Genomic DNA, 57025 nt, shown 5'->3' on the forward strand with positions numbered 1-57025 from the left:
CTCCCCGATCCCTCAGGCCGTCTCGAGCGCGGCCTCTCGCACCGTCTTCATGCGGCGGCGCACGGCCCAGATCGTCATCGCCGTCAGCGCGATCGTCACCGGCCAGCCGCCGAACAGCGTCACCAGGCCCAGCGCGTTGTCCGCGTCGATCCAGTACAGCCACGCGCGCAGCACGTTCTTGACGATGAACACCGCGCCCCACACGATCGTGATCTGGCACAGGATGTCCACCAGCGGCTTGTTGTCGCGCCACTCCTTCTTGCCGCCCTGGGCCACCACGGCGTAGATCCAGCCGATGATGGGGTGGCGGATGAGCGCCGAGCCGATGAGCAGGAAGCCGTAGATCCCGCCCTGGATGATGCCCGGCAGGTAGAAGTCGCGCGCGTCGTCGCTGCGCCATGCCAGGAACGCACCCAGTGCGATGCCGAACAGGCCGTTGAGCGCGTACCGGATCGGTTCCTTGCGGATCGCCCGCCAGAGCGCGATGCTCACGGCACTGGCCGCGGCGATGATGATCGCCAGCTGCAGGCCGTTGACCGGCCCGAACTCGCGGCCGTTCAAGACCGGGTTGAGGACCACGAACAACGTGATGGGGATGGCGGCCTCGACCACGCCCTTGACGCCGCCGAGCTGCTGGGACAGCTGCTCGGTGAACGGCGGCAGCTGATCGGGGTCTTCGGTGCGCGACGGCGTCTCGGTGTTCAAGGAGTGCCTTCCAGGTTCCTCGGCCCTCACGGGCGGAGTTCGTAGGTCGGGTTGTAGATGAGGAGCCGGCCATCGCTGCCCTGGGCCACTCGGCCGCGGGCGACGATCCTGGTCCCGGCCTCCAAGCCCACGATACGCCGTCGGCCCATCCAGACCAGCCCGACCTGGCCGGTGCCGTCGAACAGTTCCACCTCGACCGACGGCGAACGGCCCTCGGTGCGCAGCACGACCGTCCGCAGCCGCCCTGCGACAGTGGCCGACTGGCGCGGCCGGAGTTGGTCGACGGGGGTGTGGTCGACGTCGCTCAGGCCCTCCCGGCCGAGTTTGCTGGCCGTCAGTTCGTCCCGCACCTCCTCGGCGAACAGCTCCCGGGACGGCGCGGCGAGGCGGCGGACCCACTGCCGCCACCCGGATCTGGCGTCTTCGCGCCCGGTCACCGAGGGCCCTAACGCTTGCGCGGACGCGGCGAGGGCTTGCGCCGTACCTTCGGCTTCGGGGTGTCGCCGGCCGCGACGATGGCGCGGTTGCCGTCGCCGCCCTCGGCCTTGCGCTGCGCGATGCGCGCGGCGGCCTCCTCGGCCATCTTCGGCGGCAGTTTCAGCGGCAGCGGCTCCTTGACGGGCATCGCCTCGTTCCCGCGGTCCACGACGAGGTTGCGCAGGGCCTCGTCGAGTTCGGGGGCGGCCTCCTCATCGACGGCGCGCTTGCCCTGGAAGGTGGCCTGCACGAACCAGCGCGGGCCGTCGACGCCGGCGAAGCGCACCGAGTTGGTGCCCTTCTTGGTGGCGACCTCGGCGATGAGCTCGGTGCCCCAGCGCCCCTCGACCTGTTCGACCTTGCCGCCCTGGCCGGTGACCTGCTTGGTCAGGTCCTCGCGCATCTCCTCCCAGATGCCCTCGGTGCGGGGGGCCGCACGCACGAGCAGCTGGAGCGCCGAGGCGCCGGTGGTGAGCACGACCTGGCTGATGTTGCCCTTGGCGTCGGTCTGCGCCTGGAAGCCCACGCCCTTGGGGATGGGCAGGCGGATCGCGCCGAGGTCGAGTCGCCGCAGCTCGTCGTCGGGGGCGTCGGCGACGTCAAAGGGCCCCTCGGTGGCCTCGTGGGCCACCGCTTCGCCGCTCTCGGCCAGCGAGTCGAGGACCGCGCCTTCGGCCGGGCGCTGCTTCTTCGACGACCGTCGCCGTCTAAACACGTTCGTTCTCCTCTGCGAGTCGGCGGTGGCCGCCGGTGGAACCGTGGCCGTTCTCGCCCCGCCGCGTCGGGGTCAATTCCTGGACCTCGGTGAAGCGGGCGCGCACAACCGGTTGGACAACCAATTGTGCGATACGGTCCCCGCGTTCGATGACGGCGGTCCGCTCCGGGTCGAGGTTGACAAGGTTGATCTTGATCTCGCCGCGGTAACCGGAGTCGATCGTGCCGGGGGCGTTCGCGATGGTGACGCCGAGGCGGTGGGCCAGTCCCGAACGCGGATTGGTGTAGCCGACGTATCCGTCGGGGATGGCCACGGCCACGCCGGTCGGCACCAGGGCACGGCGCCCGGGCGCGAGCTCGACGCCCTCGGCGGCGTACAGGTCCGCTCCGGCGTCACCGGGGTTGGCGTAGCTCGGGACGGGCAGGTCGGGGTCGAGTCGCCTGATGGCGACGGGCACGTCGTCGTTCACGGTCGTCGAGCTCCTCTCGTCGAGCGATATGGTCTCAGACCGGTCACAGTCTTCGGACTCCTCTCAGTCAGGAGATATCGTCTCAGACATGGAGAGTCGTGAACGCTACGCCGAGCGGATGCGGATGTCCGTGGCGGGCTGGTTGGGGACGGTCGCATGCGCGGCCATCGCGGCCGGGCTGTCGAACTTCGGGGATCTGCGCTGGTGGCGGGTCGCGATCAGCGTCGGGATCCTCGTGGTGCCGCTGCTCGGGGCCTGGTGGTTCGGCCGCCTGCCGGTGCGGGTGGTCGAGCGCGGGGACGAGGTGTGGCTCCACGTCGACGACGCGAAGCTGCCGGCCTCGGCGATCGCCGAGATCCAGGTGCTCGGCCCGGTGGCCTACTCGGACGCGCTCGGGGTGGCCCTGCACCCGCTGGCGTTCGTGGTGCAGCGGCCTTGGATCAGGCGCGGGGTGCGGATCGTCCTCGACGATCCGGACGACCCCACGCCGTACTGGGTGGTCTCCTCCCGCAACCCCGAGAGGCTGCGGGAGGCGCTTGCTGTCGGCGCCGAGGCGGAGGTGGCCTGAGCGCCGCGGGCCTCGCGCCAGAGGTTCGGGCAAACCCCTTGGTTCCGGGCGCGATCCCGCGATCGGTGCTTCAGGCGCAGTCCTTGCAGATCGGCTGGCCGTTCTTCTCCTTGGCGTACTGGCTCCGGTGGTGAACCAGGAAGCAGCTGGAGCAGCGGAACTCGTCGTTCTGCATCGGCAGGACCTTGACCGAGAGCTCCTCGTCGCCGAGGTCGGCGCCGGGCAGTTCGAAGTTCTCGGCCACCTCGGCCTCGTCGACGTCCACCGACCCGGACTGATCACTGCGGCCCTTGGCCAATGCCTCGATGCTGTCGGGGCTGGCGGCGGCCGCTTCTTCCTTGTCCCGGCGCGGGGCGTCGTAGTCGGTTGCCATCGTCTTCCACTCCCATTGGTTTCTTCTGGCACAGGTGTGTCGAAGCGGTGCGACTCCGGAGGATGCGGCGGGCGCAACTTGGAGGCATGTTCGGCGACGCTCAGTTCGACTTGGTTTCCTGGCGGGTTCTGTCCGCCTGCAGGCGGCGTACCTTACCGCGTGCAGTCCATTCGTATACACCATGTCGCTCGCTTTTTCATCCCAATTGTGGCGAGAAACACTTCTGTGTCGAGGGGTGCGAGTGTACCGCCTCTCCCCCACGAAGGCACCGCGCGCACGATAGCCTTTGGACTACATCGAGAGTCGGGGAGGCCGCAGTGCGAATCGCTCGTATCCGCGCGTTGACGTTTTTGTGCGCATTGGCGCTGCTCGCGACAGTGGCGACCCTCTGGGCGATCAGGAACGACTCGCAGGTGGCCGGCGGGAACGACTGCGAGCCGGGAGCGGTCGAGATCAAGACGGCGCCCATCCCCGACCCCGAGGAGATCCAGATCGTCGTGCTCAACGGCACCGACCGCCCGGGCCTGGCCGAGCAGGCGGCCGTCCAGCTCGAGGACCGCGGTTTCGAGGTCATCGAAGTGGGCGACACCGACGAGACGTTCGACGGCTCGGCACTGGTGCGGTACGGCCCCGAGGAGTACGCCGCCGGCCTGCACACGCACGCGTACTTCTATCAAGGACGCGACGGCTTCGATCTCGAATGGGACCAGCCGGTCACCGTCGTCCTCGGCGACGCCTTCAGGGAGGTACGGTCCACTTCCGATGCGCGCCAGTCGTTCGCCCAGAGCGGCGGCATCTCGGCACCGGAGGGCACCTGCGCGGTAGAATAGACCGCCGTCACATCCCTCGAACAAATGACATTGCCACCAAAAATGCGGAAACACAGCTCGAAACGGCATCACGGACGGGCCGATAGCGTTTTTCGGCGCTACAATTCACGCCTGCCCGGTCGTGTTGCGACCTGGGCTGCCGACCCAATATCCAATGCTCACCCGCCATGGAGCCCGGCTTCGCCGTGCCCGCCATTGCCTCGGAAGGTTGCTCGTGACTGACGCACGTCCCAACGGCACTGACGTCAATTCTTTGACCGACTCATTGCTCGAACTGGCCCGTGAGAGCGATGGACAGCTGACGTCCGCGAAAGTCGCTCAGGTCTTGGAGTCGGCCCAGGTCTCCCCCGCCCAGGGAAAGCTCGTGCTCAGAGCGCTGGCCGAGGCCGACGTCACCGTTGTCGTCGACGGCTCCTCCTCCGGCCGCAAGCGCGTCCCCGCCGCCCGTACCGCCACCTCCTCGCGTACCGCCACCGCCAAGACCGCGAAGAAGTCGACCAAGAAGACCGCCAAGAAGACCGCGGCGGCTCCGGCCGCCGAGGCCGGCGATGGCGAGGACGCTGAAGCGCCGAAGAAGGCCGCCCGCAAGACCACCGCGAAGAAGACCGCCAAGAAGGCGGCGAAGAAGACGGCCAAGAAGGCCGCCGCGCCCAAGTCCGAGGACGAGCTGGCCGCCGAGGCCCTCGCCGCCGAGGAGGAGGCGGCTAAGCCCGCCAAGAAGGCCACTCGCAAGAAGGCGGCGAAGAAGGCCGCCTCGAAGTCCAAGAAGGACAAAGACGCCGACGAGCCCGGCGAGAACGACTTCGAGTGGGACGAGGAGGATTCCGAGGCGCTCAAGCAGGCCCGCAAGGACGCCGAGATGACTGCCTCGGCCGACTCGGTCCGCGCCTACCTCAAGCAGATCGGCAAAGTGCCGCTGCTGAACGCGGCCCAGGAGGTCGAGCTCGCCAAGCGCATCGAGGCCGGCCTGTACGCCGTCGAGCGCCTCAAGCAGATGCGCGAGTCCGGCGAGGAGATCCCCACCCAGATCCGGCGCGACCTGGAGTGGATCGTCCGCGACGGCGACCGCGCCAAGGACCACCTGCTGGAGGCCAACCTCCGACTCGTCGTCAGCCTCGCCAAGCGCTACACCGGCCGCGGCATGGCGTTCCTGGACCTCATCCAGGAAGGCAACCTCGGCCTCATCCGCGCCGTCGAGAAGTTCGACTACACCAAGGGCTACAAGTTCTCCACGTACGCCACCTGGTGGATCCGGCAGGCCATCACGCGCGCCATGGCCGACCAGGCCCGCACCATCCGCATACCGGTGCACATGGTCGAGGTCATCAACAAGCTCGGCCGTATACAGCGCGAACTCCTTCAGGACCTGGGCCGCGAGCCCACGCCCGAGGAGCTGGCAAAGGAAATGGACATCTCACCGGAGAAGGTCCTCGAGATCCAGCAGTACGCGCGCGAGCCGATCAGCCTCGATCAGACCATCGGCGACGAGGGCGACAGCCAGCTCGGCGACTTCATCGAGGACTCCGAGGCGATCGTGGCCGTCGACGCGGTCTCCTTCTCGCTGCTCCAGGGCCAGCTCCAGCAGGTGCTCCAGACCCTCTCGGAGCGCGAGGCCGGCGTGGTGCGGCTGCGGTTCGGCCTCACCGACGGCCAGCCGCGCACCCTCGACGAGATCGGCCAGGTCTACGGCGTCACGCGCGAGCGGATCCGCCAGATCGAGTCGAAGACGATGTCGAAGCTGCGCCACCCGTCGCGTTCGCAGGTGCTCCGGGATTACCTCGATTAAGCCGCGCTCCGTCGGGTATCCCTTCGGCACAAGGCCGTTGGGCCGGCACAACCGAATTCGACGCCTCGCGTCCGCCACGCCCATATCACCCGAACGGGCAAGACTCCGGCCGCCTCGCCAGCTTGCCGTTGTCGGAATCGTGGGCTACGGTGTGGAACAACTATCGCGGACCGGGTGCGAAGTGAGCCGAGTCTCACCGAGTCGCTCGAGGGAAGAGGTAGTACAGTGCAGGCGTTGAACGGGATGAGCCGGTCAACGGACGACCGACGAAATGACCAACGACTACCGAACGCAGCGGAGGACCTGGTATGACATCCACCCTGACGCCCCCGCCCATGACGGAGGAACGTCCGATCGCGGGCGAGCGCTGCGATCGGTGTAGCGCCGCGGCAAAACTGCGCGTCATGCTCGCGGAAGGCAGCGACCTTGTCTTCTGTGGCCACCACGCGAACCAGTACGCCGAGAAGCTGGTACCGATCGCCATCGATTACAACGCCGACCCGGAATTCGAGTGGCGCGGCCTCGACCTCATGGCATCGGAGAACTAGCGCCCACACAGACTTCAGACAGGCTTGAAGGCGAGCCCAGACGGTTTCGACCGTCTGGGCTCGACCCTTGTCCGGGGTCCTTTGTCCCGTCGCCGAGGTCCTTTGTCGCCGCAAGGAGCTCCGCCGCCGATGAAGGCAAAGGGACGGTCGCGGCTCACCAGGAGCGGATCGTGGCGATCCGCTCCTCCAACTGCTCGATGGTGGCCTGCGCGCTCGGCGGCCCGCCGCACGAGGACCGCAGCTTCGCGTGGATCTTCCCGTGGGGTTCGCCCGTAGCGAACGAGTGGGCGCCCACCAACTGGTTCAACTGCTTGCGCAGCTTCAACCGCCGCTGCGCGTTCGTCATCGGCGGCTCCGCCGACGGCTTCGCCGCCGCGGTCTCGCCCGGGGACTGCTTCTGCTTCGCCATCTGCTCGCGCTGCCGCTTCTGCAAGAGCAGGTGGACCTGCTCCGCGGTGAGCAGCCCCGGCAGCCCCAGATACTCCTGCTCCTCGGGGCTCCCTGCCTGGACCGGCAGCCCGAACGAGCCGCCCTCGAAGATCACCTGATCGAGCTCGGCGCTGCTCTCCAGCGTCTCGCGCTCACCCAGCTCGGTGCCCTCGTTGAGCTGCCGCTGCGCCTGCTCGAGCAGCAGCTCGGGGTCGGCGTCCTCGGACTTCGCCTTGATGACGTGGTCGCGGTCGGCCTCGAGGCTCTCGGCCAGCTGCAGCAGCGGGATGACGCTCGGCAGGAACACCGAGGCGGTCTCACCGGGCCTCCTGGAGCGCACGAAGCGGCCGATGGCCTGCGCGAAGTACAGCGGCGTGTGCGCGTTCGTGGCGTACACGCCCACGGCCAGCCGCGGGATGTCGACGCCTTCGGAGACCATGCGCACCGCGACGAGCCACTCGTCGTCGGAGGCGGCGAACTTCGCGATCCGGTCCGAGGACCCCGCGTCGTCCGAGAGCACGATCTGGGCGCTCTTGCCGGTCACACGCTTGAGAATGCCCGCGTAGGCGCGCGCCGTGTTCTGATCGGAGGCGATGATGAGCCCGCCGGCGTCGGGCATCCCGGCCGCGCGAAGCGAGCCGAGGCGCCGATCCGCGGCGCGGATGACCTGTTTGATCCACTCCCCCGCCGGGTCCAGGGCGGTGCGCCAAGCCTGACTGGTCAGGTCCTTGGTCAGCGGCTGCCCGAGCCGCACCGCCAGCTCGTCGCCGGCGCTGGAGCGCCATTTCGCCTGCCCCGAATAGGCCATGAACATCACCGGCCGCACGACGCCGTCCGACAGCGCGTCCCGGTAGCCGTAGAGGGCGTCCGCGCGCGAGCGCTTCGAGCCGTCGGGGGCCTCCTCGTACTCGACGAACGGGATGGGGTTGTCGTCGCTGCGGAAGGGCGTGCCGGTGAGCGCCAGGCGCCGCTCGGCCTCCTCGAAGGCGGTCTGGACGCCCTCGCCCCACGAACGCGAGTCGCCGGCGTGGTGGATCTCGTCGAGGATGACGAAGGTGCGCCGCGCCAGAGTGCGGCGCCGGTGGACCGAGGGGTCGGCGCCGACCTGCGCGTACGTGATGACCGCGCCGTGGAAGTCGGCTGCATTGTGGACGTCGGCGTTGCGGAACGAGGGGTCGAGCTGGATGCCGAAGTTCGCCGCGGCCCCGGCCCACTGCACCTTGAGGTGCTCGGTGGGGCACACCACGGAGACGGTGTCGACCGTGCCGTCGGCGAGCAGATCGTAGGCGATGCGGAGCGCGAACGTGGTCTTGCCGGCGCCGGGGGTGGCCACCGCGAGGAAGTCCGTCGATTGACCCCGGTGGTAGGCGACCATGGCTTTGCGCTGCCAGACCCGAAGCGAGGGAAGCGATTCGGGCGGGGCGGCCGGGATCATGCGGGCTCCTTCATGCTCGGGAACTGACGGACCCGCTCGATTCTAAGGGGCGAGGGCGGTCACGTTCAGCGCTCCAACAGGATGGTGTTGGGGCCGACGTTGACACTGCGGACTTCCATCATCGCGCCGAACTCGCCGGTCTCCACACGCGCGCCGAGGTCGCGCAGCGCTTGGGCGACGGCGTTCACCACCGGCTCGGCGACGGGCCCCGGGGCGGCGCCGTTCCAGGAGGGCCGGCGGCCCTTGCGCGTGTCGGCGTAGAGCGTGAACTGGCTGACCAAGAGGATCGGGGCGTCCAGATCGGAAGCCGACCGCTCGCCTCCCGGGCCCTGTTCACGCTCGTTTCCGGCTCCGCCTCCGAAGATCCGGAGCCTCCAGATCTTCTCGGCGATCCAGCGCGCCTCGTCGGGTCCATCCGAATGGGTGATGCCCACCAGGACGAGGAGGCCGTCCCGGATCGAACCCACGGTCGCGCCCTCTACAGTGACGTCGGCCTCGCTGACGGTCTGCACAACTGCTCTCATGTCACCGATCATGTCGCACTCGATCGGCGTAGGCTCGAAGGGTGGGACGGCGTGAGAAGGCGACGGTCATCACCGACGCGCAGATGTCACCGGATGAGGAATTGCGCATCCGGACGATCCGCTATGTCGTGATGATGTCGATTCGCGCGCTGTTGGTGGTCGTGTGCGGCCTGCTGGTGATCGTCGAGGCGCCGCTGCTGTGGTTGTGGCTGCCGCTCGGACTCGTCGGCATGGCCGCCCTGCCGTGGCTGGCGGTCATGCTGGCCAACGACCGGCTCGCGAAGGACAAGCGGAGCTTGTTCGTGCGGCACCGCCAGAGCGCCAAGCGGCTGCCGACGCCGGATCATCGCATGATCGATACCGAATAGCACCACGCGGGAGGGCCCTCGCGAGTCGTATTTTGGCAGGGCACGTGGCAGACTTGACAGGTCTTTCCCGTGAACGAGGAGTGAGTTTGACGTGAGCGAGCTTCCCACCACCGGCACTTCGACGATGCTCGACGAGCAGACCGAGATCAAGCCGGATTACAGCTATGAGGAAGGCGACGAGGAGCGATTCTCGCACTACGTGCCCAAGGACAAGCTCATGGCCGCCATGGTCGACGGCATTCCGGTGAAGGCCCTGTGCGGCAAGATGTGGGTGCCCACTCGCGACCCCGACCGCTTCCCGATCTGCCCCAGCTGCAAAGAGATCTACAGCAAGATGAAGAAGTAGCTTGCGCGACCCCGTCGCTTCGGTCGGCCATGTGACCGGGCTCTGCCTGCTATAACGCCCTGGTGGAGCCTTTTTCTCTGAGTCTGGTGGCCGAACTGCTCGGCACCGCGGTGTTCGCCGCCTCCGGCGCCTCCGCGGCGGTGGCCAAGCGCCTGGACATGTTCGGCGTCGGCGTCATCGGCGTCATCACCGCGCTCGGCGGCGGCACCGTGCGCGACGTCCTCATCGACGCTCCTCCGCTGCTCCTCGTCGACTGGCGCTACGGCACCGTCGCCGTCCTCGCCTCCGTCGCCGTGTTCTTCTTCCACCCGGCGCTGTCGCGCCTGCGCACCACCATGCTCGTGCTCGACGCGGCCGGTCTGGCCCTGTTCACGGTCGTCGGCACCCTCAAGGGCCTCGAGTACGGCTTCGCCGTCTACGCCGCTTGCATCGTCGGGGTACTCTCCGGTGTGGGTGGCGGCATCCTCCGCGATGTCCTCACTCAGCAGATACCGGCGGTGCTGCGCGAGGACTTCTACGCCTTGGCCGCCGCGATCGGCTCGATCATCGTCGCCGTGGGCGAGCGGTGGGAGTCCCAGATCGGGACGGTCACCCTCTCGGCCACCGCGGTCGCGGCGATCTTCGTTGTACGGCTGGTGGCCATCAGGTATCGGTGGGAAGCCCCCAAGCCCAATATCTGAGCCTGTCTCCCGGTATCGTGCCACCCTTCGCTCCGAGGGATCTCATTCGCCGATTTCCGCTGCAAGCTAATAGCCCGACACCCGGTGCCCGCCGGGTGAGGTGCGGGAACTTCACCCGCACGGGAGGGTCAGCAGCGAAAGGCGAACCTACGATGGCACCCGTCGACAGCATCCGTCAGCGGCCGGCTCAACGTGCGGCCGAATACTCCGGCGATCCGGTGCGCGCCTACCTCAACGGTATCGGCAAGCACCGGCTCCTCACCGCCTCCGAAGAGGTCGAATGCGCCAAGGCCATCGAGGCCGGCCTGATGGCCGAGCGGCGCATCAGCGAGACGACCGATCCCGATCTGCGCGGCGACCTCGCGAAGATCGCCGCCGAAGGGCGCGCGGCCAAGCAGCGCATGCTCGAGTCGAACCTGCGACTGGTCGTCAGCGTCGCCAAGCGCTACTCGAGCCACGGCATGAGCCTGCTGGATTTGATCCAGGAGGGGAACCTCGGGCTCATCCGAGCGGTCGAGAAGTTCGACTACCAGAAGGGCTACAAGTTCTCCACGTACGCGACCTGGTGGATCCGCCAGGCCATCAACCGCGCGGTCACCGACCAGTCCCGCACGATCAGGGTCCCGGCCCACACCGTCGACCAGATCAAGCGGATGAACCGGGTCCGCCAGGAACTGCTCGCCGAGCTCGGCCGCGAACCGAGCTACGAGGAGGTCGCCGAGGAACTCGAGGTCGCCCCCGGCAAGGTCCTGGAGCTCATGAGCTACGACCGCGAGCCGGTCAGCCTCGACCAGACCGTCGGCGAGGACGACTCGACCGCATTGGGCGACCTGGTCGCGCACATGCCGCGCGCGGCGGCCACCGAAGAGTCGGTCTCGTACGCGCTGCTGCGCCGCCACATCGCGAACGTGCTGGCCAGCCTGCCCGAGCGGGAACAAACCGTGCTCCGTCTGCGTTTCGGCATTGACGACGGCCGCCAGCGCACGCTCGAGGAGGTCTCCGCTGATTTCGGGCTCTCCCGCGAGCGGGTGCGCCAGATCGAGAAGAACGCGCTGCACCGCCTGCGTCAGCCGGACTACGCGGGACGTCTCGCTGAGTATGTGGCCTGATCGCCATATATGATTGGTGTGGACAGGGGGTCTGGCGGCAACTGACCCACCCCGTCCCGGTGGCTCGGCTCCATATACTGCCCGCGAGCCCTCAGGGCATCGCCCGCAGGCCCTGAAGCGGTCGGGTCGGCACCGGACGGATTGAGCGAAGGAACGAAGCTGTGACCACGGACCTCGTCGACACTACTGAGATGTATCTCCGAACCATCCTCGAACTCGAGGAGGAAGGCGTTCCGGCGCTTCGCGCCCGGATCGCCGAACGGCTCGACCAGAGCGGCCCGACGGTCTCCCAGACTGTCGGCAGGATGCAGCGGCACGGGCTGCTCAACGTCAAGAGCGACCGGCACCTCGAACTGACCGAGGAGGGCCGCAAGCAGGCCGTCGCGGTCATGCGCAAGCACCGGCTGGCGGAACGGCTCCTGGTCGACGTCATCGGCATGTCGTACGTCGACGCCCACGACGAGGCGTGCAAGTGGGAGCACGTCATGAGCGACGCGGTCGAGAAGCGCGTGTACGAGCTGCTCCAACACCCGACGCGCTCGCCGTACGGCAACACCATTCCCGGGCTCGAGGAGCTCGACTCGGCCGCGAAGATCGCGCTGATCGAGAGCGACGAGCGGCCGATGAGCGTCGTGGCGCCGGGCTCGAAGGTGCGCGTGACGCGCCTGTGCGAGTCGGTGCAGACGCATCCCGACCTGCTCGCCTCGCTGCACAACGCCGGGATCGACCCGGGCGCCGAGGTGGTCGTCGACCGCGGTGAGGGCGAGATCGTGATCGCCGCCGACGCCGACACGATCCGCCTGAGCGTGGACGACGCCGCGAAGGTGTTCGCCGCGCCGATCCAGTAGCGCCGAGCGCGCAATCCGAGTGTTTCGTGACGGATATTGACCTTTCGGTACCGTGCCGGTAGGGTGACGGATGATGTGAAACCGCTTGCTCGGTGCCGCTGTGACCCCGACGCCTCCGCGAAGACACCGAAGCGACCCGGCAGCGGCCGAAGACCGAACTCCGCACCGGAGCGCCCTCCTCGTTCCCCCGGCGAGGAGGGCGCTCTTTATGTCCGTCCATGCGCAAGAGGCACTCGACGCCTGCCGCGGAGCAGGAACCCTCGACAGCAGCGTTCGCATCGGCCTCACCGATGCTCGCGACGCGATGCACCGGCCCGCCGTCGAAGCGCTGCGCCGACGGCGTGAGTCGGACCTCGTTGCACCCGCCAGCGCCTTTGCGGAGATCACGGTCGGTGCGCTGCAGCTCGGTGACCGCACGGCGCGACGAGTCGACGCGATCGTCGACGACCTCGCTTCGGATATCCGCCCGACCGACCCTAGGCAGCGCGGCGGCAGCCGCGGCTCGCGTCCCAGGTCCGGCATCCGGCTTCCGGACGCGCTCATACTCGCCACCGGCCGAGTCCTCGAAGCCGAGGTGCTGGCCCGTGACAGGCGCTGGGCCGGTGAGCCCGGCCGTATCACCGTGCTCGAGGCGTGATCGGGCTATTCGTCGGATTCGGCGGCGTGGGCCTCGTTGATGCCGACGGCCAGCTCGGTGAAGCCTGCGAGCAGGTCCTCGACCGCCTGCGGCTCGGTGCCCTCGGGCGCGGTGTAGCGCATCTCGAAGACGTCCCCGCCGTCATACCAGCCCATCTCCAGAGCCGGGCCCGCGCCGGTGTCCTCGATGTGCACGATCCAGTACGCGGCCTCGCCCAGATCGTCCACGCTCTCGGCCGCATCGGGCAGCTCGTCCTCGTACACCTCGGCGCTGGCCTCGGTGCCGGTCACGAACAGCGTCAGGTCCGGGTAGGCGCCCTCGGCGGTCTGCACCGCGCAGGTGGCCAGGTCGGGCGCGTCCTCGCCGTCGCTTCCACCGCCGGAGGCGAAGCTGAAGTCCTCGCCGGTGATCTCGTTGAGCTTCGCCGAGTCGATGAGCGGGCACGCCCCGCCGGCCTCGTTCAGGTCGAGCTCGACCGGCCCGGTCTCCTCGGGCGCTGAGGGCGAGTCCTCGCCGGTGGCCGTCTCGACCGGGTCCTGGGGATCGTCCTCGCCGCACGCGGCGAGGGCCACCAGGGCCGCCGGGATCAGCACGATCGCTGCGAACCTTCTCATTGTTCCTCCCCAGTGGCGACCTCGCGGCCGCTCGAGACCCAGTCACTCCAAGAGCCGATGTACACCGGCGGCGTCGGTCGTCCAGTGGCCGTCACGGCCAGCGCCGCCCGGGCGGCCCCGACGCCCGAGCCGCAGTAGAAGGCCGCGTCGGCGTGGCCGGCGAACTGCGCGCCGTCGCCGCCGAGCGGCACGTTGACCGCCCCGGGGATGTGCCCGGCGACGGGGTCCATCGGTTCATGCTCGCCCCGATACCGCTCGGGGGCGCGCACGTCCACGAGTTCGCGCTCCCGGGCCCAGGCCGCGGCGCCGTCGGCGTCGAGGACCGGCAGGCCGCCGGGGCGGACCGTGAAGTCGCCCCGCTCGGGCTCGGGATCGGTGTAGGCGAGCGGATATCCGGCCTCGATCCAGGCGCGGATGCCGCCTTCGAGGACGCTGACGTCCTCGTGTCCGGCCCAGCGCAGCGTCCACCAGGTGCGCGCGGCGGACATGTAGTCGCCGTCGTCGTAGACCACGACGGTCGAATCGTCGTTGACGCCCGCCTTCCGCAGGACCTCCTGGAGCGCGTCGGGTTCGGGCAGCGGGTGGCGTCCGCCGCTCGCACCGACGGGGCCGCAGATGTCGCGGTCGAAGTCGATCCAGACGGCGCGCGGCAGGTGGCCTTGGCGGAAGTCCTCCTCGCGGGAGGGCCCGTTCAGGCTCCAGCGCACGTCGAGCACGACCGATTCGGCGAGTCCGGCAACCGCGTCGGCGCCGATTGTTGGCCTCATAGGTGCCACATTAACGGAGATGCGCATTGGGTCTTTCGGCCGCCGCTGCGAACTCGGGCATGACCTCGACGTCGATGCCCGCTTCGCGCAGGAGGGCCGCGCCGCCGGGGGCCTCGACGAAGCGGACGGGCTCGTCGAGCGCGTAGACGACGCGGGCGACCTCGGCGTCGCTCAGCAGGCGCGCGCACGGCGCGGGCCGGGAGGCGCGCTGCCCGCACGGTTCCATCGTGGAGTACACGGTGGCACCCTCGACCGCTCCGCCGGCGCGGCGCAGGGCGACCTCCTCGGCGTGGTCGTGCGGCTCCTCGGCGCGTGAGTAGCCTTCGCCGACGGCGCGGCCGTCGACTACGATCACGGCGCCCACGCTGAACGCGGTCGCCGAGGGCGGGCATTGCTCGGCCAGTTCGACCGCGCGAGCCATCCAGCGGGCGTCGGTTTCGGAGTTCGGCACCGCCTCAACATAGCGCGCCGGGCGCGCGATGACGGGCGTCACTGACCGTTGTGCGGTGCCGATACCATGAGGACGACCCCCGACACTGTGAGGTGAAGTTGACTGTCCAGTCCCCTCCCGCCCCGACTTCGACGCAGCAGGCGCCCGGAGTCACGGCTGGGCCTCAGCGGTTCTCACGTGCCGTGTCGGCACTGCGGTACACCCCCGGACAGCTCCGCGGCACCCTCGCGATCCTCGTCGTCCTCATGCTCGGCGCCGGCGTCACGGCGCTGACGTCCATTCTGGGCAAATCGGCGGTGATCGAGGAGACGACGACCCAGTCCGGCCGGCTCTCGGTCGCGGCCCTCGACCTGTACCAGGCGCTGTCGCAGGCGGACGCGACCGCCGCGAGCTCCTATCTGACCGCCGGGACGGCCTCGGAGGACGTCCGCACGACCTACCAGGAGGCCCTGCGGGACGCGAGCGTCGCGCTCACCACGGCCGCCGGCGAGGTCAAGACCCCCGCCGACGCCGAACTGGTCGCGAACCTCAACGCGCACCTGCCGGTCTACACCGGACTGGTCGAGTCGGCCCGCACCTTCAACCGGCTCGGCGAGCCGGTCGGCGCCACCTATCAGCGTCAGGCGTCCACGCTCATGCGAAGCCAGATGCTTCCCGACGCCGACACCTTGCAGTACAACGCGCTCAGCCAGCTCAATGAGGCCAGGGACGCGGCCGTGTCGTTCCCGTGGGCCGCCACGGTGCTCACCGCCACCGCGCTCGGCGTCATGGTGTGGGCGCAACTGTGGATGACACGCAAGACCAACCGGATGTTCAACCTCGGCCTGCTCGGCGCGACCGTCGCCATGATCGGCGTCGCCGGCTGGCTCGTGCTCGTGGCGCTGGCCTCGGCGAGCCACACCGAGCGCTCGCATGAGGAGGGCGCCGACCCGCTCGAACTGCTCGCCGAGGCGCACATCACCGCCCAGCAGGCCCGCGCCGAGGAGTCGCTGGTGCTCATCGCCCGCGGCGAGGACTCGAAGGCCGAGGAGCGCTACGCCGACCAGATGGCGCTCCTGGTGGGCGAGGAGGGCCTGCTGGCCCGGCTCAACGCGGCCTACGGCGACGACCCCCGGCTGTCCGAGGCGCTCGCGGCGGCCGAGGAGTCGGCCGGGACGTGGAACGCCGGCCATGACGAGGTCATCAAGCTCGCCAAAGAGGGCGACTACGCCGACGCGGTGGCGCTCGCCGTCGGCGACGGCGAGCAGAGCCTGGCCACCTCCTTCGACGCGCTCAACGAACAGCTGACGACGGCGACCGACATCAGCGCCGACCGCTTCGTCGACGCGACCGGCGACGCGCAGCGCTCCCTGTCCGGCGCCGCCGCCGGCCTCTCGGCACTGTGCCTGCTGGCACTGGTCAGCGCGGCGATCGGCATCCAGATGCGAGTGGCGGAGTATCACGCATGATCAGCAGCAAGACCACCTTCGCGACCGCGCTCGCCGGCTGCCTGCTCATGGCGGCCTGCAGCGGACCGGTCGCCGTCGAGCCGCCGTCGGTGGACGTCCCGACGCCGCTGCCCGAGGGCATCGACTTCGAGCCGGACATCGACACCGACCCGCCCGACGACAGCTGCGATCCCGTCGCGTCCTACGCCCCCGGCTCGATCACCGCCGAGGCCGCCCGCGAGACGCTGAGCAATCCCGACCAGGTCGTCATCGGCATCAGCCAGTCGACGAACCTCATGGGCTACCGCGACCCGGTCACCGGGAACCTCAGCGGCTTCGACATCGACATCGCCAAGGCCGTCGTCACCGCGCTCATGGGCGACGAGACGAAGGTCAAATGGGTGCCGATGACCTCGGGCGAGCGCGAGGACGCAGTCAACTCCGGGCGCGTCGACATGGTGGTGCGCACCATGACGATGACGTGCGAACGCTGGGAGAGGGTCGAGTTCTCCACCGAGTACTACCACGGCGGCCAGCGCCTGCTCGTCCCCAAGGGATCGGACATCACCGGGATCGCCGACCTCACCGCCGACGACCGCTTCTGCACCGGCCAGGGCTCGACCTCCCCGCGGAACATCGCGCGGCAGTCCGAGGCCCAACCGGTCACCGTGCCCGACTTCAACGACTGCCTGGTGCTGCTCCAGCAGGGCGTGGTCGACGCGATCACCACCGACGACTGCATCCTGGCGGGCATGGCCATCCAGGACCCCACCCTCGAAGTCGTCGGCGACAGCTTCTCCGAAGAGCCCTACGGCATCGCCTTCGCCAAGGGCAACACCGACCTGGCGCGCTACGTCAACGGCGTCCTCGACGGCATGCGGACCGGCGACGCCTGGCAGGACATCTACGACCAGTGGCTGGAGCCCCACCTCGGCGCGGCCACTCCCCCGGCCCCGAAGTACCAGGATTGAAGGTGACCGCCATGAGCGAGGAGCGGCCCGACCACACCCAGCGCTACACCCCGGCCGTCCGCCAGGCCCAGCAGGAGATCCACCAGCAGGCCCGCGCGGGAGACGAGACCGATGCGGACACGCTGCGGGTGCGCAAACGCCTCAGCTCGCCGCCGCCCGTGGCCGCCGCGCCCGGCTTCGCGCCGGAGCAGACCTCCGGCGCCCCCACCGGGACGATGCCGATCTCGCGGCCCGTCTCCCACGTCGTCTCGCCCGCCCAGGCCCCGCCGTCGCCGCCCCCGGCCCCGTACCGGGCGCCGGCCGCGCCGCTGCCGCAACCGATCACCGGGCCCGTCACTCGCTCCACGAGCACCAGCGCCCGCCAGCGGGGCGGCCTGTCCGACATGCCTCCCGTGCCGCCGCGCGACCCGGCCGAGGCGGTCATGTCCGACCCGAAGGTCCCCGAGGCGAAACGCTTCTGCGGCTCGTGCGGCAAGCCCGTCGGGCGTCCGCAGGCCGGCCGCGCCGGGCGCGTCGAGGGATTCTGCCCGTACTGCCGCGCCCGCTACTGGTTCACGCCCGCGCTCCAGCCCGGCGACGTCCTCTCCGACCGCTACGAGATCCTCGGCGCGATCGCGCACGGCGGCCTCGGCTGGATCTACCTCGCCAACGACAAGAACTTCGCCGACGACCTGACCCAGCGGTGGGTGGTGATCAAGGGACTCATCAACACCACCGACGAGGACGCCATCGAGGCGGCCATCAACGAGCGCCGCTTCCTGGTCGGCATCGATCACCCGAACGTGGTCAACATCCACGACTTCGTCACCGCCGCCGACCCGCGATCGAGCCAGCTCCAGTCCTACATCGTCATGGAGTACGTCGCCGGCAAGTCGCTGCGCGACATCCGCGACCAGACCGGCGAGGACGGCGAACGACTGCCGCTGCCGCTCGAGCAGGTCCTCACCTACACCTCCGAACTGCTCCCGGCGTTCTCGTACCTCCACGACCGCGGCCTGCTGTTCTGCGACTTCAAACCGGACAACGTCATCCACGTCGAGACGTGGCTCAAACTCATCGACCTCGGCGCGGTGCGCCGCATCGACGACGAGGAATCGGCGATCTACGGCACCCCCGGCTACTCGGTGCCCAACGACGAGATCCTCTCGGTCGGCCCCTCGATCAGCTCCGACCTGTACACCATCGGCCGGTCCATGGCCGTCCTCGCCTTGCAGTTCAAGGGCTTCACCAGCGAATACAAGGACACGTTCCCGCCCGCGTCCGAGACCCCGCTGTTCCAGGAGTTCGGTTCCTTCCAGCGGCTGCTGCTGCGCGCCTGCCACGCCGACCCGCGCTCGCGCTTCGCCGACGCCGACGAGATGCGCACGCAGGTGCGCGGCGTCCTCCACGAGGTCCGGTCGATCCGGCACGGCGAACCGCGCTTCGAGCCCTCGACGCTGTTCAGCGGCGAGCAGTCCGTGTTCGGCGAGCCGGACGTCGAATACGACGTCGCCGCGATCGGCGACCCGTTCGACGTCGCGCACGCCCTGCCGACGACCATGGTCGACCTGGCCGACCCGGCCGCGTCGTTCCTGGCGAGCCTGTCGGCGACCGACGCGCCCGGCATCCTCGCCGAACTCGCCGCCGCGCCCGTCCAGAGTCCCGAAGTGCAGCTGCGCCGCGTGCGCACCCTCGTCAGCGCCGGCGAGCTCCACATGGCGCACTCGACGCTCGACCAGTTCGCCTCCCAGGAGGGCAACACCTGGCAGGTCACGTGGATGCGGGGCCTCATCTCGCTGCTGGCCGCCGACTTCCACACGGCCGCCGCCCACTTCGACGCCGTCTACTCCCACCTGCCCGGCGAGCTCGCCCCGCGCCTGGCGCTGGCCGCCTGCGCCGAGATGGCCGGTCGCCGCGACCTGGCGCTGCCGCACTACACGCGCATCTGGGCGTGCGACCACCGCTTCGTCTCGGCCGCGTACGGGCGGGCCCGCCTGCTCGACCTCGAAGGCCACTCCACCGAGGCGATCTCGACGCTCCACCAGGTGCCGAAGACGTCCTCGCAGTACGGCATCGCGCAGACGGCGGCCATCCAGACGGCGCTGCACAGCCGGACCACACCGCCGAGCCTGATCGACCTGCACCACATGGCCGGGCGGCTCGAGGAGCTCAAGCTGGAGCCCCGGCGGCGCCACCTGGTGTCGACGAGGATCCTGCACGCCGCGATCGACGTGGTCTCCATGGCGGGGCCGGCCGCCGAGCCGCGCGTCTTCGACGCCCCGCCCGAGGAGCGCGAACTGCGTCTCGCGCTCGAATCGGCTTATCGTAGGCTCGCGCACACCTGCACCGGGCGCGAGGACCAGGTCTACTACTTCGACCAGGCCAACCTGCACCGCCCACGCACGATGCTGTAGCGAAGGAGCACCGAATGTCGTCCTCACCGACAGCCACGCAAGGCCCCGCGAAGCACTGCACCGCCTGCGGCCTCCCGGCCGACGTCGGCCGCTACTGCGAGGTCTGCGGCGGCGACCTGGAGGAGCACGAGCAGCCCGCGGCGACCGCCGCGTGGCTGTCCTCGGCCGCCACCGAGGACAACCCGAAGCATCCCGGCGGCTCCGACGACCACGCCTCCTTCGTGCTGCCGGGCATCGGCGCGGCCACGGACGTGGGCAAACGGCACCACTACAACCAGGACTCGCTGGCGATCGCGCGCGCCGAGGACGGGCGCAAGATCGCGGTGGTCTGCGACGGCGTCTCGGGCGCGTCCGACTCCGAGCGGGCTTCACTCGCCGGAGTGGAAGCGGCCGTGACGGAGATCCGTTCGGCGCTCGGCGAGGGCCTCAGCGCCGAGGACGCCTCCCGGCGCGGCGTCAACGCCGCCCACTCGGCGGTGGCCGCGGTCGGCAAGCAGTACCCGAACTCGCCGCCTTCATCGACGTACGTCTCGGCGGTCGTCGAGGGCGGCCAGGCGATCCTGTGCTGGGTCGGCGACTCGCGCGCGTACTGGGCCGGGGAGAAGGAGGCGAGATGCCTCACCGTGGACGACACCATCCAGGCCCGCCTCGAATACCAGGGCGTGGACCCCTCCGACGACCGGTACAAGAACCCCTACTCGAAGGCCCTCCTGGCCTGGCTGGGAGCCGACGCTCCGACCCTGAATCCGAACCTCCTCCGGGTGGATCTGGGCGGCGGGCATATCGTAGTGTGCAGTGACGGTCTGTCACGCTATTTCAATGACGATTCGGACCTGTTGCCGCTGCCGGAGGGCAGCGTTGGCGATAAGGCTGTAGCGTTGACACGACAGGCGCTCGCACACGGCGGGCACGACAACATCAGTGTCGCGGTGGTGGAACTCGAATCCCCCGGATCGGTCCAGGTCGACGGGTATGCGCAGGAACATGCCGACCGGGACCCCGGGAAGGATCGCGGATCCGCCCCGCTGCTCGGTGTCGCCAGTGAGGCCGAGTACACGGAACTGCTTGGAGGGGGACGACCTTGACCTACCAGCCGACCTACCCCGGCGGCGGTGCCCCACAGCCGGGCGGATACCAGTGTGCCTGCGGGGCCTTCCCGCAAGCGCAGTTCTGCGAGCAGTGCGGGACGCCCAATCCGGCGTGGCAGCAAGGACAGCCCCCGCAGTCGCCGGCCGCATTCGGACAGGGCTACCCGCCGAACGACCCGTACGCGCAGCCGCAGCAGGACCCGTACGGGCAGCCGCAGCAGCAGGACCCGTACGGCCAGCAGTCCGGGTACGGCCAGCAGCAGGACCCGTACGCGCAGCCGCAGCAGGACCCCTACGGCCAGCCGCAGCAGCCCGGCTACGGGCAGGACCCGTACGGCCAGCCCCAGCAGCAGGACCCCTACGGGCAGCCGCAACAGCAGGACCCCTACGGCCAGCCGCAGCAGCCCGGCTACGGGCAGGACCCGTACGCGCAGCCCCAGCAGCAGGACCCGTACGGCCAGCCCCAGCAGCAGGATCCCTACGGCCAGCAGCCCGGCTACGGCCAGCCGCAGGACCCCTACGGCCAGCCGCAGCAGCCCGGCTACGGGCAGGACCCGTACGGCCAGCCCCAGCAGCAGGACCCCTACGGGCAGCCGCAGCAGCAGGACCCGTACGGCCAGCAGCCCGGCTACGGCCAGCCGCAGGACCCCTACGCCCAGCAGTACGGCGCTCCGGCCTCGGCCCCGCCCGCGCCCACCTCGGCGCCTCCGGGCGTACCGTCCGCGCCGTTCGGCGCCCCGACCTCCGCTCCCCCGGCCGCATCGTCGACCGGTGGGTTCAGCGTTCCCGACTCGCAGCCGCACGACCTCGCGTCGAACTACGCGCCGCCCGGGCAGGCCGCCACGGCGACGCGCTGGACGGTGGCCGTGACGGCCGACCAGGGCTACTTCAACAAGGTGGCCGCCTCGGACGGGGCCTCGCAGCTCCAGTACCCGTCGTTCGCCAAGCCCCGGCGGTTCCCGCTGGAGAAGGGCGAGCTGACGATCGGCCGCTACAGCGCCAAGCGAGGCATCACGCCGGACATCGACCTGTCGGGCGACGTGGCCGACCCGGGAGTGAGCGCGCAGCACGCGAAGCTGTTCGCCAAGCCCGACGGCTCGTGGACGATCATGGACGTGGGCTCCTCGAACGGGACCTTCCTCAACGGCTCCGACGAGCCGCTGGCGCCGAACATCGAAATCTCGATCGGCGACGGCTCCTACCTCAACATCGGGGCCTGGACGCGCCTGACGATCCACTACGAGGGCTGACAGAGCGAGCAGACGGGGGCCGGGCGGACGCCCGGCCCCCGTTTCGTCTACCTGCCGGTGACGAAGGCGGTGACGCGCTCGTTGACCGCCGGGCTGACCAGGATCTTGCGGTGCCCGAGCCGGGTGGTGGCCATGAGCTCGGCGTTCGGCCACGACTCGGCGAGGCCGGCGCCGTGGCGGAAGGGGTTGGGCCGGTCGCCCTTGTCATGCACGATGAGCGTCGGCGACTCGACGACCCCGTCCATGAGGCTGATCTGCGAAAGCGCCATCCCGACGCGCTCCTCGACCAGCGGCACGAAGCGTTCGATGACGCGCGGCCCGGTGGGCACGACCGAGTTCAGGGTGTCGCTGAAGCCCTCCACGCCGCCGATGAACGGGGCCATGAGCGCCAGCCGGGTCCGAGCGAGGACGGCCTCGTCCTCGCGCAGCGCCATGACCGCCGTCAGGCAGCCGAGGGAGTGCGCGACGACCGCCTGGGGCGCGCCGAACTTGTCCATCACCGAGCGCATCGCATCGCGCATGTGGAGGCCGTTGCTGACGCGCTCGCCCCAGGGGCTCGGCCCGGAGTTGCCGTGACTGAGCGCATCGAAGCCGACCACGCGCATGCCGTTCGCGACGAGGTTCGCGGCGATGAAGTCGAGGTCGCCGGTGCAGCCGCCCCAGCCGTGGACGAGGTAGACCAAGGGGCCCTCGCCCCAGTCGTAGCCCCACAGCTCGCCGCCGAGGCTGTCGATCGTGAAGACCTCGGCTCCCGCGGGCGCCTTGCCCCTGAGGCGCCGCTCGGGCCCGCCGGGCACCTTGAACCACATCTCGCTGAGGTACTTCGCCGCCGGCCCGGGAGCGAAGCGCTCGGCGACGGTGAAAGCGGTGCGGTAATGCCACGGGGCACGAACGGTCGTGCTTTTCTTTGCGGAGCCTTTGGCCCCGGAGCGCTGCGCCATGGGTGTTGGCCTTCCTGGTCAGGATCTCGTCACGTTCGACCGCTTGCGGCGACCGTCAATTGCGCGTCACGTTGAACGCTCGCGGAAACGTGCATTGGCATGGCTGTCGATCAGCCGGTTGAACGCCGCCCAGGCTCGCTCGCCGGCGTCCGGATAGGACAGGATGCGACTCATCCAGTTGTAGGACAGCAGGATGCCGAAGACCTCCTGCGCGACTTGGAACACGTCGGTGTCTTCGGGGAGCTCGCCCTCGTCGACCGCCGTCGAGGCGATCCGGGCGAGGGAGTCGAGGAGCCCGCGCTGGTCGCGGACCATCTGGTCGCGCAGCGGCCCCGGCAGGTCGTCGAACTCGGACGCGGCCGCCATGAAAAGGCAACCGCCGGGGTGGGAGTACCAGCGCATCCAGTACTCCACGATCGCCTGGAGCCGCGCGATGCCGCGCGGCTTGGCCAGTGCCGGGCGCATGACCTCGTCGCGGAACTGGTCCCCGTTGCACTCCATGCACGCCAACTGGAGGGCTTCCTTGGACTTGAAGTGCGCGTAGACGCCCGACTTGGACATGTCGGCGGCGGCGGCCAGCGATCCGATGGTCAGCCCGGACAGCCCCGAATAGCGGGCCATGCGGACGGCCACGTCGAGGATCGCCTGTCGGGTGAGATCGCCTTTGCGCACTCCGTAAAACTAGCACGATCGTGCTGAAAAATCAGCGCACCTGGCCGAGCTCCATCCGGAGCTTGGCGATCTCGGCCGGATCGACATTGCGGTCGGCCTCACGGAACCGCAGAGCGACGCACAGCGCCTCCGTCGACAAGGGCTCGCGCAACCGCCCCAGCAGGGCGGCACGGGCCACCTCGACCCACTGGGGCGCCATGCCGAGGCCGTCGAGGTCGACGCCGGCCAGGATCGCCCAGGACACGGCGAGGTCGATGCCGGGCTCGCCGCGCGCGGCGTTGGTCCAGTCGACCAGGAAGGGCCCGTCGTCGGTGAGGATCACGTTCTCAGGATGCAGGTCCAGGTGCAGCACGCACGTCGGCCCATCGGCGGCACGAAGATCGATCCCGCGGGGCTCGCCCGCGAGCCAGTCCGGCACCTCGATCGCGTGCAGGCGCTCGTGGAGATCGATCAGGATCTCGCCGGCCTTCGCCGCGTCGATGCGCGCCCCGAACAGCTCAGAGCCCAGAGTGGGGCCGTGCAGGCGCTCCATGACGAGATCCCCGCCCGAGACCTCGAAGACCTCGGGGGCAGGGAACCCGCGCTCGCGCACCCAGCGCATGACGCGCGCCTCGTCGCGGACGTCGAACTCGCAGCGGCGCAGCACCTTCTCGTCATCGAGCGCGAAGATCCGCGACGCGCGCCCCGCACCGATCAGTTCCACAGGCAGACCTTCATCGATACCTCGCTATGAAATGAGAGAGCGGACTACACACCGGATCGCTTGAGGCCGAAGGATACCGGTTCACGGCCTCGGCCGCCACACGCGGCGAGGGGGCGGGGAGCGCGAGTGCGTCCCCCGCCCCCTCGGGCGGTCGTTCCCCGGCGTTAACTGCAGCCGCTCGTCGCGCCGCAGCCCTCGCAGGCGTAGCACGAGCCCGCCGGCCGCATCGGCGTGCCGCAGCTCATGCACAGCGGCGCGTCCGCGCTCCTGGCCTGGGCCGAGTGGAGGACGTCGGCCCGCGACGGCTTCGACTCGAGCTTCAGCTCCTGCTTCACGGACTCCTCGATCGGCGCGGAGGTCCGCATCTGGTCGAGTTCGGCCTCGGATTCCGCGGCGACCTTGGCCGGGTCCTCGCCGTTGACCTCGGCCGTGCGCTCGGCGGTGGTGAGGATGCCCAGGGCCGCGCGGTCCTCGTACGGCAGGTAGTCGAGCGCCAGGCGGCGGAAGACGTAGTCGACCACCGAGGACGCCATGCGGATGTCCGGGTCGTCGGTCATGCCGGCCGGCTCGAAGCGCATGTTGGTGAACTTCTCGACGTACTTCTCGAGCGGCACGCCGTACTGGAGCGCGATCGAGATCGAGACCGAGAGCGCGTCCATGACCCCGGCGAGGGTCGAGCCCTGCTTGGACATCTTGAGGAAGACCTCGCCGAGCCCGTCGTCGGGATACGAGGAGGAGGTGATGTAGCCCTCCGCGCCGCCGACGGTGAACGAGGTGGTCTGGCTCGGGCGGCGCTTGGGGAGCTTGCGGCGCACCGGGCCGTGCACGGTCATCTCCTCGACGACCTTCTCCACGACCTCTTCGACCTTGGCGTCGATCTCCTTCTTCTTCGCCGACAGCGGCTGGCCGACCTTGCAGTTGTCGCGGTAGACCGCGAGGGCCTTGAGGCCGAGCTTCCAGCCCTCGAAGTAGACCTGCTCGATGTCCTCGACCGTGGCGGTCTCAGGCAAGTTCACCGTCTTGCTCACCGAGCCGCTCAGGAACGGCTGGACCGCGGCCATCATCTGGACGTGCCCCATCGGGGCGATCGAGCGCTCGCCCATGGCGCAGTCGAACACCGAGTAGTACTCCTGGGCCAGGTGCGGCGCGTCCACGACGTGGCCGTGCTCGGCGATGTAGTCGACGATCGCGGCCGTCTCGTCCTCGCCGTAGCCGAGGCTGGAGAGCGCGCGCGGCACGGTCTGGTTGACGATCTCCATGGAGCCGCCGCCGACGAGCTTCTTGTGCTTGACCAGCGCCAGGTCCGGCTCGATTCCCGTGGTGTCGCAGTCCATCATGAAGCTGATGGTCCCTGTTGGCGCCAACACCGAGGCCTGGGCGTTGCGCCAGCCGTTGACCGCGCCGATCTCGTTGCCCTTGGCCCATTCGGCCTTGGCGGCGTCGAGGACCGTGGCGTCGATGTCCCCGAAGGTGCGCACGTCCTCGCACGCGGCGGCGTGCTTGCGCATGACCCGCTGGTGCGGTTCGGCGTTGCGCTCGTAGCCCGCGTAGGGGCCGACTGCGCCGGCGATCTCGGCGGAGCGGCGGTAGGACGCCCCGGTCATCAGCGAGGTGATGCCGGCGGCCAGCGCGCGTCCCTCGTCCGAGTCGTAGGCGTGGCCGGAGGCCATGAGCAGGGCGCCGAGGTTGGAGTATCCGATGCCGAGCTGGCGGTAGTCGCGGGTGGTCTGGCCGATCTTCTCGGTCGGGAAGTCGGCGAAGGAGATCGAGATCTCCATGGCGGTGATGACGAACTCGACGGTCTTGACGAAGTGCTCGACGTCGAACGAGCCGTCCTCCCCGAGGAACTTCATGAGGTTGAGGCTCGCGAGGTTGCACGACGAGTCGTCCAGCGACATGTATTCCGAGCAGGGGTTAGACGCGTAGATGCGGTCGGTGTTCGAGTTGGTGTGCCAGTCGTTGATGATGTCGTCGTACTGGATGCCCGGGTCGGCGCATTCCCAAGCGGCCTCGGCCATCTTGCGGAAGACCTCGCGGGCGTCGCGGCGGGCGATCTCCTTGCCGTCGAGGCGGCCGATGAGCGGGTAGTCGGTGCCCTCTTCGACGGCGCGCATGAACTCGTCGGAGACGCGCACGGAGTTGTTGGCGTTCTGGTACTGGACCGAGAACATGTCCTCGCCGCCGAGGTCGACGTCGAAGCCGGCGTCGCGCAGCGCTCGGATCTTCTCCTCTTCGCGGGCCTTGGTCTCGATGAAGTCCTCGATGTCGGGGTGGTCGACGTCGAGGACCACCATCTTGGCGGCGCGGCGGGTGGCGCCGCCGGACTTGATGGTGCCGGCGGAGGCGTCGGCGCCGCGCATGAAGCTGATCGGGCCGGAGGCGTTGCCGCCCGAGGAGAGCAGCTCGGAGGAGGCGCGGATCTTGGAGAGGTTGACCCCGGCGCCGGAGCCGCCCTTGAAGATCATCCCCTCTTCCTTGTACCAGTCGAGGATCGACTCCATCGTGTCATCGACACTGAGGATGAAGCACGCTGACACCTGTTGCGCCGCTTCGGTCCCGACGTTGAACCACACCGGGGAGTTGAAGCTGAAGTACTGGTGCAGCAGCAGCCAGGTGAGCTCGTCGGCGAAGATCTGGGCGTCCTGAGCGGTGGCGAAGTAGCCGTTCTTGTCGCCGGCGTTGTGGTAGGCGTTGACGACGCGGTCGATGAGCTGTTTGAGGCTCGATTCGCGCTGCGGCGTGCCCACGGCGCCGCGGAAGTACTTCGAGGTGACGATCTGGGTGGCGTTCTGGCTCCAGAATTCGGGGAACTCGACGCCGCGCTGCTCGAAGTTGACCGAGCCGTCGCGCCAGTTGGTCATGACGACGTCGCGGGACTCCCACTTGACTTCGTCGTACGGGTGCACACCCTCCGTTGTGAACACACGTTCGACTCGTAGTCCCTCTGAAGGCCGCTTGGCGCCCTTCTTCGCGCCCTTGGCCTCTGCGGCGCCGTCGGCTGTCTTGACTGTCTTCGGCATGTCTCCTCGCCCCTGTCTGCTCATGCCCATGATGTGGTTTTCGCTGGTTGTGATGGGTGTTCGCACTGCTAGCCGCTATGATTGGCGGCGTGCTGCTCACGCAGCTGGATGATGGCGGCCTCGAAGTCCTCGAGCGATTCGAAGCTGCGGTAGACGCTGGCGAAGCGCAGGTAGGCGACCTCGTCGAGCCGCCGAAGCGGTTCGAGGATGGCGAGGCCGACCTCGTTGCTCGGCACCTCGGCGACGCCCCGCGAGCGGATCGCGTCCTCGACCGCCTGTGCCAACTTCGCCACGTCGTCGGCGTCCACGGGCCGCCCCTGGCAGGCCTTCATGACCCCGGTGGCGACCTTGCTCCGGCTGAACGGTTCGGTGGCGCCACTGCGCTTGACCACGGCGAGGACCGATTCCTCGACGGTGGTGAACCGCTTCTCGCACTCCTGGCAGACCCGCCGACGCCGGATGATCTTGCCGTCCTCGGCCTCTCGGGAGTCGACCACTCGGCTGTCCGGATGACGACAGTAAGGGCATCGCATCGCTACGCTCTCCTTCTCGGCAATCATCGCGTCGGGGTCCGACGGTCTCGAGGTCACCCGTTCGGGTCCGGCGCTCGCGCCGGGTGGGGTTCAGTCTGCCTTCGGCGCGTGCGCCGGGCGCGGAAACCCCAACACCTAGTGAGAGACGATACATCAAACCACAAGATCTAGGGTCTATCCTACTCCGATTTGGCACATCGCGATCTTGGAGCGGTCCTCAGCTCACCACACGGCGCCCCGGAGAGCGCCGAGCGAGGCGGAAACGACGAGTCGCGGCACATTCAGGCGAGTGCGGCGACACGCCGAAGTCGCACGAATGTTTGACTTGACACTGAGCCTGAGTTACATTGTCGGAATCAGACATACCGTCCCATTTGTCTTACAGGAGCTTCCTGTGGCTAGCGAGACCACTACAGCCCGACCGAAAACGCGCAAGCTGACGCGTCGGCAACAGCAAGTCCTCGAGTACATCGAGGAATTCATCAACAACAAGGGGTATCCGCCCAGCGTCCGAGAAATCGGCGCCGAAGTCGGCCTCGCGTCGGCCTCGAGCGTCGCATACCAGATGAAGCAGCTCGAACGGAAGGGCTACCTGAACCGGCTGGCGGGACGCCCCCGCGCGGTCGGCGTCAAGCAGTCCACGCCCGGCGGCGTCCAGACCTGCTCACAGCATCCGCGCCCGCGCTACGTGCCGATGGTCGGCGAGATCGCGGCCGGTCAGCCGATCCTCGCCGAGGAACGCGATTACGACGTCATGCCGCTGCCGGCGGAGTTCGTCGGCGAGGGCATCCACTTCCTCCTGCGGGTGAAGGGCGACTCGATGATCGAGGCGGCCATCACCGATGGGGACTGGGTCGTGGTGCGTCAGCAGCCCGACGCGCTCAACGGCGAGATCGTGGCCGCCATGATCGACGGCGACGCCACGGTGAAGACGTGGAAGCGCAAGGGCGGCAAGCCCTGGCTGATGCCGGCCAACCCGCTGTACGACCCGATCGACGCCTCCGAAGCCGAGATCCTCGGTCGTGTGGTCGCCGTCCTCCGCAAGATCTGACCCAGCACACCCGGTTCGAACAACCCAGAGCGCGCGTCCGCACCAGTGAGTGGGTGCGGCGCTAGCGCCCCCGGCCGTACGTACCAGCTTCAGGCGGGCCCCAGAAGTCGTCATCCGACTCCGGGGTCCGTTCGTCGTTGCCGCCGTAGACCCGCCCTCCCGGCGAGGGGCTCGAGGACTGCGCCCCGTACACGGAGCCGGACGGCTCGCGCGGCGCACCGTAGGTGCCGCCGACGGGCTGCGCCGGAGGCCGCTGCGTAGGTGCCACCTGAGGTGGCGGCGGCGGTGGCGGCGGTGAGCCGGCGGCGTCGTTGTAGATGCTGCCCTGCCCGGCGCCCTCGAAGGCCCCGTACTGCGGCTCGGCGCGGGCGCCGCCGTAGACCGGACCGGCCTGTTCCGGTTTCGGCGCGGGGGGCGGCGGGGAGGCGGCCGCGCCGTAGACGTTCCCGGGGGGTTCCGCGGCCGGTTTCGCGCCGTAGACGCTGCCGGTGGCCTCGGGCCGCTTGGCCCCGTACACGCTGCCCCCCGGCTCGGCCTTGGAGGCGCCGTAGACCGCGCCCGAGCCTTTGGCGATGCTGGCGACCTCCGGATCGGGCTGGCCGGCGTCGAGTCCCAGGTCGATCGGGTCGGGCGCCGGCGGATCGTCCCGCACCTCGCCGAAGACCGATTCCTCCCTGGCGACGTTCATCTCGCTCTTGTCGTCGTCGCCGGCGGCGCGTTCGCGCCGGGACTTGCGGATGACGAGGATGCCGCCGAGCATCACCAGGAAGCCCACCACGGCGATCGCCGTGAGGATCCTGATGATCGTGGTGAAGCCGAGGTCGAGGATCCGATCGATGAGGCTCGGGCCCGCCTCTTCGGTCGCGGCTTCGTCGCCGGCGGCGGCCTCGGAGGTCTCCTCCGCGGCCGGGGCCGCCGGGGTGTACTGGGTGAGCCTGCCGACCGTGCCGTCCCCGTCGTCGACCGAGGAGAGGGTGACGAAGTTCCCGTCGGCGTCGTAGGTGATGTCCTCGGGCGTGCCGCCGTCTTCCAGCGGCGTGACCACCGGTTCCGTGCCCGTCAGCGCGCCGACGATGTCGCCGCCCTCGACGGTGTACTCGTAGGCCGCGTTCGCGGTGCGCAGCACGGCCTTGGAGCCGTCGGCGTTCAAGGCCGCGCCGGTGACCGAGCCGCCCTCGGCGAGCGTGACGGTGCCGGCGTTCTCCAGAGGAGTGTCGAACGCCAGGTTATCGCCGACGCCCCGGTAGATCGTCGTCTCGCCGTCGGCGGAGGTGAAGAACAGCGGGTAGTCCTCGTCCGGCTGGACGAGGAACGCCTCGACCTCTTCGGGGCTCTGGGGGAAGACGTAGCGGTAGATCGCGTAGTTGGCCTCGTCGCCCTGCATCAGCTGGGTGATCGCGATGGAGTCGCGCTCCAGGGCCTGGCCGGTGTCGGCCACCCACATGAAGCCGTCGGTGTCGAACGCCAGCGCCTGCGGATCGCGCGGCTGGTGCTCGATGAAGGACTCCTCGGCCTCGCGGACGTTGCAGTCGGAGCCGACTCGGATGATCGACAGGGTCTCGTTCTGGTTCTCCCCGGCGGGGACGATCCACCACCCGTCGCCGTCGTGGGCGGCGACGATCCCCGAGGGGCTCCTCAGACGGTCGTCATGCAGGTCGCAGATGGCGGACCCGCCGCCCGCGTCTTCATCCTGGGCATGGGCCGGTACCGCGACCATCGCCAGCGCGGCTCCTGCCGCCCCGGCGACGAGACGCGTTCTCCAAGCAGGACGTATCCCACGGCGCTCTCGCATCAGGCAAGTGTTCCAGAACACGCCTGCACGATAGCCGGAGGCCTTTGAGACATGTTCGGGACCACGGAAACTCAGTGCGATTCGAGGACGAAGGGCCGCAATTCTCCCGCCAGGGCGGGGTCGACGCGGACCGTCATGACGGTGCCGTCGCCGCGGTGCTCGGTGGCGAGCACCTCGCCTCGCGAGCGCATCCGCGAGACCAGGTCGCCGCGGACGTACGGCACGCAGACCGTGAGGGTGACGTTCGGCTGGGGCAGCGCCCGCTCGATGGCGTCGCGCAGCTTGTCGATGCCTTCGCCGGTGCTCGCCGAGACGAACACGGCGTCGGGCCAGTCCGAGCGCAGTTGCAGCAGCCGGTCGGGTTCGACCGCGTCGAGCTTGTTGACCACGAGCAGCTCCGGGACCTCCTCGGCGCCGACCTCGGCGAGCACCTCGCGGACCGCGTCGGCCTGGCCGACCGGGTCGGCGTGGGAGCCGTCGACGACGTGGAGGATCAGGTCGGACTCGGCGACCTCTTCGAGCGTGGAGCGGAACGCCTCGACCAGCTGGTGGGGCAGGTGGCGGACGAAGCCGACCGTGTCGGACACGGTGTACTCGCGGCCCTCGGAGGTGCGGGTGCGCCTGGTGGAGGTGTCGAGCGTGGCGAACAGGGCGTCCTGGACGAGGATGCCGGCGCCGGTGAGGGCGTTGAGCAGGCTCGACTTGCCGGCGTTGGTGTAGCCGGCGATGGCGACGCCCGGGACGCGGTTGCGGGTGCGCGAGTCGCGTTTGGTCTCGCGGGTGACGGTGAGTTTGGCGAGCTCGCGGCGCAGTTTGGCGACCTTGGCGCGGATGCGGCGGCGGTCGGTCTCGAGCTTGGTCTCACCGGGACCGCGCAGGCCGACGCCGCCGTTGGAACCGGCGCGGCCGCCGGCCTGGCGGCTCATGGCGTCGCCCCAGCCGCGCAGGCGCGGCAGCAGGTACTGCAGCTGCGCGAGCTCGACCTGGGCCTTGCCTTCGGCGCTCTTGGCGTGCTGGGCGAAGATGTCGAGGATCAGGGCCGTGCGGTCGATGACCTTGACGTTGATCGCCTTTTCGAGGGCGATCAGCTGGCCGGGCGAGAGTTCGCCGTCGCAGATGACCGTGTCGGCGCCGAGCGCCTCCACGACGTCCTTGACCTCCCGGACCTTGCCGGAGCCGATGAACGTGCCGGGGTCGGGCTTGGAGCGGCGCTGGATGAGGCCGTCGGCGACCACGGAACCGGCCGTCTCCGCCAGGGCGGCGAGCTCGGCGAGCGAGTTCTCGGCGTCCTCGGCGGAGCCTTCGGTCCAGACGCCGACCAGGACGACCTGCTCTAGGCGCAGGCGCCGGTATTCGGCGTCGGTGACGTCGGCGAGTTCGGTGGAGGCGAGGCCGGACACTCGCCGGAGCGCCTGGCGAGCCTCGAGGTCGAGTTCGCCGGTGGACGGGGCTTGGGTGGTCGAAAATTCTTCGTTCAAGTTCTGGTACTCCATCTGCATTACCTCAAGCTTGACACGGACCGGCGGCAAGCAGAAGCGAATATCGCGTGTCGCACGTGGGACGTCTCGGTGGAATACGTACCGGCGTGTGCGGGATTGCAGGTCGGGGCGGCCACCAGGGGCCCTGGGCGCGGTCGGGGGAGGCCGGGGCGGTGGCAGAATTGTCGGTACTTGTTTTCGCGAGTCCACAACGTGGTGACTTTCTAGGAGTGGCATGACTTCTGCTCGACTGACCAGCGCCGGTTTCTCCATCACGGTCCGATTGGCGCTTTCGGCCGATCCCGGCGCGGCCGGGCGGCTCGCGACCGTCGTGGGGCAGGCCGGTGCCATCGTCACCGCGCTTGACGTGGTCTCCTCCGACAACAAGCGCATGGTCGTCGACCTGACCTGCGACACCTCCGACTCCGCGCACGCCGACCAGATCACGCAGATCCTCGACGCGATGCCGGACTTCGACGTCAAGAAGGTCTCCGACCGGACGTTTCTGCTGCACTTGGGCGGGAAGATCGAGGTGCAGCCGAAGGTGCCGCTGAAGAACCGCGACGATCTGTCGATGGCGTACACCCCGGGCGTGGCGCGGGTGTGCATGGCGATCGCCGAGAACCCCGACGACGCCCGCCGCCTGACCATCAAGCGCAACACCGTGGCGGTGGTCAGCGACGGTTCGGCTGTGCTCGGCCTGGGCAATATCGGTCCGGAGGCCGCGATGCCGGTCATGGAGGGCAAGGCGGCGCTGTTCAAGAAGTTCGCGGGGGTCGACGCCTGGCCGGTGTGCTTGAACACGCAGGACACCGACGAGATCGTCAACATCGTCACCGCGCTGGCACCGACGTACGGCGGCATCAATCTGGAGGACATCGCCGCGCCTCGCTGTTTCGAGATCGAGGCCCGGCTGCGCGAGAAGCTCGACATCCCGGTCTTCCACGACGACCAGCACGGCACGGCGATCGTCGTGCTGGCGGCGCTGACGAACGCGCTGCGCGTGGTCGGCAAGGAGTTCCAGGACGTGCGCGCGACGATCGTCGGCTGCGGGGCGGCCGGGACGGCGATCATGCGGCTGCTCGCGAAGGCCGGGATCGGCGACATCGTGCCGGTCGACCGCGACGGCGCTCTTCACCGGGGCATGGAGACCGACAACGAGACGTGGAGGTGGCTCGCCGACAACTTCAACAAGGACGGCTACTCCGGTGACCTGTCGGGCGCGGTCGAGGGCTCGGACGTGTTCATCGGCGTGAGCGCCCCGAACATCCTCAAGGGCTCGGACGTCGCGAAGATGGCCAAGGATCCGATCGTGTTCGCGTTGGCGAACCCGGACCCGGAGATCAGTCCGAGCGAGGCCGGGCGCTACGCGGCGATCGTGGCGACCGGGCGGTCCGACCAGCCGAACCAGATCAACAACGTGCTCGCCTTCCCCGGGGTGTTCCGGGGTTTGTTGGACGCTCAGGCGCGCGGCTGGAACGACGAGGCCGCGCTGGCGGCGGCCCGGGCGATCGCGGACTGCGTCGGGGAGGACGAGGTCAACGCGACCTACATCGTGCCGAGCGTGTTCGACTCGCACGTGGCGCCGGCCGTGGCGGCCTCGGTCAAGGAGTCCATGCGCTGAGAGCGGGGCGGGTCAGTCGCATACCTCGATCGAGCCGTAGTCCAGGCCTCGCAGGTGCTCGGCCCATTCGCGCTCGGTCAGCGACCGGTCGGTGCGCGCGCACAGGGTCTCGTAGGGCGTGGTGAGGAAGCCGAGGTCCTGGCGGAAGAGCGTGCCGTCGGAGGCGAGTGCGAAGACGGCCTCGCGGGCCGGGACGTGGAGCTGCGCGAGCGGTTCCCCGGTCATCGCGAGCGAGACGAGGTGGGCTCCGGTGTCGGCGTCCCACACCTCGGTCGTGCGGTCGCTCTCCGAGGTCTGGGCGATGTGCCGCCCGCTGTTGGTGAAGCTCGCCCCGCCGCCGAGGCCGAAGAAGGACACGCCCGGGGCGGTCGGCTCGTCCAGGGTGCGCAACTCGCCGGTGTCGAGGTCCCACACCATCGGCGTGTCGTCGCCGAGCGCGAGGAGGCGCGAGCCGTCGGGGCTGTACTGGAGCCCGGAGGTGGCGGAGAAGTCGCCCGTGATCTCGTCGGTCATGGCGCCGTCTGCGAGGTCCCAGATCCTGATGGCGTTGTCGTTGACGGCGGCGACGGTCGCGCCGTCGGGGCTGTAGGCGATCGTGGCGTGGCCGAACATGGCGGTCTCGCCGTTGACGGGCTCGATCACCAGGCGCTCTTCGCCGCTGTCGGCGTCGAGGATCGCGGCGTGATCGTCGAGGTCGAGTCGGACCGTGTCGCCGTCGGAATGGTTCTCGCCGTCGACGACCGTGATCCATCGGCCGTCGGGGCTGTAGGAGACGTGCGCGATCCAGTCCTCGGTGTCCCAGTGGACGTCGATCGGCTCCCCGGTGGCCAGGTCGAAGCGGCGGTGGCTGCCGGCGTCGACGATCATGAGCGATTCGCCGTCGGGATGGAGGCGGACGAGACGGCCGGGTGCTTCGGGCTCGTCGAACAGCGGCGCGCCGGCGAGGCCGTCGCCGTCGAGCTTCCATACCTTCGTTCCGGCCGCGCCGGTGATGGCGATCGTCGTGCCGTCCGCGCTGAAGCTGAAGTCGAGCGCGTCGGGGTACGCGGTGTCGAAGGCGGTGACCTGGGTCATGTCGTCGGTCCGGACGTATCGGACCTCGGATCCGACCGCGAGCGCGATGACCGAGCCGTCGGCGTCGACGGCGGCGTCGCCGATCCGGTCGGTCATGCCCATCGTCCGGATGGGGCGGCCGAGCTCGAGGTCGATGAGCGAGACGGCGGTGGTGGACCATTCGAGCATGTAGCGGCCGCCGTCGCTGAATCGGCGATCGCCCGAGCCGGTCCAGATCCGCTCGGGGTCGGTGTCGAGTCCGGCGGTGGTCCAGACGCCGTCGGCGGTGCCGATGAGGTAGGCGCCGAGGTCGGTGCTGAACGCGACCGAGTCGATGTCGCCGACGCTCCAGGGCGGGGCCGGCGACTGGGCTTCGGAGGCCGGGTCGATCGCGATGAGGGTGGAGTCGACGGCGACCAGGAGCCCCTCGGGGCCGTAGCCGAAGCCGGTGGCGTCCGCGGGGATCTGCACGACGTCGCGTTCGCTCAGGTCGGCGGGGTCGAGGAGGTGGACGCCGTCGGCGGTGCTGACGGCCAGTTCGGCGCCGTCCGGGCTGAAGGCGAGGTCGTCGGCGTCGAGGCCGTCGACGCCGGCGGTCTCGGTGCGGCCCGTGACGTCCCATACGACGAGGTCGCCTTCGCCGCTGCTGCTGACGAGGGTCTCGCCGCCGGGGGCGAAGGCGATCTGTTCGACTTCGTCGACGTGGGGTTCGGCGGTGTAGTCGACCGGGTCGTCGAGGGCGCGGGCCATGGTGTTCTCGTAGGCGGCGTCGGGGTCGATCTGCCATGCGGCCGCGGCGAGCAGGCGGGAGAGGTCGCCGTCGCGGCCGGCGTTGTCGGCGCTGGCTTCGGCGAGGTCGTCGGCCAGGAGCCGGTTGCGTTCGGCCGTGAGCTCGGTGTTGGCGGCCTCGGCGACGCGGTTCTGCTGGAAGGCGATGCCGGCCGCGGTCAGGGAGACGGCCAGGAGTGCGATCAGGGCGACGGTGACGAGGCGTCGGGTGCCCGCGCGGCGGGCCGCGACTCGTGCGGAGGCGTCGAGGAACGCCTCGACGCCGGCGTTCCACTCGCGGTGGGTGTCGGGGTTGGACTTCCAGACGGGCCTGGTGCGCTCGGCGGCTTCGAGTTTGGCGCCCTGGTAGAGGAAGGAGGGTTCCTTGCCGTGTTCGAGCCATTCGGCGGCGTCGTCGGCGACCTCGGTGAGGAGGGCCCGGTGCATGCGGTCCTCTTGCAGCCAGGTGTCCAGCCGCTTCCAGGAGCGCAGCAGCACATCGTGGGCGATTTCGACGGAGTCGCCGACCATGACGACGAGCCTGGCGGCGGTGAAGGTCTCCAGGACCGGGGCCGCGCCGGGGAGTTCGGCGAGCAGGGCGGAGCGGGCGGCGCGGCGGCGGGAGACCTCGCCGTGGCGGTCGATGACGGTCAGGCGCCGGAACGCCTCGGCGGCCAGCGCGCGCTGACGGGGGTCGAGGTCCTGGTAGACGCGTTCGGCGCCGGCTTCGATGGCGCGGCCGACGCCGCCGATCTCGTTGTAGGCGGCGCGGGTGAGTCGGGCGCCGTCGCGGCGCTGCCACAGCGAGAGCATGGTCTGCGACAGCAGCGGGAGCGCTCCGGCGGTGTAGGCGCCGCCGCCCGCGGCGCTGCGCAGGTCGGCGAGGAGGTCGTCGGTGAGGCCGTCGTCGATGCGCAGCCCGGCCGCGGCGGCGGGCCCGGTGATGACCTGGCGCAGTTCGTCGGGTTCGGGCGGTCCGACGACGAAGGAGTGGCGGCGCAGGATCGGGATCATCGCGGGGATGGCGGCGCAGCGGTCGATGAAGTCGCCTCGGACGCCGATGACGACCACGCCCGAGGGGTCGCCGCCGCCGGAGGCGATCGCGAACAGGGCGGTGATGAACGCGTGCCGCGCGGTGTCGTCGCGGGTGAGGGTGAAGAGCTCTTCGAACTGGTCGATGAAGAGCAGCAGGCGGCCGGAGGCGCGGACGCGGTCGCGGCGGTCGGGCTCCATGCCGTCGGTGTGGGTGAAGACGGCTTGGCGGGCGTAGAGGTAGGCCTGGTCGGGGCGTGAGGCGAGGGTGTTGCGGATGGATCCGGCGTCGGTGCCGCTGAGTTCGGCGAGGCGCCGGGCGAGGTTCTCGAGCGGCTTGGCCCCTGGGGTGGTGGTCAGTACCGGCCAGTCCTGGGAGCCGGGCACCGGGAGTTGGCCGTTGGCGATGGCGGGAATGAGCCCGGCGCGGATCAAGGAGGACTTTCCGGCGCCGGAGGCGCCGGTGACCACGGCCATGCCGGTCTCGGTCAGGCATGCTTCGAGGTGCCCGGTGAGTTCGGCGGTGAGGCGCGAGCGGCCGTAGAACACGGCCGACTCGTCCTCGGAGAACGGCCACAGGCCCCGGTAGGGGGGCTCGTGCTGCCAGCGCGGGTCGGGGCGTTCCTCGGCGGGGCCGGTCGCGTCGATGCCGGCGGTGAGGCCGACGAGCTGTTCGCGGACGAGCCGCAGCTGGACGGCGCGGCGGCGGCCTCCGTCGGTCTCGATGCGGCGGCGGGTCTCCTGCCGGTACAGGTCGTCTTGGAGCGCGTCGATGGCTCGGTGGACGTGGAGGACGAGGTCCCCCGGCTCGGCGAAGTCTGCTCTCAGGCGCGAGAGCGCGCCGCTGGTGAGTTCCCGCAGTCCCTCGCCGTCGGTGTCGACGGCGGCGTCCAGGACCGATTCGAGTGCCGCTCGCACATCGCCGCGGGGTTGGTGCTCGTCGGGGGCTTCGAAGGGGGGCATGGGGTCAGTCTGTCAGACCGCGTCCAGTGCCGATCGAAGCTAGATTCGGGCGGTGCCTTCGGCGACGAGGACGGCGGGGCCGGCGAGGTGGACGGTCTCGTCGGTGACGGTGATCGTGAGGGTGCCGCCGGGGAGGTCGACCTTGCAGGTGCCGGTGTCGGTGCCGGCGCGGCGCAACGCCACGGCGGCGACGGCGCAGGCGCCGGTGCCGCATGAGGCGGTCTCGCCGACGCCGCGCTCGTGGACGCGCATGCGGACGTGGGGGGCGGAGCCGACGACGAATTCGACGTTGACGCCCTCGGGGAAGAGCCCGGTGTCGTAGCGGGGCCGGCGGTGCAGTTCGAGTGCTTCGAGTTCGGCTTCGTCGCTCAGCTGGCACACGAGGTGCGGGTTGCCCATGGAGACGGCCTGGCCCGGCCATGTGTAGCCGTCGACGCTCGCTTGGGAGGTGGCGCCGAAGGCGGCCGGGCCCATGTCGACGCGCAGTTGCTCGCCTTCGACGGTGACGGTCTTGACGCCGGCGCGGGTGGCGATGGGGATGTCGGGGCCGTCGGCGAGGCCCTGTTCGAGCAGGTATCGGGCGAACACGCGGATGCCGTTGCCGCACATCTCGGCGATGGAGCCGTCGGCGTTGCGGTAGTCCATGAACCATTTGCTCCCCGGCTCGGTGGACGGGGCGACGCGCAGGAGGCCGTCGGCGCCGATGCCGAAGCGGCGGTCGCACAGGGCGGCGACGTCGGCGGCGCTGAGGCGGCTGCGGTCGGCGAGGTCGGGGACGATCACGAAGTCGTTGCCGGTGCCGTGGCCCTTGGTGAAGTCGATGGCGGTCACATGGCAATTGTGCCGCATGGGCGCCGCGCTAGCCTTATGCCGTGACTGATACGACCGACGCCGGCCCCCTCGACGACCTGAAGGCGAAGTTCCCCAACGGGGTGTGGACGACGCGCGCGACCGCGCGGCTCCAGAACGCGCTGATCGAAGGCACGGGGCTCGGGAGCCTCCAGCCCGCCGTCGGCTGGGCCGCCCGGATGCAGGGCACCGATGATCCCAGGCCGTTCGAATCTCCGAAGATGCTGCTGTTCGCCGGGGCGTACCCGGAGGGCTGGGACGCCGGTGAGTCGGCGCCGCTGGCCGATCAGGTGCTGGCGGTGCAGCGCGGTGAGGGGCTGCTGGGCGCGGCCGTGACGCGCGCCGGGGTGCCGGCCGAGGTCGTCGAGACCGGGGCGAGCGACGGTGTGGAGGGCCCGCTGCTGGACGAGTCGCGGCTCGCCGAGTGCCTGGCGCTGGGCCGCGAGCGGGCTGATCGGGCGATCGACGGCGGGGCGGACATCCTGCTCATCGCCGGGCTCGGGGCGGGGGCGACGACCGCGGCGGTGGGCGTGTGCTCGTTCATCGCGAAGGACGACATCACGGCGTTCATGCCGCAGCTGCGGATGCCGGGCGGGCTGGTCGACGACGTGTCGTGGATGGCGCGGGTGTCGGTGCTGCGGGACCACCTGGCGTTCAACCACGGTTTTCGGCGCAAGGCGGACGCGCTGGTGGCGCGGCTGGCGGGGGCCGAGATCGGGGCGATGGCGGGGGCGATCCTGGCGGCGGCGACGCGCTCGACGGCGATGCTTCTGGACGGCGCGGCCGCCGCGGCGGCGATGATGCTGGCCCGCGACTTCGGGCTGGCCGCGCCGAAGTGGTGCTACATGCCGAACCGCTCGCCGCACCCGGTGGTCGCGAAGCTGGCCAAGCAGGGCGGTCTGGCCGACGACTTCGGGCTGGGCCTCGACTTGGGCGAGGGCGCGGGCCTGCCGGTCGGCTGGGAGCTGCTCCAGCAGGCGCTGCGCTTCTCGGAGGCGCTGCCGCTGCAGGAGAGCGAGGAGCGCAAGCGGGAGGCGGCCGAGGACGAGTCCGCCGAGGAGCCGGCGGAGGACACGGCCGGCGACGAGCACGAGTCCGACTGACAGGCTCCCGGGACCGGGGTAGGCGAAGACGGCCTCGGTGACGAGTGCGCCGCCGATCTCGGCGCGGGCGCTAGCCGCGGTCCTTGGGGCGGAGGGTGAACCAGGCGACGGCGGCGAGCGCGGGCCCGGCGGCCAGGGCCGGGAGGAACCACGCCCTGGAGCGTTCCTCTGCTCGGATCGCCTCCGCGCAGGGGCCGCCCCCTTCGGTGAGTGGGGCGTACGCGAAGCACGACTCGCTGACGATCTCACCCGGCCACAGCCATACGAGGACCGCGATCCAGACGATCGCCAGCGCCGCGATCACCGCGATCCGGGCGGAGACGCGCGTTGGTTCGGGAGTCTCAGTCACACCACGACCATATCGAGCCTTGTCGCCGCGATGGCGCGGACCGTTGCGCCGCACGGCAATACCGCCTGTCCCGCAATGGAAAACGGCGTGCCCTAGCCTGGGGTCATGGCTGAGCGATTCCCATCGGACTGGGTCCGAACCGCGATCGCCGCGCTCCGCGCCGATGCCGAGTCGGTGCCCGCTACGCCCCTGCGCGCCGGCATCGAACGCTTCGGCGAGGCGATCGCCGTCCACATCAAGGACGAGTCGGCGCAGCCGACCGGGAACCTCAAGCACCGCCTGGTCCGCGACCTGCTCCTGCACGGCCTCGTCAGCGGCGACATCCGCGAGGGCACCACCATCGTGGAGGCCACCGGCGGGGGCGCCGCCGTCTCGCTGGGGCACTTCACTCAGCGGCTCGGGCTTCCGTTCGTCGCCGTCATGCCCGCGAAGGCGCACCCGGCGCAGATCGAGGCCGTCGAGCGGCTCGGCGGCCGGTGCGAGCCGGTCGATCCTCCTTTGGCGATCTACGAGACCGCCGCCCGCATCGCCGAGGAGGGCGGCGGGCACTACCTCGACATGTTCGGCCGGGCCGAGGCCGTGACCGATTGGCGCGCGGGCAATGTCGCGAGCGAGATCCTGGCGCAGTGCGAGGCGCCGCCGCGTTGGATCGTCTGCGGCGCGGGCACGGGGATCACCTCGGCGACCGCCGGCCGCCATCTCCGCTACGTCGGCGCCGACACCCGGGTGGCCGTGGCCGACCCGGAGAACTCCAGCTATTTTCCAAGCTGGGCCACCGGGTACGGCGGTTACGCGACCGGGATGCCCTCGCGGATTCCCGGCATCGGCCGTCCCCGCGTCGAGCCCGCGTTCAACGCCGAGCTCGTCGACGCGGTCGTCCCGGTGCCGGACGCGGCGAGCGTCGCGGCCATGCGCTATCTCGCCGAGCGGCGCGGCGCCGAGTTCGGGCCCGCCGCGGGCACCTGTTTTTGGGCGGCGATGGAACTGGCCTCGCGCATGGAGGCCGACGGCGCCGGCGGCGACCTCGTCGTGATCGCCGGCGACGGCGGCCAGGCCTATCGGAGCAGCTTCTATGACGACGCCTGGGCCGCGGCCAAGGGACTCGACGTCGAGCCGCACCGGCGCGTCCTCGAGGAGTTCGCCGCCTCGGGCCGCTGGCGCGCGAGCAGATGAGCCGGTCGCGGGGCCCCGCCCCGCGACCGGCCTCCTCCGCACCGTCTAATCGTTGATCGCCCGCAGCACCGGCTTGGCCGTCAAGGCCCGCGCCAGTTCGGGAGCGTTCACGAGCTTCTCGCTGGCGACGGTGAACGTGGTCCGCTCGCCGGGGATCAGCGTCACCATCGCCTTGTCGACCACCGCGTCGGGGTCGAGCCGGTCGGCGAACAGGCACAGGTCCCGCAGGACCGTCTCGGCGGTGACCGTGACCGCCACTCCCCCGTCGACCGTTTCGGTCTCGGCGGTGTAGCGGGCCTTCGGCCAGTCCATGTCCTTGTCCTCTCTGGTGAACCAGGTCGCGCGCGGCAGCCCTTCGGTGCCGGTCACCAGGAATTCGCCGTCGGAGGGCAGCACGTCCTCGGTCAGCTCCACGCTCGCGCTCTGGCGCGCCTTGATGGCGAGGGTGAGCATGGCCCGGCCGATGATCTTGCCTTGGGCGTTGCACTTCCAGAAGCCGATGACCTCGCCCCACGGCTCGGGCGAGTCGTTGACGGCCACCAGCTTGAGCCCGGCCTCGCCCGAGGGCTGGAACGTCGCGATGCGGTCGGCGAAGGCGTCCCGCAGGCTGTACCAGAGCGGCTTGCGGCGTTCCTCGCCGTCGACGGCCGCCCATGAGGTGACCGGCCAGCAGTCGTTGAGCTGCCACATGATCGCGCCCATGCAGTGCGGGTGGAGCGAGCGGAAGTACTCGATGCCGAGTCGCAGCGCGCGGGCCTGGTTGACCTGCGTGAAGTAGTGCCAGTCGTCGAAGTCCTCCGCCGGGGGCAGGTGGGCGTCGAGGCCGCGCTGGAGTTTCGCCTGCCCGTCGTCGGCCTTCTGGTGCCACAGCATGTTGGCCGACGCCGGCTCGAGCGGCTCGTCGGTGACCATGCGCCGCACCGTCGCCCACGTCGGCGGCGCCTGGTAGCCGAACTCGGCGACGAAGCGGGGCTTCCAGTCGCGGTAGTGCTGGTAGTCGAGCTGGTTCCACACGTCCCAGACGTGGACCGAGGCGTGTTGCTCGTCGTTGGGGTGCAGCTGCGGGTCGCCCGACCAAGGGCTGCCGGGCCAGTACGGCCTCGTGCCGTCCACTTCGGTGACGAGCTTGGGGAGCAGGTCGAGGTAGTAGCCCTCGCCCCAGGTCCGGTCCCCCAGCGGCCGCTGCCAGTCCCAGTCGTGCCAGCCCCAGATGTTCTCGTTGTTGCCCGTCCAGGTCACCAGGCTCGGGTGCGGGGCCAGCCGCGCCAGGTTGTCCCGCGCCTCGGCCTCCACCTCGGACCAGAACGGCTCCTCCTCGGGGTAGGCGGCGCAGGCGAACAGGAAGTCCTGACCGACCATGAGACCGAGCCGGTCGCAGACGTCGTAGAAGTCGTCGGACTCGTAGATGCCGCCGCCCCAGATCCGCACGAAGTTGACGTTGGCCTCGACGGCCTGGCGGAGCCGCCGCTCGTAGCGGGCGGCGTCGACGCGGGTGAAGAAGACGTCGTCGGGGATCCAGTTGACGCCCTTGACCCAGATCGGCTCGCCGTTGACCTTGAGCGTGTAGGGCCGGCCGGTCTCGTCGGGCTCGGTGTCGAGTTCGACGGTGCGAAAGCCGATCCGACGGCTCCATGAGTCGAGCTCGACGCCCAGGCCGCGCAGCGAGACGGCGACCGGGTAGAGCGGCTGCTCGCCGTGGCCCAGCGGCCACCACAGCTCGGGGTCGTCCACTTCGAGGCGGACGTCCGCGGTGTCGGTCCCCGAGGCCAGGCGCACCACGGCCTGCCGCCCGGCGACCTCGCAGACGAGCTCGACGTCGGTGGCGACGGCCCGCTGGAGGCGGACCGACAGATCGACGATGCCGCGCCCGTCCCGGACGGTCACGCGCGGCACGACCTCGTCGAGGCGGGCGATGCTCCACTGCTCCAGGCGCACCGGCCGCCAGATCCCGGCGCCGGCCAGGTTCGGGCCCCAGTCCCAGCCGAAGTTGCAGGCGGCCTTGCGGATGAAGTTGCCCGGCTCGGGGGCGTAGGAGTTCGGCCGGTCGCCGAGGCGTTCGCGCTGAGCCTCACCGTAGGTGTACGGCGAGGTGAAGGACACTTCGAGCTCGTTCTCGCCCTCGCGCAGCAGACCGCGGACGCCGAAGCGGTAGCGCCGGTGCATGTTCGCGGTCTCGGCGACCGTCTCACCGTTGAGGCGCACCCGCGCGACCGTGTCGAGCCCGTCGAAGACCAGGTCGACCCCGTCCCACGGCTCGCTCCGGTAGTCGAAGACGGTCCGGTAGGTCCAGTCGGTGCGCCCGATCCACGACAGCTCGCGTTCGGCGTCGTCGAGGAACGGGTCGCCGATGAGGCCGGCGGTCATGAGGTCGGTGTGGACGCATCCGGGCACGGCGGCCTCCAGGCCGTCCACATCGATGTGGCTGCCCTCCCCGGAGGTGACGGTCCAGCCCTCGTGCAGCGTTCGCTTGGCGGTCAATGCGACTCCTTGTATGCCTTGGTCTCCGGGCGGGCGGTGCCCAGGATGCGGTGTTCGTGGAACGGGAAGCGGAAGGCCACCGTCGGCAGCATAGACGCGGCCGTCGCGGCTCCCGGTCGACCGGGGGACGGCGCCGAGCCGCATCGCTCGCTGCCGGGGTTCACGGCGTGGTTCGCTCCGTTCGCGGGGGTGCGGTCGGTCCAAAACGCTTCGCTTAACCGGGTAAGTGGCCCGAACCTATATGCCGCATTGTCGTACGTCAATGTCCAGACAAGTCCGTAATCGAATTGCAACGATCGTCCTCGATACGGTTCACTCAGACCGTAGTGAATCTCCTGGTGGCAGTGGGGTTCTTGAGGGATCCCGACCTGCAGGAATTCCACTTGACTGTGCACGATCACAAGCACTCGCCGTCACAGCCGCCACTTGACATCGATATTCGCCCATGATTCAGTATGCTCACTGACCCGGTTAAGATGCCGCGTGTCACGACGGGCCCCCTCCAGCGACACCGCGGGCCGTCCGGGCCGGCAATGGCCATCCCTCGATGTGAAAGTTGAGCAGAACATGACGAAACGGCGAATACTCATCGCGTTGGTAGCGCTCCCCGCGCTAGTGGCCACCGCGTGTACGGACGGTGGCGGCGGCGGCGAGGATCCGGAAGATCTCTCGATGAACGAGTTCCCCCGCAACGAGACGCTCTACACCACCGGCACGGCCTGGGGGCCGCCCGCCGACTGGAACACCATCACCCCCGGCGAGGTCACCGGCCTCAACGGTCTCGGCTACGAGACCCTGTACCTGTTCGACCACGAGACCACCGAGCTCACCCCCTGGCTCGCCGAATCCGGCGAGTGGACCGAGGAGCTCGTCTACGAGCTCAAGCTCCGCGACGGCATCACCTGGTCCGACGGCGAGCAGATGACCGCCGAGGACGTCAAGTACACCGTCGAGCTCGGCCAGATCGAAGGCGTTCCGTACGCCAACATCTGGGGCTGGCTCGAATCGGTCGAGGCCGTCGACGACCTCACCGCGAGGTTCACCTTCAGCGAGGCGCGCCACCAGGAGTGGAACAACTTCCTGTGGCAGGAGCAGATCGTGCCCGAGCACGTCTTGTCCGAGTTGTCCGAGGACGAGCTCCTCACCGGCTCCAACGAGGACCCGGTCGTCTCCGGGCCCTACACGGTCCACAGCTACGACCAGGACCGCATAGCCTGGGTCAAGCGCGATGACTGGTGGGCCACCGAGCACCTCGACCTCGAGGTCCAGCCGACCTACATCGTCGACATCGTGAACACGTCCAACGAGGTCACGCTGAACCTCATGGCGCAGGGCGAGATGGACCTGTCGAACAACTTCCTGCCGGGCATCCAGGACCTCATCGCGTCCAACCCGGATCTGAGCACGTACTACTCGGAAGAGCCGTACATGCTCTCGGCGAACACCGCGGTGCTCGTCCCCAACACGACGGTCGAGCCGATGGACGACCCCGAATTCCGCCGGGCCATGGCCACCGCGATCGACTCGGACAAGATCGTCGACTCGGTCTACTCCGGCCTCGTCGCCGCCGCGAACCCGACCGGGCTCCTGCCGGTCTGGGACCAGTACATCGACCAGGGCGTCGTCGACGAGCACGGCTTCTCCTACAGCGCCTCGGAGGCCGCCTCGATCCTCGAGTCGGCCGGTTACGAGGACTCCGACGGCGACGGCTTCGTCGAGACCACCGACGGCGAGCCGATCGATTTGACGCTCAACGTGCCCACCGGCTGGACCGACTGGGAGGAGGCCGCCCGCTCGATGGCGACCGACCTGCAGGCCGCCGGGATCAAGGTCACCGAGGAGTTCATCGACGCCGGAGCCGTCGACGACGCCCGGACCACCGGTGACTTCGAGATCATCATGAACAACTGGAGCGCCATCAGCCACAGCCCGTGGACGCACTACCGCTACATGTTCCAGCTGCCGGTCAACGACAACCAGACCACCGCGAACTTCTCCCGCTGGGAGAACGAGCAGGCCTGGGCCCTCACCGAGGAGCTCGCCGCCACTCCCGCCGAGGACCCGCGATACCAGGAGATCCTCACCGAGCTCCAGCGCATCTCGCTGCAGGACATGCCGGTGATCCCCGTCTGGTACAACGGCGCCTGGTCGCAGGCCAACAACAGTGTCTGGACCAACTGGCCCTCGGAGGCCGAGGACACGCCCAACGTGTTCCCGACCATGTGGAACAGCCTCTTCAACGTCGGCTCGATCCACATGCTGACCGAACTCGAACCGGTCGGTTAGTCGGCAGGGGCCGGGCCGCCCGCGCCGAGCCGCCATGCGGCTCGCCGCTCCCCGCCGGGCGGCCCGGCCCCGAACCCACCTTTTAGGAGTCCCTATGGGCCGTTACTTCAGACGCAAGCTGCTGATCTACGGGATCACCTTCTTCATCGCGGTCTCGATCAACTTCGCCGTGCCGCGCCTCATGCCCGGTGATCCGGTGGCGCGCATGCTCACCCGCAACTCCGTGGCCAACGTGGAGACCTCCGAGGCCATGCGCGACTACTTCAACAACATCTTCGGCCTCGACGTGCCGCTGTGGAAGCAGTACCTGAACTACTGGGCCGCGCTGTTCCAGGGCGACTTGGGCATCAGCGTCTACGCGTTCCCCGCTCCGGTGTCCTCGGTGGTCGCCGAGGCGCTGCCGTACACCCTCGCGCTGCTGCTGCCCTCGATCCTGCTCAGCTGGATCGTCGGCAACGGCCTGGGCGCCATGGCCGCCCGCAACAAGTGGCTCGACAACGGCGTCCTGCCGATCGGCTACATCTTCACCGCCGTGCCCTACATGTGGCTGGCGATCCTGCTGGCGTGGGTCGCGGGCGCCATCCTCGGCTGGTTCCCCGTCGCCGGCGGCTACAGCTTCGCGATGACGCCGAACCTCAGCTGGGCGTTCTTCGTGGACCTGCTCCACCACTGGTTCCTGCCGTTCTTGTCGCTGTTCGTCGTCGCCCTCGGCGGCTGGGCGATCGGCATGCGGAACCTCGTGATCTACGAGCTCGAGTCCGACTACTCGAACTACCTCCAGGCCCTCGGCGCGCCGGGCCGCCTGATACGGCGCTACGCGTTCCGCAACGCGATGCTGCCGCAGATCACCGGCTTGGCGCTCCAGTTGGGCGTGGTGGTCGGCGGCGCACTCGTCACCGAGGTCGTCTTCGCCTACCCCGGTCTCGGGAGCCTGCTGCTGGAGGCGATCAACAACCAGGACTTCTTCCTGCTCCAGGGCATCCTCCTGTTCATCGTGATCGGAGTGCTCCTGTTCAACTTCCTGGCCGACGTCGTGTACGTCCTGGTCGACCCCCGCACCCGCCTCGGACTCGAAGGAGGCCAGTCATGAGCGCCGAAGTCGTGCTCCAGCCCGATCCGCTCGGCAAGCGCAACGAGCACCTGTACTTCGCGTTGCGCAACCGCAAGGTCGTCATCGGCATGTCGATCGTTCTGCTCCTGCTGCTGCTGGGCGTCCTCGGACCGTTCTTCCTCTCCTCGAGCCCGAACGAGTACGTCGGCCCGAAGTCGGAGGCGCCGAGCGGCGAGTTCTGGTTCGGCACCACCTACTTCGGACAGGACGTCTTCGCCCAGTTCGTCCACGGCCTGCGCTCGTCCTACCTCGTCGGCGCGCTCGGCGGCGGCATCGCCTTCGTGATCGGACTGACCATCGGCTTCACCGCCGGCTACCGCGGCGGCCTGATCGACGAGTTCCTCAACATGGTCACCAACGTCGTGCTGGTGCTGCCCGCGCTCGCCGTGCTCATCGTCATCAGCTCCTATCTCGAGGTCCGCGGCGTGATCTCGCAGGCGGTCATCATCGGCCTGTTCTCCTGGCCGTGGGTGGCCAGGGCCGTGCGGGCGCAGACGTTCACGCTCCGCAACCGCGACTACGTGGACCTGGCGCGGCTCACCGGCAAACGGGCCCCGCAGATCATCGTCCGCGAGATCATGCCGAACATGGCCTCCTACCTGCTGATGTCGATGATCCTGCTGTTCGGCGGCGCGATCCTGTTCGCCGCGATGCTCGACTTCATCGGCCTGGGGCCGTCCAACGCCGTCTCGCTCGGCACCATGATGCAGCAGTCGATGGACTGGAGCGCGCTCCATCTCGGACTGTGGTGGTGGTTCATTCCTCCGGGTCTGGCGATCACCGCGATCGTCGGCGCGCTGTACATCACGAACGTCGGTCTCGACGAAGTCTTCAACCCCAAGCTGAGGGAGATGTAGCCATGGCACTGGAAGTGGAGGACCTGCGGGTCCACTACCGCACCACCAAAGGCGACGTGCGCGCCCTCGACGGGGTCTCGTTCTCCCTCGAAGACGGCGAGATCATGGGCCTCGCCGGCGAGTCCGGCTGCGGCAAGACCACGCTGGGCAAGAGCCTCATCCGGCTCGACGGGCGCATGCGGCACGTCGGCGGCAGCGCCGTCCTCGACGGCGAGGAGCTGCCGATCGGCGACGACGGCAAGATGAACCCGCGCCGCTGGAACGAGGTCTCGATCATCCCGCAGTACTCGATGAGCGCGATGAACCCGAGCCGCAAGATCGGCAAGATGACCGCCGAGCTGCTGCGCGCGAGAGGCAAGTCGTACCGCGCCTTCAAGGACGAGCTCGTGCGGCGCCTCGAACTGGTCGGCCTGACGGAGAAGGTGCTCGACAACTACCCGATCGAGCTGTCCGGCGGCATGAAGCAGCGCGTGGTCATGGTGCTGTCGACGCTGCTGGACCCGAGCCTGCTCATCGCCGACGAGGTCACCTCGGCGCTCGACGTCACCAACCAGAAGGCCGTCGCCGAGACGCTCGTGAAGTTCCGCGACATGGGCTTCGTCAAGAGCATGATCGTCGTCACCCACGACCTGTCGCTGGTGTACCAGATCGCCGACACGATCATGATCATGTACGCGGGCCGGGTCGTCGAGAAGGCCTCGGCCGAGACGATCATCAACGCGCCCCAGCACCCGTACACCCAGGCGCTCATCGGAGCGCTGCCCGAAGTCGGGCTCGAATACGGCAGCGAGCGGCTCAAGAGCATCCCCGGCAAACCGCCGCACCTGCTCAACCCGCCCACCGGCTGCCGATTCCGCGACCGGTGCCCCCTCGCGTTCGAGCGGTGCTCCGAGGAGCCGCCGACGGTGGTCGTCGACGAGGGCCACGAGGTCTCCTGCTGGAAGGCGGCGAACTGAGATGCTCGAACTCAAGAACGTGTGGAAGTCCTACCGGATCGGCGCGCTCGGCTCGAAACGGCTGATCGCCGTGCGCGACGTCAGCTTCGACATCGCCCCCGGCGAGGTCCTGTCGGTCGTCGGCGAGTCCGGCTCGGGCAAGACCACGATCGGGAAGATGGTCCTCCAACTGACGTCGGTGACCCGCGGATCGATCCTGCTCGGCGGCGAGGACGTCACCGCGCACCACCACAGGGACCGCAAGGCGTACTACCGGCGCGTCCAGGGCGTGTTCCAGGACCCGTTCAGCAGCTACAACCCGATCTTCAAGGCCGACCGGGTCTTCGAGACCGTCCGCGAGGCCTACTTCCCGCGCATCCGGCGCGCCGAGTGGACCGAGAAGGTCGAGGACTCGCTCCAGGGCGTGCGGCTCGATCCGGGCTCAGTGCTCGGCAAGTACCCGCACCAGCTCAGCGGCGGCCAGCTCCAGCGCATGCTCATCGCCCGCGCGCTGCTGCTGGACATCGAGGTGCTCGTGGCCGACGAGATCATCAGTATGCTCGACGCGTCGACCCGGATCGACGTGCTCAATCTCCTCGGCGAGCTGAAGGAGCGCGGCCTCGGCGTGCTGTTCGTGACGCACGACCTCTCATTGGCGAACTACATCAGTGAGCGTGTCATCATCATGCGGCACGGCGCGGTGGTGGAGATGGGCGCGACCGGCAAGGTGTTCGGCGACCCGCAGCACCCCTACTCGCGGAACCTGCTGGCCTCCGTGCCGCAGCTGCACCGCAAGTGGTCCGACGATCCGACGACGCCGGAGGATCTCGAGCCCGACGGCAGCCGCGAGACGGACCCGCCGCCGCTGACGGAGGTCGACGAGCACCACTGGGTCGCGGCTCATCCCTGAGTCCGGCCGGGCCGCCGCGGGCCCCGCACCGCCATAAAGGAGACAATGACAGCATGACCAGACGCCCGACCATCGCCGACATCGCCCAGGCCGCCGGCGTGTCCAAGGGCGCGGTGTCGTACGCGCTCAACGGCAGGCCGGGAGTCTCGGCGGCGACGCGGCAGCGGATTCTGGCCATCGCCGCCGAGATGGGCTTCGTGCCCAACCGGGCGGCCAGGTCGCTGTCGGTCTCCTCGCCGCAGACGGTCGGGATCGCGCTGCGGCGGCCGGCCCGGGTGCTGGGCGCCGAGCCGTTCTTCATGCAGCTCATCAGCGGCATGGAGTCGACCCTGTCGGCCGGCTCGTTCGGTCTGACGCTCCAGATCGTCACCACGCTCGACGAAGAACTCGAGGTCTACCGCCGCTGGTGGGCCGAGCGGCGCGTTGACGGCGTGCTGCTGTGCGACATCAATGTGGAGGACGAACGCCTCGAGGTCGTCTCCGGTCTCGGCCTGCCGGCGGTGGCCGTCGGCGGGCCGATCGCGGACCGGAAGCTGCCCGAGGTCTGGCACGACGACAACGAGCCGTGCCGGGAGGTCCTGGAGTACCTGTTCGCGCTCGGGCATCGGCGAGTGGCGCGCGTGGCCGGGCTGCCGCATCTGCTGCACACCACCATCCGGGACGCCGCGTTCACCGGCGCCGCCGAGAAACTCGGGATGGAGTTCACCAGCTTCCCGAGCGACTACACCGGCGAGCAGAGCGCCCGGATCACGCGGCGCCTGCTCACCTCGGCACCGCGCCCGACGGCGATCGTCTACGACAACGACATCATGGCCGTCGCCGGGCTCGGCGTCACGCACGAGCTCGGGCTGGCGGTGCCCGAGCAGGTCTCGCTCGTCGCCTGGAACGACTCGGCGCTGTGCCGGCTGACCCATCCGACGCTCACCTCGCTGGCGCGCGACATCACCGACTTCGGCTCCAAGTCCGCCGAGATGCTGCTGGCGCTCATCGGCAACGAGCTGCCCGTCGAGGAGCGGACTTTCTCGGTTCAGTGCAAGCCCGCCGTGCTCTCGCCCAGGAGCTCCACCGGTCCGGCCGCAGAATAGGTTGAACTCTCGTCATATTTATGATTGTCTATTTGTAGGTTGGGATTAACCGATTCACCTACGAAGAGAAGGATCGATATGACTCTCCCCAACGCTGGGGCCATCCCGGCACGGCAGGGACTGCGTTCCCTGCGTACATGGCTACTGGCGGCGGTGGCGGCACTCCTCGTGGCGGTCGCCGCCATCTGGCAGCTCACACCGGCCGAGGCGCAGCAGGACGGCGGCTTCTCCATCGAGGGAACGCAGCTCATCGACGCCAACGGCAACCCCTTCATCATGCGCGGCTCCACCCACCCCGACGTCTGGTTCCAAGGCGAGTTCGAGAGCCTCGGCGAGATCAGCGACCTGGGCGCCAACACCATCCGCGTAGTCCTCGGATCCGGCGAGCGCGACTGGGGCGTCACCACCCCCGACCGGCTCGCGCAGATCGTCACCGAATGCAAGGCGCAGCAGGTCATCTGCGTCCTCGAGGTCCACGACACCACCGGCTACGGCGAGCAGAGCGGCGCCGCGAGCCTCGACCAGGCGGTCGACTTCTGGGAGGGGATGTACAGCACCCTGGCGGGCGAGGAGGAGTACGTCCTCATCAACATCGGCAACGAGCCCTGGGGCAACCAGAACGCCACCGGCTGGACCGCCGACACCATCGCCGCCATCCAGCGGATGCGCGACATCGGCTTCGAGCACACCCTGGTCATCGACGCCCCCAACTGGGGACAGGACTGGGAGCACGTGATGCGCGACAACGCCCAGCAGGTCTTCGCAGCGGACGAGGACGCCAACACGCTGTTCTCGATCCACATGTACGCCGTCTACACCGAGCCGCAGGCCGTCGTCGACTACTTCGACGCCTTCGAGGCGATGGGCCTGCCGCTCATCGTCGGCGAGTACGGCGACAACTTCCAGGGCGAGCCGGTCGCCTGGGCGACCATCCAGGCCCAGGCCCACGCGCGCGGCATCGGATGGATCGCATGGTCCTACTCGGGCAACTCCGACGGCGAGCTCGACCAGGTGCTCGATTTCGACCCGAACCAGATGACCACCTGGGGCGAGCGCACCTTCAACTCGCAGTACGGCATCGGCAACACCGCCGAGCGCGCCTCGGTGTTCGACGGCGGCGAGGAGCCGACCGACCCGACCACGAGCCCGAGCGACGACCCCACCACCGACGAGCCCGGCGAGGGCGACTGCTCCGCGAGCATCGAGGTCGGCAACGACTGGGGATCCGGCTGGCAGGGCAGCGTGACCGTCACGGCCGACCAGGGCGCGATCGACGGTTGGACCCTCAACTGGACCTGGCCGGGCGGCCAGACCGTCCAGAGCCACTGGAACGCCGATCTGACCCAGTCGGGCAACTCGGTGACCGCCGGCGACGTCGGCTGGAACGGCTCGATCGCCGCTGGGGAGAGCCGCGAGGTCTTCGGCTTCATCGGCACGAACGGCGCCGCGGCCCCCGAGGTGACGTGCACCGCCGGTTAAGACCGCACGAGAACAGGGCGGCGGGTTTCCCCGCCGCCCTGTCGCGCGTGTTCGGTCAGCCGTTCTTGGTGGGGAGCTGGAACTTCCCCACGCCGCCGTTGGGCAGCTGCGAACGGACGTTGGACTTCTTGGAGCCGATGGCCTTCTTGCCCGTGGCGCCCTTCTTGCCGCGGGCCAAGGCGCGACGCTGCTCGCGATTGAGCGGCTCGGACGGCTCGGTCTGTTCGGCGTCCTCGGACGGTTCGGCGGCCTTGGGTGATTCGGAAGTCATGTGGATCCCCTTCGCGGGTCGAGCTTGGATGACGCGAGCGCTAGATGGAACGAGGCTCAACGTCGAGGAAGAACGGAGCACTCTGCCGTCGTACGGGAATGCCTGGAAGGCGCGTACGACGCGGCCGAAGCGGAACCGGCCGAATCTCATCTAAAGGATCATGCTCAACACTCTAGCGGTCCCCGGAAGCGGGCACAACCGGGTTCACCACCGCCGACTCGGTGACTACCCTCATATCCATGAGCAAGCCCCACCCGGCCAAGATCGCGCGCGTCCGGACGATCGCCCAGGACGCCATGCGCGGGGGGCGCTGGTGGACGCTCCTCGACCTCGAGCAGACCCTGCGCGGCGACGCCGAGTTCTGGCGGGACCTGTGGGCACCGAGTCTGGCCATCGCCGCGCACAAGGTCGGCCTGCGGGAGGCCCGCGCCCGCCTCGACGAGGCCGTCGACGCCGGCTTCCACCAGCTCGACCTGTTCGAGCCCGAACTGTCGGCGGCCTTCGGCCGCGACGCGGACTGGTCGGCGCTCCTCGAGCGCGCCCGCGCGAACGTCCCCGGACCGCCGGTCCGCATCACCGCCTGGCCCGAGCCGCGGCTGACCGCGCCGCTGCGGCTGGAGACGATCGCGGCCCACCGCGAACCGCAGCTGCGCCGGCGACTGCCCGAGCCCGGCACGGGCTCCTGGAGCACCGCGCTCGGCCTCCTGGCGTGGACCAACGGTCTCTGGCGGCACGCCAACGCCCGCATCAACGCCGGCGACTCGCTCGACATCCTCGAACAGGTCGCCAACGGCGCGCGGTACAGCTGCGTGGAGTACTCGATCGTCCTGGCGCAGAGTTTGAACGCGCTGCGCATCCCCGCCAGGAAGGCCGATCTGCGCCGCGGCGAGTACCACGACGGCGTCGGCAAGGGCCACGCCGTAGCCGAGGCCTGGATCGACGAGCTCGACGCCTGGGTCCTGCTCGACGGCCAGCACGGGTCCTACTGGGTGGACGAGGAGGCCCGGCCGCTGAGCCTGCCCGAGCTCCAGGCCCGCGAGCGGCCCGCCAGAGCCGTCGGCGTCGGCCCCCGGGGCGGCGTGACCGACGTCGAGCTGTGGTTCGCCTACTTCCGGCACGCCTCGGTGACCGGGGCCTCCTGGGAGCCCGAGGGCTTCGTGCCGACCTTCCAAGGCGAGCACGTCGTCGAGACCGCGCGGCTGCTGCACGACGCCGCCGACGCCTACCCGCGCCTGTCCGACATCGCCGTCGGCGTCACCTCGATCGACGGTGCTCCCGCCGTCAAGGTCGACGCCGCCCACCCGTACGCGACCGGCGGGGCGATGGACGGGTGCCAGAACCCCGAAGGCGCGTGGAAGCTCGACATGTCCCCCGGCGAGCACCGCGCCGACATCGCCGCGCGCACGCCCTATGGCGTCCTCGCCGCACGCGAACTGCGCTGGACCGCGAGTTAAGCAGACCGTAAGGCCGCCGAGCGCCCCTGCGATCCTTTCCGATCGCCTCCGGCGGGCAGACTCGGAGCATGCAAGAACTCCCCCTCACGTTCGCGCTCCTCGCCGGGGCCGTGGCCGCGGTCAACCCGTGCGGATTCGCGCTGCTCCCGGTCTACGCCGGCTTCCTCATCACCGGCGAGGCCGACGAAGACGTCTCCCGGTGGCGGGCCCTCGGCCGGGCCGGCCTGTTCACCCTCGCGATGACCATCGGCTTCGTGACCGTCTTCGGACTGTTCGGCCTGCTCGTGTCCACCGCCGCGGTCGGCATCACGGCCTTCCTGCCGTGGGTGACGATCGTCGTCGGCCTCGCCGTGGCCGCCGCGGGCGTATGGCTGCTGCTGGGCCGCGAGCTGCCGACGTTCATGCCCAAGCTCGGCGGCCGGGAGGTCAAGCGCTCCCTCGGCTCCATGACGGTGTTCGGGCTGTTCTTCGCGCTCGCCTCGCTGTCGTGCACGATCGCGCCGTTCCTGGCGCTGGTGGCGCAGACCTTCCGCTCGACCTCGGTGCTCGGCGGCACGGCCATGTTCCTTGCCTACGCGCTCGGCATGACGATCGTCATCGGGGCGGTGTCCCTGGCGATCGCTCTCGCCAGGGAGGGGCTCATCGTGTGGCTCAAGCGCCAGTTCCCGAAGGTGATGCGGGTCGTCGGCGTCCTGCTGCTGGTCGCCGGGCTCTACGTGGCCTACTACGGCTGGTGGGACCTGCGGGTCCTCAACGGCGGCGATCCGTCCGACCCGGTGGTCGAGGCGGCGCTGGGCGTGCAGCGGTCCCTCGAGGAGTTCGTGAAGTCGCTGTTCGGCAATTGAGGCGGGCCACGGCTCGGCCCGGGCCCGCCTCGCGCGTCACAGGAGGGCGTCGACGGCCTCGTTGAGATCCTCTTCACTCAGCGAGCCGCTTTCGACCACCTCGCCTTCGGCATCGATGACGACGAAGGTGCTCTGGCTGACCACGCCGAAGGCGCCTCGGATGCCGTAGTCCTCGTCCTCGATGTGGACGATGCCGTCGGTGCCGGTCTGCTCGACGAAGCCGGCGCGGTCGTCGGCGCTGCTGGGGGCGTACAGGCCCGCTCCGGAGACGCCGACGACGTCGATCTGGTCGCCGTGCTCGTCGAACAGGCCTGCGACGGCCGGTCCCTGGCTCTGGCAGATCGGGCAGTCGTGCTCCCAGAACCAGAGGACGGTCGGGTCGCCGAGCGTCGAGGCGCCCTCGAACTGGCCGCCGTCGAGCGTGGCGGCGGTGAAGTCCAGGAGCTCGGGGACCGGCGTGTCCGCTTCGGCGGACTGCGTGGCGGTCTCCTCGGGGGTAGCGCTCTCCGAGGCGGCTTCGGTGCTCGGTTCGTCCGCGGGCTCCTCCTGGGAGCCGCAGGCGGTCAGGGCGAGCACGGCGGCGATGCCGACCGCGGCGACGCCGTTGGCGGTGCGTTGCAAGGCGATGATCCTTTCGAGGGTGGGTCGAGCGATGCCGCAAGTATGAGCCGAATCCTCCGGGTGCGTCGGTTCGCGCCCTTACAAAACGATGAATTCGCGGTCGGGCGCCCGGGAGCGCACTGCGCATTACACATTGATGCGAGCCGATGTATTGACAGGCAAACGCTCACACGGTACTTTCGTATTCAAATCCCTCAAAACCCTTCGAGAACCAACACCGACGACTCCGGCGACTCCCTCTTTGCGCTTTTCCTTGGGAGCGCTCCAGTTCTTTTGCGGCGCCGCAGGGTGCCGCGGAAGGTGCAAGGTCAGCGGCGAGGGCCACGTCGGCTCCCGGCTCGTCGGCGGGCCCTCGCCGCTGTTGCACGATGAACGCGCGGAGACTAGCGAAGCGCCTCGTCCAAGACGTAGCGTTCGGCGTCGAGCAGGCGCAGATCCCTTGCGGGACGGCGCAGGTGGCCCTTCTGCACGATGCGCTCGAAGGTCGGATCGCCCGCCTGCGCCATGCGGCGGATCCCCTCGATGTGGTCGACGATGCGCTTGCGGATCACCTTGATGAACCGCGCGCGGTCCCGGTCGGTCAGTCCATAGGCGTCGGCGAACATCCGCAGGCGCCTGGCGCGGTCGGGCTTCTTCCAGCCCAACGTCATCGAGTCCCGGTCGGTGAAGATCGGCACCCACGTCCAGGCCGCGTACGCCACGTCGTAGATCCGCGCGCCCGGGCTCGCCAGGTCGAAGTCGATGAGCGACAGCGTCCCGTCGGGGCGCCAGACCACGTTGTGCGGCGCGGCGTCGTGGTGGCAGATGACCTCGGTGTCCGGTGGCGGGGGCCCGAACGAGCGCCACGTCGCCCCCGGCGCGGGCCGGAAGCCGTACTGGGCGTCATGGAACATCCGCAGCATCTTCGCCACCGCCGAGAGCGTCTCGTCCGTGGTCCAGTGCGGCGCGAGCGGGTACTTCCCCGGCTCGCCCTCGACGAACGACAGGACCTCGCGGTCGTGCTCGTCGATCCCCAGCGGCCTGGGCGCACCGGTGAAACCGGCCTGCTCCAGGTGCCGGAGCAGGGCGTGGACCGCGGGCGTCCACGGGCCGGTGTTGCGCCGGACCGTGTCCCCCAATCGGACCACTGTGCTTGTGTTACCGCCAATAAGCGGAATCTCGTCTTGGCTCACCGGTCCCTGCCGTGCCCGCCGTGTGCTGAATCAGCCGTCCGTGCCATCGACGATGGCGCCGACGAACTCTCCTACCTCGAACGGGGCCAGGTCATCCGGACCCTCGCCGAGTCCGACCAGCTTAACCGGTACCCCCAACTGACGCTGAACCGCGATGACGATCCCGCCCTTGGCGGTCCCGTCGAGCTTGGTGAGCACGACGCCGGTGATCTGGCAGACCTCGCCGAACACCTTGGCCTGCTGGAGCCCGTTCTGGCCGGTGGTCGCGTCCAGGACCAGCAGCGTCTCGGCGACCGGGCCCTGCTTCTCGATGACGCGCTTGACCTTCCCGAGCTCGTCCATCAGGCCGGTCTTGTTCTGGAGGCGCCCGGCGGTGTCGACCAGGACGACGTCCGCGCCCTCGTCGGCGCCGGCCTTGACGGCGTCGAACGCGACCGAGGCGGGATCGGCGCCCTCCCCGCGGCGGACGACCTTGGCGCCGACGCGGCCGCCCCAGGTCTCCAGTTGCTCGGCGGCGGCGGCACGGAAGGTGTCGGCGGCGCCGAGGATCACCGAGTGGCCGTCGGCGATGAGGACCCGCGCGATCTTGCCGCAGGTGGTGGTCTTGCC

Annotated in this window: 53 protein-coding genes (1 of these 53 cut by a window edge); 28 read left to right on the top strand and 25 right to left on the bottom strand. The window is 69.5% G+C overall.

Annotated elements, in window-relative coordinates; genetic code table 11:
- Positions 1-12: 12 nt before the first annotated feature.
- From ACYVK3_RS00670 to dut, 4 genes are read right to left on the bottom strand one after another with little or no spacing between them, the layout of a single operon-like run.
- Positions 13-705 carry a DUF3159 domain-containing protein gene (locus ACYVK3_RS00670; protein WP_460495306.1) on the bottom strand — a complete coding sequence of 231 codons (693 nt, stop codon included), beginning with the start codon at positions 703-705 and terminating at the stop codon, positions 13-15.
- A gap of 26 nt (positions 706-731) precedes the next feature.
- Positions 732-1142 (bottom strand): OB-fold nucleic acid binding domain-containing protein, encoded by a 411-nt coding sequence (locus ACYVK3_RS00675; protein ID WP_460495307.1) that lies wholly within the window; start codon positions 1140-1142, stop codon positions 732-734.
- Between the two features lie 8 nt (positions 1143-1150).
- A complete protein-coding gene (locus ACYVK3_RS00680) occupies positions 1151-1897 on the bottom strand; it encodes a DUF3710 domain-containing protein (protein ID WP_460495308.1) in 747 nt (248 codons plus the stop codon).
- Positions 1890-2366 (bottom strand): dUTP diphosphatase, encoded by a 477-nt coding sequence (dut, locus tag ACYVK3_RS00685; RefSeq protein ID WP_460495309.1) that lies wholly within the window; start codon positions 2364-2366, stop codon positions 1890-1892. Before dut ends, ACYVK3_RS00680 begins: the two co-directional genes overlap by 8 nt.
- Before the next feature lie 88 nt (positions 2367-2454).
- On the opposite strand from dut, the gene ACYVK3_RS00690 reads away from it, so the two are divergent.
- Complete coding sequence (locus tag ACYVK3_RS00690; RefSeq protein WP_460495310.1) at positions 2455-2934, top strand: DUF3093 domain-containing protein; 480 nt, start codon at positions 2455-2457, stop codon at positions 2932-2934.
- Between the two features lie 70 nt (positions 2935-3004).
- Here ACYVK3_RS00690 and ACYVK3_RS00695 read toward each other — a convergent pair whose 3' ends face one another.
- Positions 3005-3307, bottom strand: a complete 303-nt coding sequence (locus ACYVK3_RS00695) for a DUF4193 domain-containing protein (RefSeq protein ID WP_460495311.1) — start codon at positions 3305-3307, stop codon at positions 3005-3007.
- Positions 3308-3624: 317 nt separating this feature from the next.
- Between ACYVK3_RS00695 and ACYVK3_RS00700 the strand changes: the two genes are divergently transcribed.
- From ACYVK3_RS00700 to ACYVK3_RS00710, 3 genes are all read left to right on the top strand, one after another.
- Entirely contained in the window at positions 3625-4137 is a 513-nt protein-coding gene (locus ACYVK3_RS00700; protein ID WP_460495312.1) for a LytR C-terminal domain-containing protein, read from the top strand.
- 154 nt (positions 4138-4291) lie between these two features.
- On the top strand, positions 4292-5923 hold the full coding sequence (locus ACYVK3_RS00705; RefSeq protein ID WP_460495313.1) for an RNA polymerase sigma factor: 1632 nt from the start codon (positions 4292-4294) through the stop codon (positions 5921-5923).
- Between the two features lie 308 nt (positions 5924-6231).
- Complete coding sequence (locus tag ACYVK3_RS00710; RefSeq protein ID WP_460495314.1) at positions 6232-6471, top strand: DUF7455 domain-containing protein; 240 nt, start codon at positions 6232-6234, stop codon at positions 6469-6471.
- Between the two features lie 154 nt (positions 6472-6625).
- Here the strand turns inward: ACYVK3_RS00710 and ACYVK3_RS00715 are convergent, their stop codons facing one another.
- Positions 6626-8335 carry a DEAD/DEAH box helicase gene (locus tag ACYVK3_RS00715; RefSeq protein ID WP_460495315.1) on the bottom strand — a complete coding sequence of 570 codons (1710 nt, stop codon included), beginning with the start codon at positions 8333-8335 and terminating at the stop codon, positions 6626-6628.
- A gap of 65 nt (positions 8336-8400) precedes the next feature.
- Complete coding sequence (dtd, locus tag ACYVK3_RS00720) at positions 8401-8859, bottom strand: D-aminoacyl-tRNA deacylase (protein ID WP_460495316.1); 459 nt, start codon at positions 8857-8859, stop codon at positions 8401-8403.
- 41 nt (positions 8860-8900) lie between these two features.
- On the opposite strand from dtd, the gene ACYVK3_RS00725 reads away from it, so the two are divergent.
- The 6 genes from ACYVK3_RS00725 to ACYVK3_RS00750 all read left to right on the top strand — a co-directional run bounded on the left by ACYVK3_RS00725 (position 8901) and on the right by ACYVK3_RS00750 (position 12847).
- Positions 8901-9227 (top strand): DUF3099 domain-containing protein, encoded by a 327-nt coding sequence (locus ACYVK3_RS00725; protein ID WP_460495317.1) that lies wholly within the window; start codon positions 8901-8903, stop codon positions 9225-9227.
- Positions 9228-9351: 124 nt separating this feature from the next.
- Positions 9352-9573: a DUF3039 domain-containing protein gene (locus ACYVK3_RS00730; protein ID WP_460495595.1), complete on the top strand. Its 222-nt coding sequence runs from the start codon at positions 9352-9354 to the stop codon at positions 9571-9573.
- A gap of 62 nt (positions 9574-9635) precedes the next feature.
- Positions 9636-10253: a trimeric intracellular cation channel family protein gene (locus tag ACYVK3_RS00735; RefSeq protein ID WP_460495318.1), complete on the top strand. Its 618-nt coding sequence runs from the start codon at positions 9636-9638 to the stop codon at positions 10251-10253.
- 152 nt (positions 10254-10405) lie between these two features.
- Complete coding sequence (locus ACYVK3_RS00740; RefSeq protein WP_460495319.1) at positions 10406-11362, top strand: sigma-70 family RNA polymerase sigma factor; 957 nt, start codon at positions 10406-10408, stop codon at positions 11360-11362.
- 191 nt (positions 11363-11553) lie between these two features.
- Complete coding sequence (locus ACYVK3_RS00745) at positions 11554-12210, top strand: metal-dependent transcriptional regulator (protein WP_460495320.1); 657 nt, start codon at positions 11554-11556, stop codon at positions 12208-12210.
- Between the two features lie 208 nt (positions 12211-12418).
- Positions 12419-12847 carry a type II toxin-antitoxin system VapC family toxin gene (locus tag ACYVK3_RS00750; RefSeq protein WP_460495321.1) on the top strand — a complete coding sequence of 143 codons (429 nt, stop codon included), beginning with the start codon at positions 12419-12421 and terminating at the stop codon, positions 12845-12847.
- Positions 12848-12852: 5 nt separating this feature from the next.
- On the opposite strand, the gene ACYVK3_RS00755 is transcribed toward ACYVK3_RS00750, so the two are convergent.
- From ACYVK3_RS00755 to ACYVK3_RS00765, 3 genes are read right to left on the bottom strand one after another with little or no spacing between them, the layout of a single operon-like run.
- Entirely contained in the window at positions 12853-13461 is a 609-nt protein-coding gene (locus tag ACYVK3_RS00755; RefSeq protein ID WP_460495322.1) for a hypothetical protein, read from the bottom strand.
- Positions 13458-14228: a sulfurtransferase gene (locus ACYVK3_RS00760; RefSeq protein ID WP_460495323.1), complete on the bottom strand. Its 771-nt coding sequence runs from the start codon at positions 14226-14228 to the stop codon at positions 13458-13460. The genes ACYVK3_RS00755 and ACYVK3_RS00760 overlap by 4 nt, the downstream gene beginning before the upstream one ends.
- A 10-nt stretch (positions 14229-14238) precedes the next feature.
- On the bottom strand, positions 14239-14679 hold the full coding sequence (locus ACYVK3_RS00765) for a deaminase (protein ID WP_460495324.1): 441 nt from the start codon (positions 14677-14679) through the stop codon (positions 14239-14241).
- A gap of 182 nt (positions 14680-14861) precedes the next feature.
- Here ACYVK3_RS00765 and ACYVK3_RS00770 point away from each other — a divergent pair, with 182 nt between their 5' ends.
- From ACYVK3_RS00770 to ACYVK3_RS00790, 5 genes are read left to right on the top strand one after another with little or no spacing between them, the layout of a single operon-like run.
- Positions 14862-16127 (top strand): MCP four helix bundle domain-containing protein, encoded by a 1266-nt coding sequence (locus ACYVK3_RS00770; RefSeq protein ID WP_460495325.1) that lies wholly within the window; start codon positions 14862-14864, stop codon positions 16125-16127.
- The gene (locus ACYVK3_RS00775) at positions 16124-17077 is read left to right on the top strand and encodes a glutamate ABC transporter substrate-binding protein (protein WP_460495326.1); all 954 of its coding nucleotides are present in this window, start codon (positions 16124-16126) and stop codon (positions 17075-17077) included. Before ACYVK3_RS00770 ends, ACYVK3_RS00775 begins: the two co-directional genes overlap by 4 nt.
- A gap of 11 nt (positions 17078-17088) precedes the next feature.
- The gene (locus ACYVK3_RS00780; protein WP_460495596.1) at positions 17089-19470 is read left to right on the top strand and encodes a serine/threonine-protein kinase; all 2382 of its coding nucleotides are present in this window, start codon (positions 17089-17091) and stop codon (positions 19468-19470) included.
- Positions 19471-19484: 14 nt separating this feature from the next.
- A complete protein-coding gene (locus tag ACYVK3_RS00785) occupies positions 19485-20555 on the top strand; it encodes a PP2C family protein-serine/threonine phosphatase (protein WP_460495327.1) in 1071 nt (356 codons plus the stop codon).
- On the top strand, positions 20552-21808 hold the full coding sequence (locus tag ACYVK3_RS00790; protein WP_460495328.1) for an FHA domain-containing protein: 1257 nt from the start codon (positions 20552-20554) through the stop codon (positions 21806-21808). Before ACYVK3_RS00785 ends, ACYVK3_RS00790 begins: the two co-directional genes overlap by 4 nt.
- Positions 21809-21855: 47 nt before the next feature.
- Here ACYVK3_RS00790 and ACYVK3_RS00795 read toward each other — a convergent pair whose 3' ends face one another.
- From ACYVK3_RS00795 to nrdR, 5 genes are all read right to left on the bottom strand, one after another.
- Positions 21856-22749, bottom strand: a complete 894-nt coding sequence (locus ACYVK3_RS00795) for an alpha/beta fold hydrolase (protein WP_460495329.1) — start codon at positions 22747-22749, stop codon at positions 21856-21858.
- Between the two features lie 66 nt (positions 22750-22815).
- Positions 22816-23421, bottom strand: a complete 606-nt coding sequence (locus tag ACYVK3_RS00800) for a TetR/AcrR family transcriptional regulator (protein WP_460495330.1) — start codon at positions 23419-23421, stop codon at positions 22816-22818.
- Between the two features lie 31 nt (positions 23422-23452).
- Positions 23453-24124: a BUD32 family EKC/KEOPS complex subunit gene (locus ACYVK3_RS00805; RefSeq protein ID WP_460495331.1), complete on the bottom strand. Its 672-nt coding sequence runs from the start codon at positions 24122-24124 to the stop codon at positions 23453-23455.
- A 164-nt stretch (positions 24125-24288) separates the two neighbouring features.
- Entirely contained in the window at positions 24289-27144 is a 2856-nt protein-coding gene (locus ACYVK3_RS00810; protein WP_460495332.1) for a vitamin B12-dependent ribonucleotide reductase, read from the bottom strand.
- Between the two features lie 68 nt (positions 27145-27212).
- Positions 27213-27677, bottom strand: coding sequence for a transcriptional regulator NrdR (gene nrdR / locus ACYVK3_RS00815; protein WP_460495333.1), 465 nt, complete (start codon positions 27675-27677; stop codon positions 27213-27215).
- A 394-nt stretch (positions 27678-28071) separates the two neighbouring features.
- On the opposite strand from nrdR, the gene lexA reads away from it, so the two are divergent.
- On the top strand, positions 28072-28728 hold the full coding sequence (gene lexA, locus ACYVK3_RS00820; RefSeq protein WP_460495334.1) for a LexA family protein: 657 nt from the start codon (positions 28072-28074) through the stop codon (positions 28726-28728).
- A gap of 61 nt (positions 28729-28789) precedes the next feature.
- Here lexA and ACYVK3_RS00825 read toward each other — a convergent pair whose 3' ends face one another.
- Together ACYVK3_RS00825 and hflX are read right to left on the bottom strand one after the other, a co-directional pair.
- The gene (locus tag ACYVK3_RS00825) at positions 28790-30445 is read right to left on the bottom strand and encodes a hypothetical protein (protein ID WP_460495335.1); all 1656 of its coding nucleotides are present in this window, start codon (positions 30443-30445) and stop codon (positions 28790-28792) included.
- 146 nt (positions 30446-30591) lie between these two features.
- On the bottom strand, positions 30592-32013 hold the full coding sequence (gene hflX / locus ACYVK3_RS00830) for a GTPase HflX (RefSeq protein ID WP_460495336.1): 1422 nt from the start codon (positions 32011-32013) through the stop codon (positions 30592-30594).
- 220 nt (positions 32014-32233) lie between these two features.
- Here hflX and ACYVK3_RS00835 point away from each other — a divergent pair, with 220 nt between their 5' ends.
- The gene (locus ACYVK3_RS00835; RefSeq protein WP_460495337.1) at positions 32234-33622 is read left to right on the top strand and encodes an NAD-dependent malic enzyme; all 1389 of its coding nucleotides are present in this window, start codon (positions 32234-32236) and stop codon (positions 33620-33622) included.
- 12 nt (positions 33623-33634) lie between these two features.
- Here the strand turns inward: ACYVK3_RS00835 and ACYVK3_RS00840 are convergent, their stop codons facing one another.
- Entirely contained in the window at positions 33635-37438 is a 3804-nt protein-coding gene (locus ACYVK3_RS00840) for an nSTAND1 domain-containing NTPase (protein ID WP_460495338.1), read from the bottom strand.
- 39 nt (positions 37439-37477) lie between these two features.
- The gene (gene dapF, locus ACYVK3_RS00845; protein ID WP_460495597.1) at positions 37478-38260 is read right to left on the bottom strand and encodes a diaminopimelate epimerase; all 783 of its coding nucleotides are present in this window, start codon (positions 38258-38260) and stop codon (positions 37478-37480) included.
- Between the two features lie 50 nt (positions 38261-38310).
- Here dapF and ACYVK3_RS00850 point away from each other — a divergent pair, with 50 nt between their 5' ends.
- Positions 38311-39390 (top strand): nicotinate-nucleotide--dimethylbenzimidazole phosphoribosyltransferase, encoded by a 1080-nt coding sequence (locus ACYVK3_RS00850; RefSeq protein WP_460495339.1) that lies wholly within the window; start codon positions 38311-38313, stop codon positions 39388-39390.
- A 70-nt stretch (positions 39391-39460) separates the two neighbouring features.
- Here ACYVK3_RS00850 and ACYVK3_RS00855 read toward each other — a convergent pair whose 3' ends face one another.
- Positions 39461-39739 carry a hypothetical protein gene (locus ACYVK3_RS00855; RefSeq protein WP_460495340.1) on the bottom strand — a complete coding sequence of 93 codons (279 nt, stop codon included), beginning with the start codon at positions 39737-39739 and terminating at the stop codon, positions 39461-39463.
- Positions 39740-39844: 105 nt separating this feature from the next.
- Between ACYVK3_RS00855 and ACYVK3_RS00860 the strand changes: the two genes are divergently transcribed.
- Positions 39845-40912: a PLP-dependent cysteine synthase family protein gene (locus ACYVK3_RS00860; RefSeq protein WP_460495341.1), complete on the top strand. Its 1068-nt coding sequence runs from the start codon at positions 39845-39847 to the stop codon at positions 40910-40912.
- A gap of 45 nt (positions 40913-40957) precedes the next feature.
- Here ACYVK3_RS00860 and ACYVK3_RS00865 read toward each other — a convergent pair whose 3' ends face one another.
- The gene (locus ACYVK3_RS00865; protein WP_460495342.1) at positions 40958-43390 is read right to left on the bottom strand and encodes a glycoside hydrolase family 2 protein; all 2433 of its coding nucleotides are present in this window, start codon (positions 43388-43390) and stop codon (positions 40958-40960) included.
- Between the two features lie 672 nt (positions 43391-44062).
- On the opposite strand from ACYVK3_RS00865, the gene ACYVK3_RS00870 reads away from it, so the two are divergent.
- The 7 genes from ACYVK3_RS00870 (at position 44063) to ACYVK3_RS00900 (ending at position 52053) form a co-directional block, all read left to right on the top strand.
- The gene (locus ACYVK3_RS00870; protein WP_460495343.1) at positions 44063-45676 is read left to right on the top strand and encodes an ABC transporter substrate-binding protein; all 1614 of its coding nucleotides are present in this window, start codon (positions 44063-44065) and stop codon (positions 45674-45676) included.
- Positions 45677-45770: 94 nt separating this feature from the next.
- Positions 45771-46766, top strand: coding sequence for an ABC transporter permease (locus ACYVK3_RS00875; protein ID WP_460495344.1), 996 nt, complete (start codon positions 45771-45773; stop codon positions 46764-46766).
- On the top strand, positions 46763-47644 hold the full coding sequence (locus ACYVK3_RS00880; protein ID WP_460495345.1) for an ABC transporter permease: 882 nt from the start codon (positions 46763-46765) through the stop codon (positions 47642-47644). The genes ACYVK3_RS00875 and ACYVK3_RS00880 overlap by 4 nt, the downstream gene beginning before the upstream one ends.
- A gap of 2 nt (positions 47645-47646) precedes the next feature.
- Entirely contained in the window at positions 47647-48600 is a 954-nt protein-coding gene (locus ACYVK3_RS00885) for an ABC transporter ATP-binding protein (protein ID WP_460495346.1), read from the top strand.
- Position 48601: 1 nt separating this feature from the next.
- Positions 48602-49489, top strand: a complete 888-nt coding sequence (locus ACYVK3_RS00890) for an ABC transporter ATP-binding protein (protein ID WP_460495347.1) — start codon at positions 48602-48604, stop codon at positions 49487-49489.
- Between the two features lie 53 nt (positions 49490-49542).
- Positions 49543-50574 (top strand): LacI family DNA-binding transcriptional regulator, encoded by a 1032-nt coding sequence (locus tag ACYVK3_RS00895; RefSeq protein ID WP_460495348.1) that lies wholly within the window; start codon positions 49543-49545, stop codon positions 50572-50574.
- A gap of 78 nt (positions 50575-50652) precedes the next feature.
- Complete coding sequence (locus tag ACYVK3_RS00900; protein ID WP_460495349.1) at positions 50653-52053, top strand: cellulase family glycosylhydrolase; 1401 nt, start codon at positions 50653-50655, stop codon at positions 52051-52053.
- 55 nt (positions 52054-52108) lie between these two features.
- On the opposite strand, the gene ACYVK3_RS00905 is transcribed toward ACYVK3_RS00900, so the two are convergent.
- Positions 52109-52324 (bottom strand): hypothetical protein, encoded by a 216-nt coding sequence (locus ACYVK3_RS00905; protein WP_460495350.1) that lies wholly within the window; start codon positions 52322-52324, stop codon positions 52109-52111.
- Positions 52325-52563: 239 nt separating this feature from the next.
- Here ACYVK3_RS00905 and ACYVK3_RS00910 point away from each other — a divergent pair, with 239 nt between their 5' ends.
- Both ACYVK3_RS00910 and ACYVK3_RS00915 read left to right on the top strand, forming a co-directional pair.
- Positions 52564-53778: a hypothetical protein gene (locus ACYVK3_RS00910; RefSeq protein WP_460495351.1), complete on the top strand. Its 1215-nt coding sequence runs from the start codon at positions 52564-52566 to the stop codon at positions 53776-53778.
- 68 nt (positions 53779-53846) lie between these two features.
- Entirely contained in the window at positions 53847-54623 is a 777-nt protein-coding gene (locus ACYVK3_RS00915; protein ID WP_460495352.1) for a cytochrome c biogenesis CcdA family protein, read from the top strand.
- 36 nt (positions 54624-54659) lie between these two features.
- On the opposite strand, the gene ACYVK3_RS00920 is transcribed toward ACYVK3_RS00915, so the two are convergent.
- The 3 genes from ACYVK3_RS00920 to ftsY form a co-directional block, all read right to left on the bottom strand.
- Complete coding sequence (locus ACYVK3_RS00920) at positions 54660-55244, bottom strand: TlpA family protein disulfide reductase (protein WP_460495353.1); 585 nt, start codon at positions 55242-55244, stop codon at positions 54660-54662.
- A gap of 383 nt (positions 55245-55627) precedes the next feature.
- Positions 55628-56416 carry an aminoglycoside phosphotransferase family protein gene (locus tag ACYVK3_RS00925; RefSeq protein ID WP_460495354.1) on the bottom strand — a complete coding sequence of 263 codons (789 nt, stop codon included), beginning with the start codon at positions 56414-56416 and terminating at the stop codon, positions 55628-55630.
- Positions 56417-56446: 30 nt separating this feature from the next.
- A protein-coding gene (gene ftsY / locus ACYVK3_RS00930) for a signal recognition particle-docking protein FtsY (protein WP_460495598.1) crosses the window boundary here: on the bottom strand, positions 56447-57025 show its 3' portion. The gene runs 561 nt beyond the window's last position; the window shows 579 of its 1140 coding nt (coding positions 562-1140); its start codon lies beyond the right edge, outside the window — the gene reads right to left on this strand; the stop codon is at positions 56447-56449.

The organism is Glycomyces tarimensis (genome assembly GCF_054776215.1).

Bases quoted from the DNA above. Each gene is read 5' to 3' on its own strand.
- ACYVK3_RS00690 (WP_460495310.1), top strand. From the start codon at position 2,455: ATGGAGAGTCGTGAACGCTACGCCGAGCGGATGCGGATGTCCGTGGCG.
- ACYVK3_RS00695 (WP_460495311.1), bottom strand. From the start codon at position 3,307: ATGGCAACCGACTACGACGCCCCGCGCCGGGACAAGGAAGAAGCGGCC.
- ACYVK3_RS00705 (WP_460495313.1), top strand. From the start codon at position 4,292: ATGCTCACCCGCCATGGAGCCCGGCTTCGCCGTGCCCGCCATTGCCTC.
- ACYVK3_RS00710 (WP_460495314.1), top strand. From the start codon at position 6,232: ATGACATCCACCCTGACGCCCCCGCCCATGACGGAGGAACGTCCGATC.
- ACYVK3_RS00715 (WP_460495315.1), bottom strand. From the start codon at position 8,335: ATGATCCCGGCCGCCCCGCCCGAATCGCTTCCCTCGCTTCGGGTCTGG.
- dtd (WP_460495316.1), bottom strand. From the start codon at position 8,859: ATGAGAGCAGTTGTGCAGACCGTCAGCGAGGCCGACGTCACTGTAGAG.
- ACYVK3_RS00730 (WP_460495595.1), top strand. From the start codon at position 9,352: ATGCTCGACGAGCAGACCGAGATCAAGCCGGATTACAGCTATGAGGAA.
- ACYVK3_RS00740 (WP_460495319.1), top strand. From the start codon at position 10,406: ATGGCACCCGTCGACAGCATCCGTCAGCGGCCGGCTCAACGTGCGGCC.
- ACYVK3_RS00745 (WP_460495320.1), top strand. From the start codon at position 11,554: ATGTATCTCCGAACCATCCTCGAACTCGAGGAGGAAGGCGTTCCGGCG.
- ACYVK3_RS00750 (WP_460495321.1), top strand. From the start codon at position 12,419: ATGTCCGTCCATGCGCAAGAGGCACTCGACGCCTGCCGCGGAGCAGGA.
- ACYVK3_RS00755 (WP_460495322.1), bottom strand. From the start codon at position 13,461: ATGAGAAGGTTCGCAGCGATCGTGCTGATCCCGGCGGCCCTGGTGGCC.
- ACYVK3_RS00760 (WP_460495323.1), bottom strand. From the start codon at position 14,228: ATGAGGCCAACAATCGGCGCCGACGCGGTTGCCGGACTCGCCGAATCG.
- ACYVK3_RS00775 (WP_460495326.1), top strand. From the start codon at position 16,124: ATGATCAGCAGCAAGACCACCTTCGCGACCGCGCTCGCCGGCTGCCTG.
- ACYVK3_RS00780 (WP_460495596.1), top strand. From the start codon at position 17,089: ATGAGCGAGGAGCGGCCCGACCACACCCAGCGCTACACCCCGGCCGTC.
- ACYVK3_RS00785 (WP_460495327.1), top strand. From the start codon at position 19,485: ATGTCGTCCTCACCGACAGCCACGCAAGGCCCCGCGAAGCACTGCACC.
- ACYVK3_RS00795 (WP_460495329.1), bottom strand. From the start codon at position 22,749: ATGGCGCAGCGCTCCGGGGCCAAAGGCTCCGCAAAGAAAAGCACGACC.
- ACYVK3_RS00810 (WP_460495332.1), bottom strand. From the start codon at position 27,144: ATGCCGAAGACAGTCAAGACAGCCGACGGCGCCGCAGAGGCCAAGGGC.
- nrdR (WP_460495333.1), bottom strand. From the start codon at position 27,677: ATGCGATGCCCTTACTGTCGTCATCCGGACAGCCGAGTGGTCGACTCC.
- ACYVK3_RS00825 (WP_460495335.1), bottom strand. From the start codon at position 30,445: ATGGTCGCGGTACCGGCCCATGCCCAGGATGAAGACGCGGGCGGCGGG.
- hflX (WP_460495336.1), bottom strand. From the start codon at position 32,013: ATGGAGTACCAGAACTTGAACGAAGAATTTTCGACCACCCAAGCCCCG.
- ACYVK3_RS00835 (WP_460495337.1), top strand. From the start codon at position 32,234: ATGACTTCTGCTCGACTGACCAGCGCCGGTTTCTCCATCACGGTCCGA.
- ACYVK3_RS00840 (WP_460495338.1), bottom strand. From the start codon at position 37,438: ATGCCCCCCTTCGAAGCCCCCGACGAGCACCAACCCCGCGGCGATGTG.
- ACYVK3_RS00860 (WP_460495341.1), top strand. From the start codon at position 39,845: ATGGCTGAGCGATTCCCATCGGACTGGGTCCGAACCGCGATCGCCGCG.
- ACYVK3_RS00870 (WP_460495343.1), top strand. From the start codon at position 44,063: ATGAACGAGTTCCCCCGCAACGAGACGCTCTACACCACCGGCACGGCC.
- ACYVK3_RS00875 (WP_460495344.1), top strand. From the start codon at position 45,771: ATGGGCCGTTACTTCAGACGCAAGCTGCTGATCTACGGGATCACCTTC.
- ACYVK3_RS00880 (WP_460495345.1), top strand. From the start codon at position 46,763: ATGAGCGCCGAAGTCGTGCTCCAGCCCGATCCGCTCGGCAAGCGCAAC.
- ACYVK3_RS00885 (WP_460495346.1), top strand. From the start codon at position 47,647: ATGGCACTGGAAGTGGAGGACCTGCGGGTCCACTACCGCACCACCAAA.
- ACYVK3_RS00890 (WP_460495347.1), top strand. From the start codon at position 48,602: ATGCTCGAACTCAAGAACGTGTGGAAGTCCTACCGGATCGGCGCGCTC.
- ACYVK3_RS00895 (WP_460495348.1), top strand. From the start codon at position 49,543: ATGACCAGACGCCCGACCATCGCCGACATCGCCCAGGCCGCCGGCGTG.
- ACYVK3_RS00900 (WP_460495349.1), top strand. From the start codon at position 50,653: ATGACTCTCCCCAACGCTGGGGCCATCCCGGCACGGCAGGGACTGCGT.
- ACYVK3_RS00905 (WP_460495350.1), bottom strand. From the start codon at position 52,324: ATGACTTCCGAATCACCCAAGGCCGCCGAACCGTCCGAGGACGCCGAA.
- ACYVK3_RS00910 (WP_460495351.1), top strand. From the start codon at position 52,564: ATGAGCAAGCCCCACCCGGCCAAGATCGCGCGCGTCCGGACGATCGCC.
- ACYVK3_RS00915 (WP_460495352.1), top strand. From the start codon at position 53,847: ATGCAAGAACTCCCCCTCACGTTCGCGCTCCTCGCCGGGGCCGTGGCC.